The 55,498-nt window shown below is 58.5% G+C and carries 56 protein-coding genes, 1 tRNA gene and 1 riboswitch (1 of these 58 cut by a window edge); of the genes, 29 read left to right on the top strand and 28 right to left on the bottom strand.

The features are described from left to right. From B0W55_RS10155 to B0W55_RS10105, 11 genes are all read right to left on the bottom strand, one after another. On the bottom strand, positions 1-449 hold the 5' portion of the coding sequence (locus B0W55_RS10155) for an alpha/beta fold hydrolase (RefSeq protein WP_077045868.1). 436 nt of this gene lie to the left of the window's left edge; the window shows 449 of its 885 coding nt (coding positions 1-449); it begins with the start codon at positions 447-449; the stop codon falls past the left edge of the window. Positions 450-762: 313 nt separating this feature from the next. After that, a complete protein-coding gene (locus tag B0W55_RS10150; protein WP_077045867.1) occupies positions 763-1,455 on the bottom strand; it encodes a pseudouridine synthase in 693 nt (230 codons plus the stop codon). 34 nt (positions 1,456-1,489) lie between these two features. Then, the gene (locus B0W55_RS10145; protein ID WP_077045866.1) at positions 1,490-1,708 is read right to left on the bottom strand and encodes a cysteine-rich CWC family protein; all 219 of its coding nucleotides are present in this window, start codon (positions 1,706-1,708) and stop codon (positions 1,490-1,492) included. Next, entirely contained in the window at positions 1,695-3,188 is a 1,494-nt protein-coding gene (locus B0W55_RS10140) for a sensor domain-containing diguanylate cyclase (protein ID WP_077045865.1), read from the bottom strand. The genes B0W55_RS10145 and B0W55_RS10140 overlap by 14 nt, the downstream gene beginning before the upstream one ends. Before the next feature lie 202 nt (positions 3,189-3,390). After that, on the bottom strand, positions 3,391-5,163 hold the full coding sequence (gene atzF / locus B0W55_RS10135; RefSeq protein WP_077045864.1) for an allophanate hydrolase: 1,773 nt from the start codon (positions 5,161-5,163) through the stop codon (positions 3,391-3,393). A 24-nt stretch (positions 5,164-5,187) separates the two neighbouring features. Next, the gene (gene uca / locus B0W55_RS10130; protein ID WP_077045863.1) at positions 5,188-8,874 is read right to left on the bottom strand and encodes an urea carboxylase; all 3,687 of its coding nucleotides are present in this window, start codon (positions 8,872-8,874) and stop codon (positions 5,188-5,190) included. A gap of 282 nt (positions 8,875-9,156) precedes the next feature. Continuing rightward, entirely contained in the window at positions 9,157-9,798 is a 642-nt protein-coding gene (locus B0W55_RS10125; RefSeq protein WP_077045862.1) for an urea amidolyase associated protein UAAP2, read from the bottom strand. A gap of 11 nt (positions 9,799-9,809) precedes the next feature. After that, entirely contained in the window at positions 9,810-10,535 is a 726-nt protein-coding gene (locus B0W55_RS10120) for an urea amidolyase associated protein UAAP1 (protein ID WP_077045861.1), read from the bottom strand. A 12-nt stretch (positions 10,536-10,547) separates the two neighbouring features. Then, positions 10,548-11,336, bottom strand: a complete 789-nt coding sequence (locus B0W55_RS10115; protein WP_077045860.1) for an ABC transporter ATP-binding protein — start codon at positions 11,334-11,336, stop codon at positions 10,548-10,550. Beyond that, the gene (locus B0W55_RS10110; protein ID WP_077045859.1) at positions 11,333-12,148 is read right to left on the bottom strand and encodes an ABC transporter permease; all 816 of its coding nucleotides are present in this window, start codon (positions 12,146-12,148) and stop codon (positions 11,333-11,335) included. Before B0W55_RS10110 ends, B0W55_RS10115 begins: the two co-directional genes overlap by 4 nt. 15 nt (positions 12,149-12,163) lie before the next feature. Next, entirely contained in the window at positions 12,164-13,231 is a 1,068-nt protein-coding gene (locus tag B0W55_RS10105; protein ID WP_077045858.1) for a putative urea ABC transporter substrate-binding protein, read from the bottom strand. 63 nt (positions 13,232-13,294) lie between these two features. Beyond that, positions 13,295-13,395, bottom strand: a riboswitch (guanidine-I (ykkC/yxkD leader). A 276-nt stretch (positions 13,396-13,671) separates the two neighbouring features. On the opposite strand from B0W55_RS10105, the gene B0W55_RS10100 reads away from it, so the two are divergent. Both B0W55_RS10100 and B0W55_RS31105 read left to right on the top strand, forming a co-directional pair. After that, positions 13,672-13,917, top strand: a complete 246-nt coding sequence (locus tag B0W55_RS10100) for a hypothetical protein (RefSeq protein ID WP_077045884.1) — start codon at positions 13,672-13,674, stop codon at positions 13,915-13,917. A 167-nt stretch (positions 13,918-14,084) separates the two neighbouring features. Then, entirely contained in the window at positions 14,085-14,528 is a 444-nt protein-coding gene (locus B0W55_RS31105; protein WP_077045857.1) for a hypothetical protein, read from the top strand. 119 nt (positions 14,529-14,647) lie between these two features. On the opposite strand, the gene B0W55_RS10090 is transcribed toward B0W55_RS31105, so the two are convergent. Then, positions 14,648-15,760: an enoyl-CoA hydratase/isomerase family protein gene (locus B0W55_RS10090; protein WP_077045856.1), complete on the bottom strand. Its 1,113-nt coding sequence runs from the start codon at positions 15,758-15,760 to the stop codon at positions 14,648-14,650. Positions 15,761-15,892: 132 nt separating this feature from the next. Between B0W55_RS10090 and ung the strand changes: the two genes are divergently transcribed. Next, on the top strand, positions 15,893-16,585 hold the full coding sequence (gene ung, locus B0W55_RS10085) for a uracil-DNA glycosylase (protein ID WP_077045855.1): 693 nt from the start codon (positions 15,893-15,895) through the stop codon (positions 16,583-16,585). A 93-nt stretch (positions 16,586-16,678) separates the two neighbouring features. On the opposite strand, the gene B0W55_RS10080 is transcribed toward ung, so the two are convergent. Genes B0W55_RS10080 through B0W55_RS10065 form a run of 4 tightly spaced genes read right to left on the bottom strand, consistent with a single transcriptional unit; the run spans position 16,679 to position 20,715 of the window. After that, the gene (locus tag B0W55_RS10080) at positions 16,679-17,713 is read right to left on the bottom strand and encodes an AbrB family transcriptional regulator (RefSeq protein WP_077045854.1); all 1,035 of its coding nucleotides are present in this window, start codon (positions 17,711-17,713) and stop codon (positions 16,679-16,681) included. Next, entirely contained in the window at positions 17,706-19,220 is a 1,515-nt protein-coding gene (locus B0W55_RS10075) for a tripartite tricarboxylate transporter permease (RefSeq protein WP_077045853.1), read from the bottom strand. Before B0W55_RS10075 ends, B0W55_RS10080 begins: the two co-directional genes overlap by 8 nt. Before the next feature lies 1 nt (position 19,221). Then, on the bottom strand, positions 19,222-19,680 hold the full coding sequence (locus B0W55_RS10070) for a tripartite tricarboxylate transporter TctB family protein (protein ID WP_077045852.1): 459 nt from the start codon (positions 19,678-19,680) through the stop codon (positions 19,222-19,224). Positions 19,681-19,737: 57 nt separating this feature from the next. Continuing rightward, positions 19,738-20,715, bottom strand: a complete 978-nt coding sequence (locus B0W55_RS10065; protein ID WP_077045851.1) for a tripartite tricarboxylate transporter substrate binding protein — start codon at positions 20,713-20,715, stop codon at positions 19,738-19,740. 388 nt (positions 20,716-21,103) lie between these two features. Here B0W55_RS10065 and B0W55_RS10060 point away from each other — a divergent pair, with 388 nt between their 5' ends. Together B0W55_RS10060 and B0W55_RS10055 are read left to right on the top strand one after the other, a co-directional pair. Then, positions 21,104-21,775 (top strand): response regulator, encoded by a 672-nt coding sequence (locus B0W55_RS10060; RefSeq protein ID WP_077045850.1) that lies wholly within the window; start codon positions 21,104-21,106, stop codon positions 21,773-21,775. Beyond that, positions 21,768-23,156 (top strand): sensor histidine kinase, encoded by a 1,389-nt coding sequence (locus B0W55_RS10055; protein ID WP_077045849.1) that lies wholly within the window; start codon positions 21,768-21,770, stop codon positions 23,154-23,156. Before B0W55_RS10060 ends, B0W55_RS10055 begins: the two co-directional genes overlap by 8 nt. 141 nt (positions 23,157-23,297) lie before the next feature. On the opposite strand, the gene B0W55_RS10050 is transcribed toward B0W55_RS10055, so the two are convergent. Then, complete coding sequence (locus B0W55_RS10050) at positions 23,298-24,119, bottom strand: HDOD domain-containing protein (protein WP_077045848.1); 822 nt, start codon at positions 24,117-24,119, stop codon at positions 23,298-23,300. Positions 24,120-24,154: 35 nt separating this feature from the next. Continuing rightward, on the bottom strand, positions 24,155-25,096 hold the full coding sequence (locus B0W55_RS10045; RefSeq protein ID WP_077045847.1) for a folate-binding protein YgfZ: 942 nt from the start codon (positions 25,094-25,096) through the stop codon (positions 24,155-24,157). A gap of 149 nt (positions 25,097-25,245) precedes the next feature. Between B0W55_RS10045 and B0W55_RS10040 the strand changes: the two genes are divergently transcribed. Together B0W55_RS10040 and B0W55_RS10035 are read left to right on the top strand one after the other, a co-directional pair. Next, complete coding sequence (locus B0W55_RS10040; RefSeq protein ID WP_007898624.1) at positions 25,246-25,500, top strand: succinate dehydrogenase assembly factor 2; 255 nt, start codon at positions 25,246-25,248, stop codon at positions 25,498-25,500. Then, positions 25,484-25,936, top strand: coding sequence for a protein YgfX (locus tag B0W55_RS10035; RefSeq protein ID WP_077045846.1), 453 nt, complete (start codon positions 25,484-25,486; stop codon positions 25,934-25,936). The genes B0W55_RS10040 and B0W55_RS10035 overlap by 17 nt, the downstream gene beginning before the upstream one ends. Here B0W55_RS10035 and nadB read toward each other — a convergent pair. Beyond that, a complete protein-coding gene (gene nadB / locus B0W55_RS10030) occupies positions 25,905-27,521 on the bottom strand; it encodes an L-aspartate oxidase (RefSeq protein WP_077045845.1) in 1,617 nt (538 codons plus the stop codon). The genes B0W55_RS10035 and nadB overlap by 32 nt on opposite strands. Before the next feature lie 558 nt (positions 27,522-28,079). Between nadB and rpoE the strand changes: the two genes are divergently transcribed. The 4 genes from rpoE to B0W55_RS10010 all read left to right on the top strand — a co-directional run bounded on the left by rpoE (position 28,080) and on the right by B0W55_RS10010 (position 31,852). Continuing rightward, positions 28,080-28,661, top strand: a complete 582-nt coding sequence (gene rpoE, locus B0W55_RS10025) for an RNA polymerase sigma factor RpoE (protein ID WP_003172477.1) — start codon at positions 28,080-28,082, stop codon at positions 28,659-28,661. Positions 28,662-28,692: 31 nt separating this feature from the next. Continuing rightward, complete coding sequence (locus tag B0W55_RS10020; RefSeq protein WP_077045844.1) at positions 28,693-29,280, top strand: sigma-E factor negative regulatory protein; 588 nt, start codon at positions 28,693-28,695, stop codon at positions 29,278-29,280. Positions 29,281-29,288: 8 nt separating this feature from the next. Further along, positions 29,289-30,248: a MucB/RseB C-terminal domain-containing protein gene (locus tag B0W55_RS10015; RefSeq protein ID WP_077045843.1), complete on the top strand. Its 960-nt coding sequence runs from the start codon at positions 29,289-29,291 to the stop codon at positions 30,246-30,248. A gap of 176 nt (positions 30,249-30,424) precedes the next feature. Further along, entirely contained in the window at positions 30,425-31,852 is a 1,428-nt protein-coding gene (locus B0W55_RS10010; RefSeq protein ID WP_077045842.1) for a DegQ family serine endoprotease, read from the top strand. Between the two features lie 75 nt (positions 31,853-31,927). Here the strand turns inward: B0W55_RS10010 and B0W55_RS10005 are convergent, their stop codons facing one another. Further along, positions 31,928-33,361, bottom strand: coding sequence for a M48 family metalloprotease (locus B0W55_RS10005; RefSeq protein WP_077045841.1), 1,434 nt, complete (start codon positions 33,359-33,361; stop codon positions 31,928-31,930). A gap of 98 nt (positions 33,362-33,459) precedes the next feature. On the opposite strand from B0W55_RS10005, the gene B0W55_RS10000 reads away from it, so the two are divergent. Together B0W55_RS10000 and B0W55_RS09995 are read left to right on the top strand one after the other, a co-directional pair. After that, positions 33,460-33,699, top strand: coding sequence for a sulfurtransferase TusA family protein (locus B0W55_RS10000; RefSeq protein WP_077045840.1), 240 nt, complete (start codon positions 33,460-33,462; stop codon positions 33,697-33,699). Positions 33,700-33,731: 32 nt separating this feature from the next. Continuing rightward, entirely contained in the window at positions 33,732-34,802 is a 1,071-nt protein-coding gene (locus B0W55_RS09995; RefSeq protein WP_077045839.1) for an AI-2E family transporter, read from the top strand. A gap of 45 nt (positions 34,803-34,847) precedes the next feature. On the opposite strand, the gene B0W55_RS09990 is transcribed toward B0W55_RS09995, so the two are convergent. Together B0W55_RS09990 and B0W55_RS09985 are read right to left on the bottom strand one after the other, a co-directional pair. Beyond that, positions 34,848-35,321 carry a peroxiredoxin gene (locus tag B0W55_RS09990; RefSeq protein ID WP_077045838.1) on the bottom strand — a complete coding sequence of 158 codons (474 nt, stop codon included), beginning with the start codon at positions 35,319-35,321 and terminating at the stop codon, positions 34,848-34,850. Positions 35,322-35,331: 10 nt separating this feature from the next. Next, a complete protein-coding gene (locus B0W55_RS09985) occupies positions 35,332-35,892 on the bottom strand; it encodes a glycine cleavage system protein R (protein ID WP_077045837.1) in 561 nt (186 codons plus the stop codon). A gap of 328 nt (positions 35,893-36,220) precedes the next feature. Between B0W55_RS09985 and dapA the strand changes: the two genes are divergently transcribed. The 7 genes from dapA to B0W55_RS29865 all read left to right on the top strand — a co-directional run bounded on the left by dapA (position 36,221) and on the right by B0W55_RS29865 (position 41,060). Beyond that, positions 36,221-37,099 (top strand): 4-hydroxy-tetrahydrodipicolinate synthase, encoded by an 879-nt coding sequence (gene dapA / locus B0W55_RS09975; protein WP_077045836.1) that lies wholly within the window; start codon positions 36,221-36,223, stop codon positions 37,097-37,099. Positions 37,100-37,116: 17 nt separating this feature from the next. Continuing rightward, a complete protein-coding gene (bamC, locus tag B0W55_RS09970; protein WP_077045835.1) occupies positions 37,117-38,232 on the top strand; it encodes an outer membrane protein assembly factor BamC in 1,116 nt (371 codons plus the stop codon). Between the two features lie 4 nt (positions 38,233-38,236). Further along, a complete protein-coding gene (locus B0W55_RS09965) occupies positions 38,237-38,995 on the top strand; it encodes an MBL fold metallo-hydrolase (protein ID WP_077045834.1) in 759 nt (252 codons plus the stop codon). A 28-nt stretch (positions 38,996-39,023) separates the two neighbouring features. Further along, positions 39,024-39,737 carry a phosphoribosylaminoimidazolesuccinocarboxamide synthase gene (gene purC / locus B0W55_RS09960; protein WP_077045833.1) on the top strand — a complete coding sequence of 238 codons (714 nt, stop codon included), beginning with the start codon at positions 39,024-39,026 and terminating at the stop codon, positions 39,735-39,737. 84 nt (positions 39,738-39,821) lie between these two features. Then, positions 39,822-39,911 (top strand) — tRNA-Ser (locus B0W55_RS09955). A 398-nt stretch (positions 39,912-40,309) separates the two neighbouring features. Next, positions 40,310-40,618, top strand: coding sequence for a hypothetical protein (locus tag B0W55_RS09950; RefSeq protein WP_077045832.1), 309 nt, complete (start codon positions 40,310-40,312; stop codon positions 40,616-40,618). A gap of 76 nt (positions 40,619-40,694) precedes the next feature. Further along, positions 40,695-41,060, top strand: a complete 366-nt coding sequence (locus B0W55_RS29865) for a Rap1a/Tai family immunity protein (protein WP_139340889.1) — start codon at positions 40,695-40,697, stop codon at positions 41,058-41,060. 163 nt (positions 41,061-41,223) lie between these two features. On the opposite strand, the gene B0W55_RS09940 is transcribed toward B0W55_RS29865, so the two are convergent. Together B0W55_RS09940 and B0W55_RS09935 are read right to left on the bottom strand one after the other, a co-directional pair. After that, positions 41,224-41,931, bottom strand: coding sequence for a recombinase family protein (locus B0W55_RS09940; protein WP_077045830.1), 708 nt, complete (start codon positions 41,929-41,931; stop codon positions 41,224-41,226). Between the two features lie 168 nt (positions 41,932-42,099). Next, positions 42,100-42,315, bottom strand: a complete 216-nt coding sequence (locus tag B0W55_RS09935; RefSeq protein ID WP_077045829.1) for a hypothetical protein — start codon at positions 42,313-42,315, stop codon at positions 42,100-42,102. 160 nt (positions 42,316-42,475) lie between these two features. Here B0W55_RS09935 and B0W55_RS09930 point away from each other — a divergent pair, with 160 nt between their 5' ends. Beyond that, positions 42,476-43,306 carry a hypothetical protein gene (locus tag B0W55_RS09930; RefSeq protein WP_077045828.1) on the top strand — a complete coding sequence of 277 codons (831 nt, stop codon included), beginning with the start codon at positions 42,476-42,478 and terminating at the stop codon, positions 43,304-43,306. Positions 43,307-43,575: 269 nt separating this feature from the next. Here the strand turns inward: B0W55_RS09930 and B0W55_RS09925 are convergent, their stop codons facing one another. The 4 genes from B0W55_RS09925 to B0W55_RS09905 all read right to left on the bottom strand — a co-directional run bounded on the left by B0W55_RS09925 (position 43,576) and on the right by B0W55_RS09905 (position 48,156). After that, positions 43,576-44,049: a hypothetical protein gene (locus B0W55_RS09925; RefSeq protein ID WP_077045827.1), complete on the bottom strand. Its 474-nt coding sequence runs from the start codon at positions 44,047-44,049 to the stop codon at positions 43,576-43,578. 63 nt (positions 44,050-44,112) lie between these two features. Continuing rightward, positions 44,113-44,352 (bottom strand): hypothetical protein, encoded by a 240-nt coding sequence (locus B0W55_RS29860; protein WP_139340888.1) that lies wholly within the window; start codon positions 44,350-44,352, stop codon positions 44,113-44,115. A gap of 139 nt (positions 44,353-44,491) precedes the next feature. Further along, positions 44,492-45,874 (bottom strand): hypothetical protein, encoded by a 1,383-nt coding sequence (locus B0W55_RS29855; RefSeq protein WP_139340887.1) that lies wholly within the window; start codon positions 45,872-45,874, stop codon positions 44,492-44,494. Between the two features lie 770 nt (positions 45,875-46,644). After that, positions 46,645-48,156 (bottom strand): tyrosine-type recombinase/integrase, encoded by a 1,512-nt coding sequence (locus tag B0W55_RS09905; protein ID WP_077045823.1) that lies wholly within the window; start codon positions 48,154-48,156, stop codon positions 46,645-46,647. 438 nt (positions 48,157-48,594) lie between these two features. On the opposite strand from B0W55_RS09905, the gene B0W55_RS09900 reads away from it, so the two are divergent. The 8 genes from B0W55_RS09900 to B0W55_RS09865 all read left to right on the top strand — a co-directional run bounded on the left by B0W55_RS09900 (position 48,595) and on the right by B0W55_RS09865 (position 55,445). Next, positions 48,595-48,786 carry a DUF1508 domain-containing protein gene (locus B0W55_RS09900; protein WP_077045822.1) on the top strand — a complete coding sequence of 64 codons (192 nt, stop codon included), beginning with the start codon at positions 48,595-48,597 and terminating at the stop codon, positions 48,784-48,786. A 174-nt stretch (positions 48,787-48,960) separates the two neighbouring features. Continuing rightward, positions 48,961-49,887 (top strand): LysR substrate-binding domain-containing protein, encoded by a 927-nt coding sequence (locus B0W55_RS09895; protein WP_077045821.1) that lies wholly within the window; start codon positions 48,961-48,963, stop codon positions 49,885-49,887. A gap of 56 nt (positions 49,888-49,943) precedes the next feature. After that, entirely contained in the window at positions 49,944-50,309 is a 366-nt protein-coding gene (locus B0W55_RS09890) for a 5-carboxymethyl-2-hydroxymuconate Delta-isomerase (protein ID WP_077045820.1), read from the top strand. 226 nt (positions 50,310-50,535) lie between these two features. Further along, positions 50,536-52,185 (top strand): phosphoethanolamine transferase, encoded by a 1,650-nt coding sequence (locus B0W55_RS09885; RefSeq protein WP_077045819.1) that lies wholly within the window; start codon positions 50,536-50,538, stop codon positions 52,183-52,185. After that, complete coding sequence (locus B0W55_RS09880; protein WP_077045818.1) at positions 52,182-52,844, top strand: class I SAM-dependent methyltransferase; 663 nt, start codon at positions 52,182-52,184, stop codon at positions 52,842-52,844. Before B0W55_RS09885 ends, B0W55_RS09880 begins: the two co-directional genes overlap by 4 nt. 123 nt (positions 52,845-52,967) lie before the next feature. Further along, positions 52,968-54,101, top strand: a complete 1,134-nt coding sequence (gene rnd / locus B0W55_RS09875; RefSeq protein WP_077045817.1) for a ribonuclease D — start codon at positions 52,968-52,970, stop codon at positions 54,099-54,101. Continuing rightward, on the top strand, positions 54,098-54,391 hold the full coding sequence (locus B0W55_RS09870; protein WP_077045816.1) for a YcgL domain-containing protein: 294 nt from the start codon (positions 54,098-54,100) through the stop codon (positions 54,389-54,391). The genes rnd and B0W55_RS09870 overlap by 4 nt, the downstream gene beginning before the upstream one ends. Positions 54,392-54,512: 121 nt before the next feature. Beyond that, positions 54,513-55,445 carry a D-2-hydroxyacid dehydrogenase gene (locus tag B0W55_RS09865; RefSeq protein WP_077045815.1) on the top strand — a complete coding sequence of 311 codons (933 nt, stop codon included), beginning with the start codon at positions 54,513-54,515 and terminating at the stop codon, positions 55,443-55,445. The last annotated feature ends 53 nt before the right edge of the window (positions 55,446-55,498 follow it).

Raw genomic sequence — 55,498 nt, 5'->3', positions numbered from 1 at the left:
TCGCGACTGCCGAGGTAGTCCACGCCGCGCTCGAGGTAGTCGAGCATGTGCGCGTTGATCTCCGGGGAGAACGAACTGATCACGGCTTTTTCGATGCGCCGTGGCTGTTGGGCCAGGGCGACCAGTGTGGCGGCGCCACCCCAGGAAAACGACAGCACGTGTTCGGCGGCGAAGTGGTCGATCAGCTCCAGGAGGATCTGCCCTTCGACTTCCTTGGTCAGCAATTTTTCGTGCAGGTTGTGGGCCTTGGACCTGCCCGCGTAGGGCTGGTCGTAGCACACCACGTTGAACTGCGGATGCAGGTTTTTCACGGTTTGAGCAAACGACGCAGTCGTGGCCATCGAGCCGTTGACCAAGATGATGGTCTTCTCTGCGGCGTCTGCGCGATAGAACTCCGTGTAAACCCGATACTGACCCTGTATATCCAGCACAGCGATTTCTGGCCTCATGTCATAAGACTCCTGGCAAGCGGGTATGCGCGCAAAAGAGATTGCACGAGCTTTGTGACAGGTAGGCATATGCCTGGAATTTTGGAGGCCCATGTCGATCCAGTGCAGTCCGGTCGACGGGTGTTGTTATTGGCGGGCAGTTTGCCGGGTGAGGCCGGAAACCCATGGGTTCCTACCGGCAAAAAGTTTCTTAGAAGTATGTTGTGACTCGTCGGTCACAATTCGGCCGACGTCCTGATTCAAGCAGGGGTCACATCATTGCGCAAGTGCCGTTGGTAAATTGTTCGACAACTTCTGCTCAGCGGTAGGGGGCTTAGATCGATTCGATCTCATCGACGCTCAGGGGGCGGTATTCGCCCGGTTTCAGCGTGGTATCGAGCACCAGCGGACCCATGCGTTCGCGATGCAGGCGCAGCACTTTGTTGTCGAAGTGGCCAAACATGCGCTTCACCTGATGGTAACGACCCTCGACGATGCTCAGCCGCGCGGATTTCGGGCCCAGCAGTTCCAGCTCGGCGGGTTGAGTAGTGAGGTCCTCGAAGGCGAAGTACAGACCTTCCTTGAACGTGAGCGCGTACTCGGGGCCGATGACATGCTCGGTTTCGACGTAGTAGACCTTCGGCAGCTTGGTCTGCGGTTGGGTCAGGCGCCGCGACCAGCTGCCGTCGTTGGTGATCAGCATCAGGCCGGTGGTGTTGAAGTCCAGGCGGCCGGCGATGTGCAGGTCGTCCTTGTCCGGCTCATGGATCAAATCGAGTACGGTCGGGTGCTGCGGATCGCGGGTGGCGCTGACGCAACCGGCGGGCTTGTGCAGCATGAAGTGGCGCAGCGGTTTGCCGACCTGCAGGACCTCGTCATCGACTTCGACGCGGCTGAACTCACGGACTTCCGAATGGGGGTCGCTGACGACTTTTCCGTCAATCCTGACGCGCTTTTCCACCAGCAACAGGCGCACCTGCTGACGGTTGAAGCGGGGCAAGTTGCTGAGGAAACGGTCGACGCGCATGGCTCAAGGATCGGTGAACAAAGGGCCGCGCATCTTACTTGATCGGCGGGTTGGCTGCTTGCAGCTGCGCCTCGACCTCGGCGCAGCGCGGGCACAGGCAGGCGGCGTTGCGCAGTTCGGGCGGCAGCGCCTGGAGCACGGCCGGATCGATGCTGACACTGAAGCACCAGCAGGCCCGATCGACGGTTCGCGGATCGGCCAGGGTGCAATTGTTCGGCGCCCCACAGGCGGGGCAGAGGTCAGGCGGGTTCATAGCTGGAGTGAGGCATTTCCACGCAGGTACGGTTGCGACCACTTTGTTTGGCCCGGTACATCGCATGATCGGCCCGCGATAGCAGGGCGTGCAAGCTGTCGTCGGGTTGCAGGGTGGTCAGGCCGATGCTGACGGTCAGTTGCAGGTCGCTGCCGTTGTAGGCATAGCGCTGCTGTTCCACATGCCGACGAATCTTCTCGGCAATCATCAGGCCGGTCTCGCCGTCGGTGTCCTTGAGCAGCACGATGAACTCTTCACCGCCCCAGCGACAGACGATGTCGGAGTGACGCAGGCAGCTTTCCAGGTCCCGGGCGAAGCCGATCAGCACCTGATCGCCGGCCAGGTGGCCGTAGTTGTCGTTCAGGGCTTTGAAATGGTCCAGGTCCAGCAGCAGCGCCGTCAGCGGCTTGGGCTCGCGCTGGGCCTCGTGCATGGCTTGCGCGGCCAGCAGGTCGAAGCCGCGGCGGTTGGGCAGTTCGGTCAGGCTGTCGAGGGTGGCCTGGGCGTGGATCTTGCTCTGATAACGCTTGATCACCCGGTTGAGCAGGGCGATCACGGTCAGTGTGACGACAAGGCAGATCAACAGGTTGAGGTACAGGGAACGGCGGATGTCACTGAGGTCGCCGTCTTCGAGTTTGTCGACGAACAGGTACCAGTTCAGCTCCGGGATGAACCGCACGTTGAGGAAATGCCCTTGGCCCTGGCCGGAATATTCGTAGCTGCCGCTGTGGGGCTTGGGCAACTGGCTGACCAGGTTTTTCATGCTGTCGAGTTCGCTCAGCGGCTGGCCGGCCCGGGCGCCTTGCGGGCCGCCCTCGGCGCCGGTGAGTACCAGGCGGCCGAAGGTGTCGACGAAATACACGCTGCGTTGGTAATGCTGTTGGTACTTGTCGATCAGCTTGATCACCGCATCGACCGTCAGCCCCACACCTGCGGCGCCGATGAAGCGGTTGTTGTAGTCGAACACCTTGTAGTTGATGAAGACCGTCAGGTTGTCTTTGTTGGCGAGGTCCGGGTCGACGTTGATCTCGTAGGGATCCTTCATGTCGCGTACGCGAAAGTACCAGGCGTCGCGCGGTTCGGTGGCCTTGACCTGCTTGAGCACGCCTTTGGCGTGGTAGTAGGTCAGGCTGGTGTCGGAGACGAAGAAGGCGGTGTAGGCGCCGTAGTGGGTCATCACCTCGTTGAGGTAGCGGGTCATCTGCTCGGCGTCGCGTTCGCCGTTGACCACCCAGTCGCGCATGAAGGTGTCGCGGGACATCATCGAGGAAATCAGGATCGGCCGGACGAGGTCCTTCTGGATTTCCGAATAGACGGTGTCCGACGTCAGCGGCAGTTCGGTGTTGACGATGTTGTCGCGGATCGACGCTCGCGAGGCGTAGTAACTGAGCAAGGAGGTGGCCAGGAAACCCGCGCCCAGCAAAGCGACCAGCGTGAGGATCAGCGAGCGTTGAGAATACAGCGGCGAGCGAAGCGGCATGACAGTTCCGTTGGCAATGATCCGATGGCCTGCATTCTAGTGGTAACGGCGGAAAATGACTGCTCCCTGTGCGCCGCGAATGGTCGCCCCTGTGCTGACTGTAGGAGCGAGCACGCTCGCGATGCACTCAAGGACACCGCGGGGAATCAGGATGCCCGCGTCATCGTTGACGTCCATCGCGAGCATGCTCGCTCCTACAGGATCAATGCAGGGTTTTGAGGTAGGCGCGCCAGCCGCCGAGGTGGCTGATGTCCAACGCACCCTCCAGGCCGTACGGCTCACAGATGAACCCGCTCTCCCAGCGCCCATCGGACAGTTGCACCTTGCCCAGCCCCAGCGGCGCCGGGATGCCGGTCAGGAACGAGCCCAACTCGCTGCTCGGCAATTCCCAGACTTCCACGGCGATTGCCACGCCGCCCTCCTTGACCCGCACCATCCCCGGACGAAACGGCGGGCCGCCGGCCAAGGCATAGAGTTGATAGTCGGGGGAGCTGAATGTGGTTTCCAGCAGACGGGCGCCGCGTTGCTTGAGTTGCCAGTTCAGCGCCAGGCCGTCCAGGTGCGCACCGCAGACCACCAGCCGGGCACGATCATTGCGCGCGACCGTAGTGGGGGCGGCCACCGCTGAGCGACGCTGCAAGGCATCCGCCACGCTCAACAGATACTGATCGGTAAACGCCCGACCGAACAACGTCACGCCCCACGGCAAGCCGTTGGCCATGAAACCGCTCGGCACGGCGATGGCGGCGTAGTCGAGCAGGTTCATGAAGTTGGTGTAGTACCCCAGCTCCGAATTGCGCAGCACCGGCTCGGCTTCCAGCTCGGCCAGGGTCACGGGGCGACCGATGGTGGGTGTGATCACGCAATCGAGCCCTTCGAGCGCCTGGTCGCACAGCGCTTTCAACGCTTGCAGCCGATACTGGGCTCGGAAGGTTTGCACGCCAGTCACCGCCGGCGCCTTGGCCAGCACGGCGCGAATCACCGGCAGCACGGCTTCGGGGTTCTGCTCCATCAGTTCACCGGCCACGCTGTAGCGTTCGGCGACCCATGGGCCTTCATAGAGCAAGCGCGCGGCTTCGAGAAAGGGCGACAGGTCCAGCTCCACGGCTTCGCCGCCCAGGGCTTGGAGTTGCGCCACGGCATCACTGAACAGCAATGGGCCTTCGGTGCAGCCGAAAAACGCCAGGTCTTGCGAACGGGGCACGCCGAAACGGAAGGGGCGAAGAGCACCGAAGGCCGAGCCGTCATTCCACAGCGGATTGGCGCGGCTGTATTCATCCCGTGGATCGAGGCGTGCGGTCAGCGCCAGCAGCTGACTGGCCTCCCGCGCAGTCGCAGTGAAGGTCGTGACGCAATCCAGTGTGCGACAGGCCGGCACCACGCCCGCCGTGGAGATCAGCCCTTTGCTGGCTTTCATCCCCACCAGATTGTTCAGCGCCGCCGGCACCCGACCGGAACCTGCCGTGTCGGTACCCAGGGAAAAACTCGCCACGCCGAGGGCCACCGCCAGCGAAGATCCCGCGCTGGAACCACCCGATGGATACTCCGGCAACACGCTGTTGGGGCAAGCGCCATAGGGCGAGCGACTGCCATTGAGGCCGGTGGCGAACTGATCGAGGTTGGTCTTGCCCAGCGGAATCGCCCCCAGCGCCAACAACTGCTCGACGATGGTCGCCGACTGCTGCGGCACATAGGCAAATGCCGGGCAAGCCGCCGTGGTGGGAATGCCCGCAAGATCGATGTTGTCCTTGATCGCGAAGGGCACGCCGTACAGCGGCAGGCTGTCGACATCGCGGCCATCGAGGGCGGCCAGGTAGGGCTCCAGTTCTTCGACGCTGAGCAAGTGGATGAACAGGTGATAGTCCGGGTTCAGCGCCGCGGCTTTGTCCCGCAGGCTCAGCAGCAATTGCCGGGGCGTGGTGCTGCCGTCGCGGTAGGCGCTGCGCAGGGCGTCGAGTTGCAGATTGATGTTCATGGGGTTGTCCTTTTCGAAATGGGTTCAGGCGAGTTCCAGCACCACGACGCGCTGTCCGGCGCGCACCGGCGAACCCGGCTGCACGCGGATCTCGCGCACCACGCCGGCCATAGGGGCGAGCAGGGGGATTTCCATCTTCATCGACTCCAGAATCACCAGCACGTCGCCGGCCTCGACCCGGCTTCCGGTTTCCACTTGAACCTGCCAGAGGTTGCCGGCAATGTGGCTGTCGACGCTCAGTTCACCGTTCTCCAACGGGGCGTCTTCGGTCGATTCCGGGGCCGCTTCTTCACTGTCGAAATGCGCCTGGCCGCTGGCAATCCAGCGCTCGCGCTCGGCGTTGAATGCGCCTTGTTGTTGCTGGCGAAACGCAGCGATGGTCTCGGCTTCTTTCGCCAGAAACGCTTGGTAATCCGCCAGATTCAGTTGGCTGTGCTCGATGTTCAGCTCGAAGCGCCCCAACGGGAAATCACGGCGGATGCGCAGCAGTTCATCGGCGCTCACTGGATAAAAACGGATCTGATCGAAGAAGCGCAGCAACCAGGGTTTGCCATCGAACGCGGCGACTTCGCGGTAGCGGTTCCACATCTGCAGGGTGCGGCCAACAAACTGATAACCGCCGGGGCCTTCCATGCCGTACACGCACATGTAGGCGCCGCCGATGCCCACCGAGTTTTCCGCGGTCCAGGTGCGGGCCGGGTTGTATTTGGTGGTGACCAGGCGATGCCGCGGGTCGAGCGGGGTGGCCACCGGGGCGCCGAGGTAGACGTCGCCCAGGCCCATCACCAGGTAGCTGGCGTCGAACACCGTGCGTTGCACTTCGTCGAGGTTGGGCAGGTCGTTGATGCGGCGGATGAACTCCAGGTTGCTCGGGCACCAGGGAGCGTCCTTGCGCACGGTGGTCATGTATTTCTCGATCGCCAACTGGCACGCCGGGTCGTCCCAGGACAGCGGCAGGTGGACGATGCGCGAGGGCACTTGCAGGTCCTTGGCGGCGCACACCGCGTCCCATTCACCGGCGACGATGCCCAGCAGATCGGCCAGCGGCAGTTGCTCGGGCTGGTAGTGCACTTGCAGCGAGCGGATGCCCGGGGTCAGGTCGATGACGCCGTGCAGGTGCTTGGCTTCCAGCGCCTGCATGAGGGCGTGGGCGCGAAAGCGCAGCACGAGGTCCAGTTCAGGCGCGCCGATTTCCAGGAGCAGGTGGGTGTCGCCCGACAGCCTCGCAACCAGCCGCGTATCCCCCTGACCAATATCCAAAACCACAGGCGACACAAGACCCTGTGGGAGGAGATGACCTGTGGCGAGCGAGCTTGCTCGCACTGGGGTGCGCAGCGCCCCCAATCCCTGCAACCCGTTTCCTCCAGACATGCCGCATTGAGAGTGCTGCGCACTCGAACGGGAGCAAGCTCCCTCGCCACAAAGGCTGTGGTGTGCGAGATGGCGAGCGGTCTTGAGGTCGACCGGTTGGAACTGCACCTTGTCGCCAGCCTTGAGTTGGCCCAGTTGCCAAAGATCCGCCTCGATCACCGTCACCGGGCACACGAACCCACCCAGGCTCGGGCCATCCGGCCCCAGGATCACCGGCATGTCCCCGGTGAAATCCACCGCGCCGATCGCATACGGATTGTCATGGATGTTCGACGGATGCAGGCCCGCTTCACCGCCATCGGCACGCACCCATTCCGGCTTCGGTCCGATCAGGCGCACACCGGTGCGGCTGGAGTTGAAATGCACTTCCCACTGGGTCGCGAAGAAGGTGCCGATGTAGCTTTCGGTGAAGTACTCCGGCGCGCCGTGGGGGCCGTAGATCACGCGGATTTGCCGCACGGCTGGCAGCTCGGCGACATCAGGCAGTTGCTCACCGGCGCTGCGATCGGTCAGCGCAGGCACATGCAACACGTCGCCAGCGCGCAAAGCACGGCCACCGTGGCCACCAAACTGGCCCAGGGTGAAGGTGCTTTTGCTGCCCAGATAATCCGGCACCTGAAGACCGCCTCGCAGACACAGATAGCTGCGCGCGCCCGCACCGGCAATGGTGCCCAGGCTCAAGGTGGCGCCGGCCGGAATCAACAGCGCCGTGTTCATGGCGACGGCTTCACCGTTCAACGTCAGCGGGATGACTGCCCCGGTCACCGCCACCACCGCATCGCAATTGAAGCGCAGCAACGGCCCGCTCATGGTGATTTCCAGCGCGGCGGCGCCTTCGTCGTTGCCCAGCAAAAGATTGCCCAGACGCAGGGCGCGACTGTCCATCGGTCCTGATGGCGGCACGCCCACGGCCCAGTAGCCAAGGCGACCTGGATAATCCTGAACGCTGGTCTGGGTGCCGGCGCTGAGCACTTCGAAGGTATTGGCCTGATACACAAGGCCTTCGAGGCACCGGGTCCAGGGCTGGCCGCTGGCGAACGGCGCATCGAGCAGAATCTGCCGCAGGTAATCGCGGTTGGTTTCCACGCCGTACAGCGCGCTGTCGCCCAACGCCTGATGCAGATCGGCGCGGGCCTCTTCACGGGTCGGTGCCCAACTGATGACCTTGGCGATCATCGGATCGAAGTACGGCGGGATCTCGCAACCGGCCTCGACCCAAGTGTCGATGCGCAACTGTTTGCCATCGGCCACCGGGAAATTCACGGCGGTGAGCAGGCCGGGGCTCGGTTGGAAATCCCGACCCGGGTCTTCGGCGTACAGCCGCGCCTGAATGGCATGGCCCTCGGCTTTCAAGCCCTGGCTCAACAGGCTCAACGGCGGCAGATCGCCGGCCGCCAGTTCAATCATCCAGCGCACCAGATCCACGCCCCACACCTGTTCGGTGACGCCGTGCTCGACCTGCAGGCGGGTGTTCACTTCCAGAAAGTAAAAACGCTGGGCATCGCTGTCGAACACGAACTCCACGGTGCCGGCGCTGCGATAGTTCACCGCTTTGGCCAGTTTGATCGCCGCCGCGCACAGCGCTTGCGCCATGCCGTCGGGCAGGTTGGGCGCGGGGGTTTCTTCGAGGACTTTCTGATTGCGGCGCTGCACCGAGCAGTCGCGCACGCCGAGGGCAATCACTTCACCGGCGCCATCACCGAACACTTGCACTTCCAGGTGCCGGGCGCGCTGGATGTACTTCTCGATGAACACCCCGGCGTCGCTGAAATTGTTCTGGCCCAGGCGTTTTACCGCCTCGAAGGACTCGCTCAACTCGGCGGCGCTGCGGCACACGCGCATGCCGATGCCGCCACCGCCGGCGGTGCTCTTGAGCATCACCGGGTAGCCAACCTGTTCGCCGGCGATCAACGCCGCGTCGAGGCTTTCCAGCAGCTCGGTGCCTTCGAGCATCGGCACGCCGTGTTGTTTGGCCAGGGCGCGTGCGGTGTGCTTGAGGCCGAATACCCGCAGTTGCTCCGGCGTCGGGCCGATGAAGGCGATGTCGGCGGCTTCGCAGGCTTCGGCGAACGCGGCGTTTTCCGAGAGGAAACCGTAGCCGGGATGAATCGCCGTGGCGCCGCTGGCTTTGGCGATGGCGAGGATCTTGTCCACGGCCAGATAGGTGCCGGCGGCCGCGCCTTCGCCGAGGCTGTGGGCCTCATCGGCCTGCAGGATGTGCAGGCTGGCGATGTCTGCTTCGGAGTAAACGGCGACGCCCTGGACGCTCAGTTCACGCAAGGTGCGCAGGATGCGGCAGGCGATGGCGCCACGGTTGGCAATCAGGACTTTTTCGAACATGGCATAACCCCTGAAGGGGATGCGGGCCGTCCCGCAGTTTTTCGATGAGCGCCGGGGTCGTCCCCGGCGGCAGAATCAATTCTCTTCAGCACACCACCGACCCCTGTGGGAGCGGGCTTGCTCGCGAAGGTGGTGTGTCAGTCGACATCTGTATTTATTGACACACCGCTTTCGCGAGCAAGCCCGCTCCCACAATGGGGATGCGGTGTTTTTACTTTTTGAGGCACTGCCCGGAACGGGCCTGGCACAGGGCGAACAGCCATTTACGCAACCGCGCCAGTTTCAGTTCCATACCAAGAGCTCCGCAGGGGTCGGGTTGTAGGCGTTGCAGGGGTTGTTCAGTTGCGGGCAGTTGGAAATCAGCACGATCACGTCCATCTCGGCCCGCAGGTCGACGTACTTGCCCGGGGCGGAAATCCCGTCTTCGAACGTCAGGCCACCGTCGGCGGTGACCGGTACGTTCATGAAGAAATTGATGTTCGGCCCGATGTCGCCCTTGCCCAGTCGCCCATCGTGCACGCAGGCGCGCAGGTAGTTGTCGCGGCAGCTGTGCATGTAGCGTTTTTCCAGGGCGTAGCGCACGGTGTTGCTCTCTTGGGCGCAGGCGCCGCCGAGGGTGTCGTGGCGCCCGCAGGTGTCGGCGACGATGGTCAGCATCGGCTTGCCGAGGTTGGAATACAGCACGCTGCCGGTGCTCAGGTACACGCTGTTCTGCCGGCGCAGGGTGCGTTGCACGTCGTAGCGTTCCTTGGGGTTGGCGACGCTGTAGAACAGGGTATCGACGGCCTGGTTGCCTTCCAGGTCGAGGATGCGCAGGGTCTGGCCGGCCTTGACCTCCATCAGCCAGGGTTCGCCGGCGGGGATGGTGGCGCGATAGATGGCGGCTTCTGGCTGCTTTTCAGTGGTGACAATGGCGAGTGACATGGCAGCGATCCTCAGGCGAACAGACGGTCGGTGTTGATGAAGCCGCGCTCGTTTTCCGGGCGCGAAGTGCGGCAATGTTCGGCGACGCTGGCGTCGGCGTTCATCCAGCTGAGCTTCAGGGGCTTGGGGGCGTACTCCGGCGCCGGGTCCATCGGGTGTTGCAGGGCGGTGAGCACCACCAGGGTGTCCATCGGCGCATACAACTCGATGTAGTCGCCGGCCTTTGAGTTGCCTTCGACGAAGTGGAAGCGCCCGGCGTCATCGACGTTCACGCGGCTGAACAGGTTGAGGGTCATCAGCAGATCCGAGAGGCCCAAACCCCACTTGCCCAGTTCCACCAGCAGGTTGTCGGTGCCATTGCGGAAGAAGCCGTTGCGCAGTTCCTGATAACGGCCCGCGCCGTATTTTTCCGCGACTTCCTGGGCGCAGAGCACACCGCCGAGGCTGTCGCTCCAGCCGCAGGTGTCGGCGGTGATCGCCGCCAGCACCCGGCCCATGTCCGAGTACAGGCAATGACCGGCAGTGAGCTTGGCGGTGTGTTGGCATTTGAGGCTGTCGGGCAGGTTCAGGCGCTCGGTTTTCTCGTTGGCGTTGAGCAGCGTCAGGCTGACGTTGGCGCCGCCGCGAATATCGGTCAGGCGCAGCAATTGGCCGCGTTTCAAGACGAAGGAGCGGTGACCGCCACCGGGCAGCATTTCTTCAGCGAAGGGCGGGAACAGTTGGGTCGAATCAGTCATTTCAGTATTCCTCTAAGCGATGCGAAGCGTGCCTGCCAACGGGATCGGCAGGGCGTCGACGGCGGCACGCTGGGTGCGGCGGTCGCTGTTCAAAGGGATGTCGTAGGTGATGCGCGCGCCATAGGCACCGGGGGCGTGCGGGTCGACGCGAACCTTGTCGAACACCAGCAAACGGGTGCCGAGGCTGAACCCTTCGGACAGGTCGTGGGTGACCATGAACACCGTCAGTTGTGTCTCGCGCCACAGCTCCAGCAGCAGCGCGTGCATGTCTTTGCGGATGCCCGGGTCGAGGGCGCCGAAGGGTTCGTCGAGCAGCAGCACGCGGGGTTTCATGATCAGCGCCTGGGCGATGGCCAGGCGTTGCTGCATGCCGCCGGACAACTGCGCCGGGTACTTGTCCAGCGAGTGGCCGAGGCCGACTTTGTGCAGCAGCACCGCGGCGTGTTCGCGGGCGTCTTTTTTGGCGCTGCCGAACAGGCGGCCCAGCAGGGGCGAGCGTGGCAATTCGAGACCCAGGGCCACGTTGTCCAGCACGCTCAGGTGCGGGAACACCGAGTAGCGCTGGAACACCACGCCACGGCTGGCATCCGGTTCGCCGGCCAAAGCCTGGCCATCGAGCAGGATCTGGCCTCGACTGGCCTTTTCCTGACCGAGCAGCAGGCGCAGGAAAGTCGATTTGCCACAACCGGAGGCCCCGACGAGGGTGCAGAACTCACCTTCGTTGATGCTCAGGTTCAGGCCTTCGAGCACCACCTGATCGGCGTACTGTTGCCAGACGTTTTTCACCGTGATGAAGCTCATGCCCGTGCTCCTTCGTACCAGGGGAACGCACGCTGAGTCAGGCGCTTGAGACCCCAGTCCATCAACCAGGCGAGCAAGGTGATCCACACCACGTAGGGCAGGATCACGTCCATCGCCAGGTAGCGGCGCACCAGGAAGATCCGGTAACCGAGGCCGTCGGTGGAGGCGATGGCTTCGGCGGCGATCAGGAACAGCCACGCCGAGCCGAGCATCAGCCGCAGCGAGATCAACAGGCGCGGCAGCAATTGCGGCAGCACCACCCGCAGCATCAGGGTCCAGGTCGAGGCCCCGAGGGTTTGTGCCTTGATCAGCAGCTCCACCGGAATTTCCCGGGCGCGCTGTTCCAGGTCCCGGGCCAGGGCCGGGGTGATGCCGATCACGATCAGCATCACTTTCGACAACTCGCCGAGGCCGAAGACGATGAACAGGATCGGCAGGATCGCCAGCGGTGGCACCATCGACAGCACCGTCAGCAACGGCGACAACGGTGCGCCGAACAACGGCAGGGTGCCGGCCGCCATGCCCAGGCACAGCCCGGCCAGTGCGGCGATGCCCAGGCCGATGGCCAGGCGCCCCAGGCTGGAGGCGGTGTCCTGCCAGAGCAGGTATTGACCGGTGCGGCTGTCGGCGACGAACGCCAGGCGTTTCACCGCGTCGGTCATCTGCACGGCACTGGGCAGCAGCTTGTCGTTGGGGTTGTCCGCCAGCCGCTCGGCCGAGCCCATGAAGTAGGCGAACAGCACCAGGGCGAACGGCAGGATCACCAGCAACAGGCGACTTGGGCTATCGGGGTGACGATTGATCAGGCGCATGGCCAGGTCCTCTTCTTACAGCTTTGCGTCGGCAGCCATTTGCACGTAGCTGGGGTCGAAGCGCAGCTTGAGGTTGCCCTTGTCACCGCTGGTCACGCCGTTGGCGAAGGCCATGCCGACGGCGCTGGTGTCCTTGGCGCCTTCACCCAGCAAGCCGTGCTGGAAGGAGAATTCGGCAACCTTGCGCATGGTGTCCGGCAGTTGCTTGCTGGTGGAGAACGCCAAGGCTTCCTTGGGCGTGGCGAACAATTTGGTGGTGTCCAGTTGCGCCTGGAAACCGGCCAGGTCGGTGCCGGAGGCCTTGGCCATGTGTTCGAGGGCGGCTTGGCTGGCGGCGTTTTTCGCGTTCATCAACTCCACCACTTCGAACCAGGCGCCGGTCAGCGCCTTGCCCAGGGCGGGGTTGTCTTTGAGGGTGGCGCTGTTGACCACCATCATGTCCATGATTTCGCCGGGGATCTGGCTGGAGTTGAAGACTTCGGTCACCCCGGGCTTGGCTTTGATGTCCGAGAGCATCGGGTTCCAGGTGGTGACGGCGTTGACCTGATCGGTGTTGAAGGCGGCCGAGATGTCGGCGTCGGAGGTGTTGACCACTTTCAGGTCTTTCTCGGTGAGGTCCACCGAATCCAGGGCCCGGGCCAGCAGGTAGTGGGAAACCGACAGTTCCACCAGGTTGACGTCCATGCCCTTGAGGTCAGTGACGGTCTTGCCGTCGCCCTTGAGCACGATGCCATCGTTGCCGTTGGAGAAATCACTGACGATCAATGCGGTGCTGTCGACGCCACCGGCCGCCGGAATGGTCAGCGCATCCATGTTGGTCATGGTGCAGCCGTCGAACTGGCCGGCGGTGTACTGGTTGATGGATTCGACGTAATCGTTGAGCTGCACCACATCGATCTTGATGCCGTACTTCTTCGCCCACTTGTCGACGATGCCCTGGCTGCCGGCGTATTCCCAGGGCATCCAGCCGGCATAAATCGTCCAGCAGACGCTGAAGTGGTCTTTTTGCGCGGCCTGGGATGGGGTGCTGAGCATGGCTGCGAACGCAGCGGCGAGCAGGGCGGGGAAACGTAGTCGGGACATGTCGGATTCTCCAGTTGATCGAGGGCGGACAGGAAGGCAACGCGGCACCGCGAACGGTGGCTTGTCTCCCGGGCTTTTGTCCCGCCGTGTAACCTCAACTGGAGGTCGCCAACTCTCGGACCAGTCACTCGCGATTGCGAGCCGGAACCCTAGTCAGCCATTGCAAATTGTGGTGCCGCGAACCTGTGATGACTCCTGCACGGGTTTGCTAAAGCGAGAGCCGTGCCAAGTCGCCGGGAAGGCTCTGGCGCGGGCGGGCGCGCGATGGGTGCCATTGCGGACGAGGAGGGCTTGCCTTGTGATGGTGCGTGAATGCACCGCATTGGACCGCGTCCGCCACTGATCCGAAGGTTGGCTTGGCGGCGCACTTGATGGCTGTTTGCGAGTCCAAACAGGTGTCAGTCGGCCTGTACCGGCTGCGGGTCTTTCAGGAGGCCGCCATGTTTCGTCGACTGCTGTTGGGTGTCGTTCTCGGTTTGGGCTTGTCCGGCTGCTATTACTACGCCGGTGGCTACGATGTGTACTCCTCGCCCTATTACTATCCCGGCTACGCGCCATATTCCTACTACTATGGCCCGCGTTATTACTACGGCGGACCGCGGTTTTACGGTGGCTATCGCTACTACAACTGGGGCGGGCACGGGCCGCGTTATTACGGCGGTGGATATCGTGGCTGGCATCACTAATCAGCCGGTGAATAGATGAAAAACCTTTCATCGGCCAGATGTTTCAACTTGTTACAGGAACGCACCAGATTCCGAATTCGATGTCAGATGTTTCGACAGTCAACGAATGATCGATTGTCGCCTGCCAGCGTCGCTGGTGTGGCTCACTCGCGGTCCAGGAGGCCGCCATGCTCTGTCTAAAACAGCTGCGAAAAATTCTACTGGTTGCTGTGTCGGGTCTGACCCTGGCTGGGTGCGTGCCTTACTACGATGAAGGATCCAGCTATTACAGCTCCGAGGTCTATACCTCGCCAGCCCCGGCGTATTACTCGGGCGGCGGGCCTTATTATTCAAACGGAGGCTACTACACACCCCCTCGCCGGTATTACGCGCCGCCCGCCAGGTATTACCAGCCTACCCCGCGGTATTACAGCCAGCCTCGGGTTTATCAACCGGCACCCAGGTACTACCAGGCGCGGCCTGACTACCGCGCCTATCAAAATCGCGGCTGGGATGGTCGCAACCGAGGTGATTGGGACAACGATCATGGAGGACGCAATAACCATCGCGGCGGTCGAGGTGACCGCGATGGGCGCGGTGATCATGATGGCCGGGGTGGCGATCACCGATAATCCGGTTTAAACGCCTATCTCTCTGTGGGAGCAGGCTTGCTCGCGAAGGCGGCGTGTCAGACAACATTGTTGTGTGATGACACGCCGCCTTCGCGAGCAAGCCCGCTCCCACATTTTGTTCAGTATTCCGATAGATCGGCTAGCGGATGCCGCCCTTCCCAGACTTTATGGAAGTGCGCCTCCACTACCGCATCCGGCACCGTGTTGATATCCGGCCAATGCCAATGCGGTTTCTGATCCTTGTCGATCAACCGCGCCCGCACCCCCTCGCTGAACTCCGGATGACGGCAGCAGTTGAGGCTCAGGGTGTATTCCATCTGAAAAACCTGTGCCAGGGACAGATGCCGGGCGCGGATGATCTGTTCCCACACCAGATGCGCGGTGAGCGGTGAGCCCTCGCTCATAGTCCGCGCAGCGCGGCTGAGCAAGGCATCGCTGCTATCGACCTGGGCGCTGATGGCCTTCCAGGCGCAACGCACATCGCTGACATCCAGCAGTTCATCGATGCGCTGGCGTCGCGGCAGCCACTGGGCTTCGGGCAACTGCGCAGCGGCTTCCTGTTGCAGCGCCTTGAGCAGGCTGTTGAGCTGAATCGGCGTCTGTTCCTGCCAGTTCAACTGCAGCAGGCCTTCGATCAGCGCTTGCTGTTGTTCATCGAGCAGGAAGCGATCGGCCAGGTCCAGATCGATTGCATCACGACCGTTCATATGGGCGCCGGTGAGGCCAAGGAACAGGCCGAGCTTGCCGGGCAGGCGAGACAGGAACCAACTGGCGCCGACGTCCGGGTACAGACCGATGCTGATCTCCGGCATCGCCAACCGACTGCTGGGCGTGACTATCCGAATGTTCGCCCCTTGCAACAGGCCCATGCCGCCGCCCAGCACATAGCCGTGGCCCCAACAGATCAGCGGTTTGGGGTAGGTATGCAGGCTGAAGTCCAGGTGATATTCGGCGTTGAAGAAGTTCGCGGCCAGGGGCGGCACTTCGCCGGGATGAGCGCGGCAAGCTTCGACCAGGCTGCGCACGTCGCCGCCGGCGCAAAAGGCCTTGGCGCCGTTGCCGCGCAATAGAACGCAGACGATTTGCGGGTCCTTGGCCCAGGCGTCGAGCCGGTCGCGCAGGGCGCTGATCATCGGTAGCGACAGGGCGTTGAGCGACTTTTCCGCGTCCAGGCTGGCGATGCCGATGCGGGCGCCGTCGGTGCCGGTGAGTTCTTCGAAGTGCAGATTCATCGTGACCTCGCTCGGGAATTTGAGGGTTAAGTATGATCGCTGTGGGGGAAAGTGCCGCCACTGTGTCAGATCAATTGACAAGCGCGGTGGGCCTTCTTAGGGTTCGCCCCATTGTTTTTGCCGGATGTAACCATGACTGCCGATGACCGTATCAAACTCGAACCGAGCTGGAAGGAGGCCCTGCGTGCCGAATTCGACCAGCCGTATATGGCGCAGTTGCGTAATTTCCTGCAACAGGAGCGGGCGGCCGGCAAGGAAATCTATCCCCCGGGCCCGATGATCTTCAACGCACTCAATTCCACGCCGCTGGACAAGGTCAAGGTGGTCATCCTCGGTCAGGACCCCTATCACGGCCCGGGCCAGGCCCATGGCTTGTGCTTCTCGGTGCAGCCGGGCGTACCGGCGCCACCGTCACTGCTGAACATCTACAAAGAGCTCAAGCGCGACCTGAACATCGACATCCCCAACCATGGTTACTTGCAGAGCTGGGCCGACCAGGGCGTGCTGATGCTCAACACCACCATGACCGTCGAGCGCGCCAATGCCAACGCGCACAAGGACAAGGGCTGGCAGTTCTTTACCGATCGGATCATTGAAGTGGTCAGCCAGCAGCAGCCGCACCTGGTGTTCATGCTGTGGGGCGCGCATGCCCAGAGCAAGCAGAAGCTGATCGATGCGACCAAGCATCTGGTGCTGACCTCGGTGCATCCGTCGCCGCTGTCCGCTTATCGCGGCTTTCTGGGGTGCGGGCACTTCAGCCGGACCAACAAGTTTCTTGAGCAGAATGGCGAGACGCCGATTGAGTGGCGGTTGCCGCCACTGTGAAAAGCATCGCCAGCAGGCTGGCGCCCACATTGGTTTGCGGTGTTTGCAAAACCTATGGGAGCCAGCCTGCTGGCGATGAATTCAACTCGGTCCTTACTCTGGATTTCGGTTCCAGTACTTGAACAACGGCTCCGCCAGGAACAGCACGAACAACAGCCGCATCACCTGCATTGCCGTCACTAGCGGCACCGACAGTTGCAGGGTCTCTGCCGTTAAACTCATCTCCGCAATCCCGCCAGGCATCATGCCCAGGGTCAGCGACCGCAGATCCAGGTGGGTGAGGGCGCTCAAGCCCAGTGCCGCCGCCGTGGCGATCAACATGGTCAACACCGTGCCGATCAAGGTGCGGCCCATGAACGACGGTGCCCGGCGGAAAAACTGCCGGTTGAAGTGACAGCCCAGGCCGCTGCCGATCAGCCACTGGCCGATCTGACTGCCGCCGTTGGGCAAACCGATGTGCAGATCCCAGCCGATGCTCACCGCCGCACTGACCAGCAACGGCCCGAACAGCCAGGGGTTGGGCTGACGCAGGCGCTCCCATATCCAGGCCATCAAAGCGCCTGCGGGAAACAGGACCGCCAGCCAACGCCAATCGATGCTGCCGGCATGGGAGATCGGCGTGCCGTCGCCCAGCAGGTATTTGAACGCTGCCGGCACGCACAGCACCACCACCAGTACCCGCAGGCTCTGGCCGGCAGCCACCCGGCTGAGTACTGCACCATTGCGGGCGCCAAGGTTGACCATCTCCCCGGAACCTCCGGGCATGCTGGAGAAGAATGCCGTGGCGCGATCCTCGCCGGTACGGCGCATCAGCCAGACCCCGACCACCGCCGATAGGCTGGTGACCAGGGCCCCGAAGAAAATCAGACCGAAATGCCCCAGCACCTGCTCCATCACCACTGGGGTGAAGTGCAGGCCGATCCCGATCCCGACCACCCACTGGCCACACTTTCGCCCGCCAGGGATTTCCGCCAATTGCCAGGGTGTCAGGCAGCGCACCAGGATGATCGCCAGCAACGAGCCGACCATCCATGGCAGCGGCCAGCCGATCTGGCTGGCCAGGTAGCCGCCCAGCGCGCCGACCAGCGGCGTGCCCCACCACATTTTGAAAGGTGTTCGATCAGACATCGGCGATGGCGCGCCGGGCAACCGAACGTTTGCGCCAGATACGTATGATCGGCACCAGCAGCATCACCACGGTCAGTACCCAGACACCGAAGGTGATGGGGCTCGACCAGAGGATTTCCAGCGCGCCGTTGGAAATCGACAGTGCGCGACGCAGGTTCTGCTCCATCAGGCCACCGAGGATGAACCCCAGCAGTACCGGCGACAGCGGGAAATCCAGTTTGCGCAGGATGTAACCGAAGATGCCGATGCCCACCATCAGGAACAGGTCGAACGTGGTGGCGTGCACCGCGTAGACACCGATCCCGGTGATGATCGCGATCACCGGCACCAGGGCCCAGTTCGGCACCGAAAGGATGCGGGTGAAAATGCGGATCATCGGAATGTTGAGGATCACCAGCATGATGTTGGCGATGAACAACGAGGCGATCAGCCCCCAGACAATGTCCGGCTGCTGTTGGAACAGCATCGGGCCTGGCGTGATGTTGTACAGCGACAGGGCACCGATCATCACCGCCGTGGTACCCGAACCAGGCACGCCGAGGGTCAGCATCGGCACCAGGGCGCCACAGGCCGAAGCGCCGATGGCGGTTTCCGGTGCCGCCAGGCCGCGCATGTCGCCCTGGCCGAAGGTACCCTTGGCGCCGGCCAGGCGTTTTTCGGTCATGTAGGCCACGGCACTGGCCAGGGTGGCGCCGGCGCCTGGCAGCACGCCCATGATGAAACCGAACACGCCGCAACGGATGTTCACCACGAACACTGCCGACGCTTCCTTGAGGTTGAACATCATGCGCCCGGTGGCCTTCACGGCTTCCTGACCACGATGGGTTTTTTCCAGCAGCAAGAGGATTTCGCTGATCGAAAACAGGCCCAGGACCAGCACCACGAACTGGATGCCGTCGGTCAGGTGAATGTTGTCCCCGGTGAAACGGTACACGCCGCTGTTGGCGTCGATGCCGACGGTGGACAGGAACAGGCCGATCAGCGCGGCGATGAACGTCTTCAAGGGACGGTCACCGGCCATGCCGCCCAGACAGACGATCGCAAACACCATCAATACGAAGTATTCCGCCGGACCGAAGGCAATCGCCCATTTGGCCAGCAGCGGGGCGAACAGCACCATGCCGCAAGTGGCGATGAACGCGCCGATGAACGAGCTCCAGGCCGACAGCGACAGCGCAACACCGGCCAGGCCTTTGCGGGCCATCGGGTAGCCGTCGAGGGTGGTCATCACGGTGGAGGCTTCGCCGGGAATATTCAGCAGGATCGAACTGATCCGGCCGCCGTATTCGCAACCCAGGTACACCGCCGCCAGCAGGATCAGCGCCGATTCCGGTGGCAGGCCCAGGGCGAAGGCGATCGGGATCAGCAATGCCACGCCGTTGATCGGGCCCAGGCCCGGCAACAGGCCGACGACGGTGCCGATGAGGGTGCCGCACAGGGCGGTCACCAGGTTGTACGGGCTCAGCGCGACGCCGAAGCCCTGACCCAAATAGCCAAGCGTATCCATATCAGTTCTCCAGAACGTCGAGCAGGCCCAGGGGCAGCGGCACGTCCATCAACTTGTCGAACAGCAGGTAGAGACCCACCGCCATCAGCGTGGTGACCACGATGCTGGGCAGCCAGCGACCGCCGTACAGACGTGCCATCGGGATGCCGATCAACATGCTGCTGAGGATGAAGCCCAGGGGCTCGAACAGGCCGGCGAAGATCAACAGCAAAACGATGCAGATGCCGATCTTGTTCAGGGTTTCACGGTCCAGCTTCGGGTCGTCTTCGCTGTGCACGATGGGTGTCGGACGAAACACCATGTACAGCAGCGCGCAACCCATCAGGCCGAGCATCAGCAAGGGGAAGGCCCGAGGCCCCACCGGTTCGTAGGAATAATCCGCCTGGTACGGCCAGGCCATCAGCGCCAGGCCGAGGCAGACCAGTAACAGCACCGAAGCAAAAAGACGTTGCAAGAGCATGGCAAACTCCTGGGCCGCGGCCCGCAAAACGGGGCGGCGGCCGCTAGACAGAGACGATCACTGAATCAAGCCGAACTCTTTGGCCAGCACTTTGTAATCCGCGACTTGCTTCTTCACGTAGGTGTCCAGTTCCGGGCCGGTCATGGCGAACGGGAACAGTTCACGCTGATCCCGCAGCTTGGCGAAATCGGGCGAGGCCAGCAGTTTGTCGAAGGAGTCTTTCCACCATGCATAGTCTTCATCGCTGACTTTTGGCCCGAGGTAGAAGCCGCGCACCACCGGCCAGACGATGTCGTAGCCTTGCTCGCGGGCGGTCGGGATGTCTTTCATTTCCGGCTCGTCCAGACGCTTGTCGGAGAACACCGCCAGCAAACGCATGTCGCCACTGAGGATGTGTGGCATGGAGTCGGAGATGTCGGTGCTGCCGACCTGAATGTGGCCACCGAGCAGGGCAGTGGCGATTTCGCCGCCGCCTTCGAGGGCGACGTAGCGCAGGTCGCGAGGGTTGATGCCGGCGGCCTTGGCGATCAGGGCGGTCTGCATCCAGTCCTGGCTGCCGACGGTACCGCCGGAACCGATCACCACTTTGCTCGGATCTTTCTTCAGGGCTTGTACCAGATCGTCCAGGTTCTTGTAGGGCGAATCGCTTTTCACTGCGATGGCGCCGTAACTGGTACCGACGGCGGCCAGCCAGCGCACGTTGGTTTCATCGAACCGGCCAAACTTGCCCTGGGCCAGGTTCAACAGCGAGCCGCTGGACCAGGCCACCAGGGTGCCGGCATCGGCAGGGCGCTGGGCGACCACCGCGTTGTACGCCACCGCGCCGACACCGCCGGGCATGTAGGTCACGCGCATCGGTTTGGTCAGTAACTTTTCATTGACCAGCGCGCTTTGCGCCAGTTTGCACGTCAGGTCGAAACCACCGCCGGGCGAGGCCGGCGCGATGCATTCCGGGCGTTTGGGTTCGGCCATCAATTGACCGGCAAACAGCACGCAACTGGCGGCGAGGGCGAAACGGCGCAGTGATCGATTCATTTTTTTCTCCACAGGAGTTGTTGTTTTTGGGGGAATTTCAGATGCGGCGGTTTCGCTTCGCGCAGCCGATATCGGCGCTGGCGAGCGTAAACGATGAGTAGCGGGAAAGGGGATGGCGCGAGCGAGCATGGCGCTGGGCGGTCAGCATGGCGAAGTACCTCGTTATTGTTCTTATTGGCGAAAACGCATCGAGGCGTTTTTCGGGAGCTACATTTCAAAGCACCTGACGACTACGGTAGAAACCATCAGTGTTCCGACTCTAGCGGTCGAACCTTTCACTAACCTTTCATCGGGCTTTCACGGCTTTTCAGGCTTCACAGCAGCGGATGCCGCTGTAAACTCCGCGCCAAAGAATGGCGTCGACCATCCCTGAATGAGGTAAAGATCCATGCGTGTCCTGCTCGTCGAAGACCATCTGCAGCTCGCCGACAGTGTCGCCCAGGCGCTCAAGAGCACCGGTCTGACCGTGGATGTGCTGCACGACGGCGTGGCGGCCGACCTGGCGCTGGGCAGCGAGGACTACGCCATGGCGATCCTCGATGTCGGCCTGCCGCGCATGGATGGCTTTGAAGTGCTGGCGCGCCTGCGGGCCCGGGGCAAGAACCTGCCGGTGCTGATGCTGACCGCGCGCAGTGACGTCAAGGACCGGGTCCACGGGCTGAACCTCGGCGCCGATGATTACCTGGCCAAGCCTTTCGAGCTCACCGAACTCGAAGCCCGGGTCAAGGCGCTGCTGCGTCGCAGTGTGCTGGGTGGCGAGCGGGTGCAGCGTTGCGGGGTGCTGGCCTATGACCTCGACACCCGGCGCTTTACCCTCGGCGAGGAGCTGCTGACCCTGACCTCCCGCGAACAGGCAGTGCTCGAAGCCCTGATCGCCCGTCCCGGTCGGGTGATGAGCAAGGAGCAACTGGCCTCTCAGGTGTTCGGTCTTGACGAAGAGGCCAGCCCCGACGCGATCGAAATCTACGTGCATCGCCTGCGCAAGAAACTCGACGGGCAACCGGTCGCCATCGTGACCTTTCGCGGTCTGGGCTATTTGCTGGAAAGCCGCGATGCATAAGCCCAGCAGCCTGCGTTGGCGTTTGCTGTGGAACCTGGCGCTGCTGCTGGTGGTGTTGATGCTTGCCAGTGGCTTGAGTGCCTACTGGAACGGTCGCGAAGCCGCCGACACGGCCTATGACCGGACCTTGCTGGCCTCGGCGCGAACCATCGCGGCGGGGGTGTCGCAACGAGATGGCAGCCTCAGCGCCGACGTGCCCTACGTCGCCCTCGATACCTTTGCCTACGACAGCGCCGGGCGGATTTTCTATCTGGTCAACGACATCAATCAGAAGCTGATCTCCGGCTACGAAAACCTGCCACCGCCACCGCCAGGCACGCCACGCACCGATGACTATCCGGCGCTGGCGCGGTTCTACAATGCGACGTATCGCGGGCAAAACGTGCGGGTGGTCAGCCTGCTCAAGCCGGTCAGTGAGCCGAACATGAACGGCATGGCGGAAATCCGTGTGGCGGAAACCGATGAGGCGCGGGTCAGCATGGCCCGCAGCCTGGCGGCGGATACCTTGCTGCGCCTGGGCATGTTGGCGGTGGGCGCGCTGATGATCGTCTGGTTCGCCGTCAGTGCCGCGCTGCGCCCGCTGGAACGCTTGCGCACGGCGGTTGAAGAGCGTCAATCCGACGATCTTCGGCCATTGCCGCTGGTTGAAGTGCAGCGTGAGCTGTGGCCGCTGGTGCGCGCGCTCAATCACTTTACCGAACGGCTTCGCGGGCAGTTCGAGCGTCAGGCCCAGTTCATTGCCGATGCCGCCCATGAACTGCGCACCCCGCTGGCGGCACTCAAGGCGCGGCTGGAGTTGGGCTTGCGCGCAAGCGAGCCACAGGTCTGGCGCGACACCCTGGATACCGCGGCCCAGGGCACCGACCGCCTGACCCATCTGGCCAATCAATTGCTTTCCCTGGCACGGGTCGAGAACGGTGCCCGGGCGATCGCCGAGGGTGGCGCGCAATTGCTGGACCTGAGCCAGCTGGCGCGGGAGTTGGGCATGGCCATGGCGCCGCTGGCCCATAAGCGCGGCGTGGCATTGGCGCTGGAGGCGGATGAGCCGATCTGGCTGCGGGGCGAACCGACCCTGTTGAATGAGCTGTTGAGCAATCTGGTTGACAACGCACTGGCCCACACGCCACCGGGGGGCAATGTGATCCTGCGGGTCTTGGCGCCAGCGGTCCTCGAGGTGGAGGACGACGGGCCGGGCATTCCCCTGGATGAGCGCGACCGGGTGTTCGAGCGGTTTTATCGGCGCAATCAGCAGGTGGCCGGTTCAGGATTGGGCTTGGCGATCGTGGGCGAGATTTGCCGGGCACATCTGGCGCAGATCAGCCTGCACGATGGCGAGCAGGCGGGGTTGAAGGTGCGGGTGAGTTTTATCGCGGGGGAGTGAGGGTTCTGGATACCTGTGGCGAGGGAACTTGCTCCCGTCCGGCTGCGAAGCAGTCGTCATTCAGATCATGCGTTTCATCTGGCCATCGTGGTTCTTGGGCCGCTTCACTGCCCAGTGCGGGCAAGCTCCCTGGCCGCAGGATCAGTAGAACATCGAACGCATTTCTTCCAGATCGGCGCACATCGCTTTGTTGTCCGGATCGATTCCCAGTTTGACAAAGGCCGGCACGCTGAAAGGGTCGATGCGTGAAATCGGGTGGTCGGTGTCTTTGTGGCAGTACAGGCTGGCCACCTGCACCAGGTCGACATAATCGATCTGTGCTGATTGTCGCTTGAAGTCCAGATACAACTGCGGGATTTGCACCAGCATTTCGGGAAATTCCCAGACCCTCAGCAGCTTGTCGCCAAGCAACGGATGAATGCGGTCAATCACGTGATTGAGGCTGACCGGGTCGGACAGCAGTTCATAGTGATCTTCGGCGTAGGTCAGGATCGGCAGCACACCGATCTGATGCACCAGGCCGCCCAGGGCCGCCTGATCAGGCTTGAGTTGGGTGTAGCTGCGGCACAGCGCGTAGCTGACGCCGGCGATTTCCAGGCTTTTGCGCCAGACATCGCGCATTTTCTGTTCAACCACCTCGGAGCTGGCATGGAAAATCTGCTCCATGACCAGGCCAATGGCCAGGTTGCTGCTGTAGTTGATGCCCAGGCGGGTGATGGCCGTGTGCAGGTCGGTCACTTCCTGGGTCGCGCGCAGCAGCGGGCTGTTGACCACCTTGATCAGGCGCGCGGACAACGCCGTATCGCGCCCGATCACCTTGCTCAGGGTACTGATGCTGATGTCCGGATCTTCGGCGACCTTGCGAATCTGCAACGCCACTTCCGGTAATGTCGGCAGAACCAGGTCATCGTTGTCGATGGCCTCAACCAAATCCTGTTGGACCTTTTCCGCCAGCTCAATCATTTAGTTTCTCTAGGTGTCGCAAAAAAGTACCGCGCTTAACGTTGGATCTCGCGGTCGCGGTCCAGTGAGTAAGGCAGCTCGAGCACGTGCAGGGCAGGGCCGTCGGGCGCACCCACATGCAGGTCACCGGCCTCTGCTGCTTCGGCCTGCAATACCGCCAGCAGTTCAATGTTGTTGTCGGCCCGGGCGGCGATCACCACTTCGCCGATCGAACTGGCGTGGCTGGGGGCGAACAGCTGGGTGCCCGGCTCGGGCAGTTCGCCGGCGTCCAGTTGCACGCGATACAGGCGGCGCTTGAGTTTGCCCAGGTACTGCATCCGCGCGACGATTTCCTGGCCGGTGTAGCAGCCTTTCTTGAAGCTCACGCCACCAACGGCTTGCAGATTGAGCATCTGCGGGATGAACAGCTCACGGGTGGCGGGCATCACCTGGCCGATCCCGGCGCGGATCTGGCCCAGCAGCCATTGATTCAGATCACCTTCGGCCAGCAGGGCAGACAGCTTGCCTTTGATGGCGTCGGCTTGATCGGCGGCGACCCACAGTTCGGCGCGATCGGTCGATACGCGAATGGCGATCAAGCCGTCATGGCGCACCACGCAGTCGGTGTCTGCCGGCAGTTCAAGGCCAAGGCTGCTCAGGGCGGCGTCGCCGTGGTCGATGCCGAAGCGGACCCAGGCGGCGCTTTCGTCGGTGAGCTTGGACTTGGAGAACACCGCGTATTTTTTCAGATCCGCCAGTTGAGGTTCCAGCAGCTCGCTGGCCATCGCCAGCAGCACGCCGTCACCTTGCAGCAGGATACGGAAGCTCGATTGCATCCGGCCTTTTTGCGTGCAGCGCGCGCCGAGGCTGGACTGGGTATCGCTCAGGTAGTTGAGGTTGCAGGTCAATTGGCCTTGCAGGAACTTGCCGGCGTCCGCGCCGCGGACTGCCAGGACACCTTCATGAGACAGCGTGCAGAAAAAAGCAGAATCGGCCATGGGTCATCGCAGGGTAAAGAGTCTGGCGGACATGATAAGGGTGTGTCCCTGAAATGGGTAGTTCACAAAGGATCGCCGGTGACCGACCAAAGCCGACTGTTCGACAGGGCACGGGGCTGTATACTTGCGGCCTATTTGAGGAGCGCTCCATGGTCGAAGATGTTGAACTGAACCGCCTCTACTGGCACAGCCGCCGCGGCATGCTTGAGCTTGACGTGTTGCTGGTGCCGTTTGTGAAAGAGGTCTATCCGCACCTCAACGAGGTGGACCGCGCCTGCTACGTCAGGTTGCTCGAATGTGAAGATCAGGACATGTTCGGCTGGTTCATGGAACGCGCCGAGTCGGAAGATCCGGAGCTTCAGCGCATGGTTCGCATGATCCTGGATCGTGTCCAGCCCAAGTAATGCGTTCGAATGCCGCTGGCATGCCTCACGGCAGTTGCTGGCGGTTTATCTGTTGGCCCAGCTGTTCGCGCTGGGTTCGCTGTTTCTACTGTCCATTCCTGCCTGGGCCTGCGCGCTCGGCGTTTTCTGCTGCCTGCTGCATGGCCTTTGGGTGCTGCCGCGGCAGATTTTGCTGACGCACCCGCAGGCGTTTCGCGGCTTGCGCCGCGACGCCGATGGTTGGCAGTTGTGGAGTCCGGCGGGGGGATGGCAAGCGGTGCAGTTGCGCCCGGACAGCCTGGCATTGCCCCTGGTCGTGGTGCTGCGTTTTCGCTTGCGCGGTGAGCGCCGGGTCCGGGCCATTTGCGTGCCCCGGGATGCGCAGGCGGCGGATGTGCATCGACGCCTGCGGGTCCGGCTCAAGTTCAGTCGGCGTAGGTGGGCGGCACCAGAATAGTGTCGAGGGCGACCGGCAGCATGTTCGGGTAGTCGAGGGTGTAATGCAGGCCACGACTTTCCTTGCGCTCCATGGCTGACAGGATCATCAGCTCGGCCACCTGGGCCAGGTTGCGCAGCTCGATCAAATCCCGGCTGACTTTATAATTGCTGTAGAACTCGTCGATCTCGTCGAGCAACAGGCGCACCCGGTGCTGGGCCCGTTGCAGACGCTTGTTGGTGCGCACGATGCCGACGTAGTCCCACATGAAGCGCCGCAGTTCATCCCAGTTGTGCGCGATGATCACGTCCTCATCAGAGTCGGTGACCTGGCTCGCATCCCAGACGGGCAGGGCGGTTGGGGCGTCAACCCGGGGCAACTGCTCCAGGATGTCCGCCGCCGCCGAACGGGCGTATACGAAACATTCCAACAGCGAATTGCTGGCCATGCGATTGGCGCCATGCAGGCCGGTGAAACTGGTTTCGCCGATTGCGTACAGGCCCGGTACATCGGTGCGACCCTGTTGGTCGACCATGACGCCGCCGCAGGTGTAATGCGCCGCGGGAACCACCGGGATCGGCTGCTTGGTGATGTCGATGGAGAATTCCAGGCAGCGCTCGTACACGGTCGGGAAGTGGGTCTTGATGAACGCTTCGGACTTGTGGCTGATGTCCAGATAAACGCAATCGATACCCAGGCGCTTCATCTCATGGTCGATGGCCCGGGCGACGATGTCCCGTGGCGCCAGCTCGGCCCGAGGGTCGAAGCGCTGCATGAAGCGCTCGCCGTTGGGCAGCTTCAGGTGGGCGCCTTCGCCGCGCAGGGCTTCGGTGATCAGGAAACTCTTGGCTTGCGGGTGATACAGGCAGGTGGGGTGGAACTGGTTGAATTCCAGGTTCGCCACCCGGCAACCAGAACGCCACGCCATGGCAATACCGTCGCCACAGGCGCCATCAGGGTTGCTGGTGTAGAGGTATACCTTGGCTGCGCCACCGGAGGCGAGGATCACGAAGCGGGCGCCGTAGGTGTCGACTTCACCCGTGCCGCGATTGAGCACATAAGCGCCCAGGCAGCGATCGCCTTCAAGGCCCAGGCGTTTTTCCGTGATCAGGTCGATCGCTACCCGCTGTTCCAGAAGCTCGATGTTCGGTCGTTGTCGAGCCTGGGTCAGCAGGGTCGTGAAAATGGCTGCGCCAGTGGCGTCGGCGGCATGGATGATGCGTCGATGGCTGTGGCCGCCTTCACGGGTCAGGTGAAATTCGAATCCGCCATCTTCGGTGCCGGATTGTTCATCGCGGGTAAACGGCACGCCCTGGTCGATGAGCCATTGGATGGCTTCCTTGCTGTGCTCGACCGTGAAACGTACGGCATCTTCATGGCACAGGCCGCCGCCAGCATTGAGCGTGTCGTCGACGTGGGATTCGACAGTGTCCGTATCGTCCAGAACGGCAGCGACACCCCCCTGGGCCCAGAAGGTCGAGCCATTGGCAAGGTCGCCTTTGCTCAGTACGGCGATGCGCAAATGACCGGGCAAGGTCAGCGAAAGGCTCAAACCGGCAGCGCCGCTGCCAATTACCAGAACATCGTGTTGAAACTGTTGGCTCATTTCAGGATTCCGCTCAAAGCGACCCGGGTCGGGGGAGGCGCTGGACAACTGGACATGCGAGTCAGGTTTGCACACAGCCCACTAGTATATAGAGGGGGGGAGCGGCACAATAGCCGTGCCTACATGGCATTGTGAAACTACAGTGACGGAAAAAACCTGTCGCTTCGTCGGATGTTTTTTTCGCCTGTTTGGCGTCATGCCGACTGTATCGTGGATTTAACAGTCTTTTTCTCTTCACAGTTGCACAATGTCACTGTCACGCAGCTATAAATATTTGGAACTTTTGCCAAAGGCCCAAGATCAATAGACGGTTGCCTGAATCAAGGGACAGTGTCGGGGTCGCGAAGGATCTGTGGTTGGATTCTTGCCTGCGAAACCGATGACAAGATTATTTCGCGCAGCCGAGGTATCTCGCGCTGCGCTTTTCGTGCGTGCCGGATCAGAGCCCGCAGGAAACTTGCCTGGAGGGGGAGAACTTTTGCGAAAAGCCCGAGTCTATGTTTGCAAGTCCGGTCGTTTAGTAATGCAAGCCTCCTCCGAGCTTATCGAGGAGTGTTCATGCTAACCCAGGAAGAGGATCAGCAACTGGTCGAACGCGTTCAACGCGGCGACAAGCGTGCTTTCGATCTGCTAGTGCTGAAATACCAGCACAAAATTCTCGGGTTGATCGTGCGTTTCGTGCACGACACCCATGAAGCCCAGGATGTGGCGCAAGAAGCCTTTATCAAGGCGTACCGCGCCCTTGGAAATTTTCGCGGAGACAGCGCGTTTTATACGTGGCTTTACCGCATCGCCATCAACACGGCGAAAAACTATCTGGTTTCACGCGGCCGCCGGCCGCCGGATAGCGATGTCAGTTCCGAGGATGCAGAGTTCTACGATGGCGATCACGGCCTCAAGGATCTCGAGTCGCCAGAACGGGCTTTGCTGCGGGATGAGATCGAAGGCACCGTCCATCGAACCATTCAGCAATTACCTGAAGATTTGCGTACGGCTTTAACTTTACGTGAGTTCGATGGTCTGAGTTACGAGGACATTGCGAGCGTCATGCAGTGTCCGGTGGGCACCGTGCGCTCCCGGATTTTCCGCGCCCGGGAGGCCATCGATAAAGCCCTGCAGCCGTTGTTGCAGGAAAACTAATGACAGCGGCGACAGCCAAGAGAGGAACGCCATGAGTCGTGAAGCCCTGCAGGAATCGCTGTCCGCAGTGATGGATAACGAAGCGGACGAATTGGAATTGCGTCGGGTACTCAGTGCCTGCGACGATGTTGAAACACGTGAAACCTGGGCTCGTTATCAGATCGCTCGGGCAGCGATGCACAAGGATCTGCTGCTTCCACGCCTGGATATCGCAGCGGCTGTTTCCGCAGCCCTGGCTGACGAAAGCGTGCCGGCAAAAGCTACCCGTGGTCCATGGCGCAGCCTGGGCCGTCTGGCCGTCGCTGCCTCGGTAACCGTTGCCGTATTGGCAGGTGTTCGTCTATACAACCAGGACGAAATCGCCGGAGTTGAACTGGCGCAGCAGTCCAGCCAACAGAATCTGGCCGCTCCTCAAGTCAAGGGTCCGGCTGTACTGGCAGGCTACAGCGAGAGTTCGGACGCCACCGGCCCTATGGCCAACGGCGTATTGCAAGGTCAGCCAGGCTGGCACGATCAGCGTCTGCCAAGCTACTTGCGTCAGCACGCCCAACAGGCTGCATTGAAAGGTACCGAGAGCGCTCTGCCTTACGCGCGTGCAGCAAGCCTGGAAAACCGTTAAGGAGGATCATGCGCGCCATACCTCTACTTCCGTTCCTGCTTGGTGGCTGGTTTGTTGTGCCAGCCCATGCCGATGAAGCCCAGGACTGGTTGACCCGTCTTGGTCAGGCCGAGCAGCAGCAGAGCTTTTCCGGTACTTTTGTTTACGAACGTAATGGTAGTTTTTCTACCCATAACATCTGGCACCGCGTCCAGGATGGCAAGGTCCGCGAGCGTTTACTTCAGCTCGACGGCTCGGCGCAGGAAGTCGTACGCATTGATGGGCATACTCAATGCGTCAGCGGCACCCTGATTGCGGGGCTCGGGGACTCGCCAAATTCCGCAGCACGTGCACTCGATCCACAAAAACTCAAGAATTGGTATGACATTGCCGTCGTCGGCAAGTCGCGTGTGGCCGGGCGTGCGGCAGTAATAGTGTCGCTGACGCCTCGCGATCAGCACCGTTACGGGTTTGAACTGCATCTGGACAAGGAAACCGGTTTGCCACTCAAATCGTTGCTGCTTGACGATAAAAGTCGCTTGTTGGAGCGCTTCCAGTTCACGCACCTCGATACCGCCGTTGCGCCTTCTGACAGCGACTTGCAGGCTGGTGCAGATTGCAAGACGGTGAATCTGGAGGGTGACAAGGCTTCTGCCGTCAAGGCTGCGCAAGTCTGGCATTCAGACTGGCTCCCTCCTGGTTTCGAGCTGACCAGCAGTACAGCGCGCAAGGATCCAGAGACCAAAACCCAGGTCAACAGCCTGATGTACGATGACGGCCTGGCACGCTTTTCGGTCTTTCTCGAGCCATTGAATGGCGCGACAGTCACCGATACTCGCACTCAGCTTGGTCCAACCATCGCGGTTTCCCGCCGCTTGACCACTCCCCAAGGCGAAATGATGGTAACCGTGGTAGGTGAAATCCCGGTCGGCACTGCTGAGCGGATTGCCTTGTCCATGCGCACTGATGCTGCTGTCTCCAAGCAGTGAGCCGAGATTGAAATGTTTCGCGAACATTTCAACTTGCAATTTCAAGTGAATTTTTTTTAAGTCAGAGCCCCTCGGCTCTGGCCTTGTTTGTTGTTCCCGGAACAAAAATACCGGCGTATCTTTCCGGTGTTACTTGATCCATATCGCTTAACCATGCTCGTCGTAACGGGAGCCGTATGTCGATACCACGCTTGAAGTCTTACCTCTCCATTTTTGCCACCGTGTTGGTGCTCGGTCAGGCCATCCCTGCGCAAGCAGTCGAATTGCCCGACTTTACGCAATTGGTCGAGCAAGCCTCGCCCGCGGTCGTGAACATCAGTACCACGCAGAAACTGCCGGATCGCAAGGTGAACCAGCAGATGCCGGATCTCGAAGGCTTGCCGCCGATGCTGCGCGAGTTCTTCGAACGCGGTATGCCGCCACAACCGCGTTCGCCTCGCGGTGATCGTCAGCGTGAAGCCCAGTCCCTGGGTTCCGGCTTCATCATCTCCTCTGACGGTTACATCCTCACCAATAACCACGTGATTGCCGACGCTGATGAGATTCTGGTGCGTCTGGCTGATCGCAGCGAAATGAAAGCCAAGCTGGTGGGGACCGATACCCGCTCCGATGTGGCGCTGTTGAAAATCGAAGGCAAGGACTTGCCCGTACTTACGTTGGGTAAATCCCAGGACTTGAAGGCCGGCCAGTGGGTCGTGGCTATCGGTTCGCCGTTCGGCTTTGACCACACGGTAACCCAAGGCATCGTCAGTGCCGTGGGCCGTAGCCTGCCGAACGAAAACTATGTGCCGTTCATTCAGACCGACGTGCCGATCAACCCGGGTAACTCCGGTGGGCCGCTGTTCAACCTCAAAGGCGAAGTGGTCGGCATCAACTCGCAGATCTACACCCGCTCCGGTGGCTTCATGGGCGTGTCGTTCGCCATTCCGATCGATGTGGCCATGGACGTTTCCAATCAGCTGAAAACCGGTGGCAAGGTCAGCCGCGGCTGGTTGGGGGTCGTGATCCAGGAAGTGAACAAGGATCTCGCCGAGTCGTTCGGTCTGGATAAACCGGCCGGTGCGCTGGTTGCCCAGATCCAGGATGATGGTCCGGCCGCCAAGGGTGGTCTGCAGGTTGGCGACGTGATCCTGAGCATGAATGGCCAACCGATCGTGATGTCCGCCGATTTGCCACACCTGGTTGGCGCACTGAAGGCGGGGTCCAAGGCCAATCTGGAAGTGATTCGTGATGGTAAGCGCAAGAACGTCGAGTTGACGGTCGGCGATATTCCTGATGAAGACAAGGAGCTGAGTGCTTTGCCGAAATCGGGCGCCGAAAGCAGCAGCAATCGCCTGGGGGTTTCGGTCGTCGAGATCAGTGCCGAGCAGAAGAAAACCTACGACCTCAAAGGTGGTGTGGTGATCAAGGAAGTTCAGGACGGTCCTGCCGCCATGATTGGCCTGCAACCGGGTGATGTCATTACCCACCTGAACAACCAGGCCATCGAATCGACCAAGCAGTTCACCGACATCGCCAAGGCGCTGCCGAAGAATCGCTCGGTGTCGATGCGGGTTCTGCGTCAAGGACGCGCCAGCTTCATTACCTTCAAACTGGCTGAATAATCCGCTTGTTGGTTGAATGAAAAACCGCCTCGAAAGAGGCGGTTTTTTTGTGCTCGAAATAAGGTTGCTGAACGGTCAGCCCATCATGTCCTTGATCATGCGCTCCTGATCCATCAACTCTCGCTGACGGGCATCGATTCGCGACGACAGCGGGAAATTGCTCCCGGCCTTGCGCTTGGCGAAATCCAGTTGCTGGATGGCCTGGCGATAGTCACCCACCAGTGCGAAATACTCGGCGCGCGCCTGATGCAGGCCGATGATGTTGCCCGACAGGCCGCGCGTCTCTGCCACCTGGTACCAAACGTCCGGATCATCTGGACGCGACTTGAGTAAGCCTTCCAGGGCCTTTTCGGCATCGGCTGCGCGGTTCTGTTTAAGCAACAGGTCGACGCGCACCTGGTTCAGCGGGTAGTTGCCAGGGTACTGAGTGAGCATTCGGTCGACGCGCGACTGTGCATCCGCCAAGCGGTTGTTGGTGGTGTCCAGATCGATTTGTGCGAGGTTGTAAATGATCTCGTTCGGCGATTTGGCCAGCAACAGCTTCAGGTTTTCCCGCGCTTCGTTCAGTTGGCCACCCTTGATTTGAGCGATGGCCAAGCCGTAGCGAGCAATATCGTTTTTCGGGTTCTCGTCCAGCAAGGCGCGAAAGCGCTTGGCGCCCAGCCCCGGTGTTTCCTCATAGATCAACTGCACTCGCGCCCGAATCAATTGATAGCGCAGGCTATCCTCGATGCCGCCCTGCGGTGCCTGTTCGGCGCGGTTGCGGGTGTCGGCGATACGGGACTCGGTCACCGGGTGAGTCAGCAGGAATTCCGGTGGCTTGGCATCGTAACGATACTGCCGGCCCAGGCGCTCGAACATGGTCGGCATGGAACGAGGGTCGTAGCCGGCTTTTTCCAGATTGAGGATACCGATGCGGTCGGCTTCCTGTTCGTTCTGGCGGGAGAAGCGTCGTTGTTCCTGAATGGCCGCCGCCTGTGTACCGGCAATGGCGGCGATCCCGGCGTCACCGGCACCGGCTGCGGCGATCACGATCCCGGCCAGCAGCGCGGCCATCATCGGCACCTGCATGCGCTGTTGCGCTTCGACGCCACGGGCAAAGTGGCGCTGCGACAAGTGAGCCAGTTCGTGAGCCAGAACCGAGGCATATTCGCCTTCGGTCTGGGCGTTGAGGAACAAGCCGCCGTTGACCCCGACAATCCCGCCCGGCGCCGCAAAGGCATTGAGCTGAGGGCTGTTGATCAGGATGAATTCCAGGCGCCGGTCATTGACCTGACTGGTCTCTACCAGGCGATAAACACTGGATTCGACATAGTCCTTGAGTTGAGGATCGTTGAGCTGCGATACCTGGCTACGCAACAACGCCAGCCACGCGCGACCCAACTGGTATTCCTGCTGTGGCGAGACGATGGCAGAACTGGCGTCGCCGAGTGACGGCAGGTCGTCGGCAAAGCCCGGTGAGGCGAGCAGGCAAGCGAGCGTCAGCAGGGTAGGGCGCAAAAAGGTCATGCACAAAGCCTTAGTCGACAAAGACCTTACTGTAGCCGGACACCAGCCTTGCGACCAGATATTCTAGGCGACTCAACCATCTGAACCGGAGTGACGCAATGACCGACGCTGTAGCCCATGACGTTGAACTGGACGCCAGTGGCTTGAATTGCCCGTTGCCGCTGCTCAAGGCCAAGATGGAACTCAACCGGATGCTCAGTGGCGCCGTACTCAAGGTGATCGCTACGGATGCTGGCTCGCAGCGCGATTTTCGCACCTTCGCCCGTTTGGCCGGTCATACGCTGCTTCGTGAAGAAGACGAGTCGGGCGTTTACCGCTATTGGTTGAAAAAAGCCTGAAAACCCGCGGCATTTTTTCTTAAGGATTATTGATGTTTAAAGTGTTACGCGACTGGATTCAGCGCTACTTCTCCGATGAGGAAGCCGTGGTACTGGCTGTCCTGCTGTTCCTGGCGTTCACCGCCGTGCTGACGCTGGGCGGGATGCTGGCGCCGGTGTTGGCCGGGATGGTCCTGGCTTATCTGATGCAGGGGCTGGTGCTGACGCTGGAGCGCCTGCGTGTTCCGGGCGGGGCGGCGGTGGGGCTGGTCTTCGCGCTGTTCATGGGGCTGTCGCTGGTGTTTTTCGTGGTTGTGGTGCCGCTGCTCTGGCATCAGGTGATCACCTTGTTCAACGAATTGCCCGGCATGCTGGTCAAGTGGCAATCGCTGCTACTGCTGCTGCCGGAGCGCTACCCGCATCTGGTGTCCGACGAGCAGGTGCTGCAGGCCATCGAAGTGGCGCGGGGCGAAATCGGCAAGTTCGGGCAGTGGGCGCTGACGTTCTCACTCTCGAGCCTGCCGCTGTTGGTCAACATCATGATCTATTTGGTATTGGTGCCGATTCTGGTGTTTTTCTTCCTCAAGGACCGGGCAATGATCGGGGAGTGGGTGCGCGGCTACCTGCCCCGCGAGCGAGCGCTGATCACCCGCGTTGCCCATGAGATGAACCGGCAGATCGCCAATTACATTCGTGGCAAGGTCATCGAAATCTTCATTTGCGGCGGCGTGACCTACATCGCGTTCGTCATCCTGGAGCTCAATTACGCGGCACTGCTGGCGTTACTGGTCGGGGTATCGGTGGTGGTGCCCTACGTCGGGGCCGTGGTGGTGACGGTGCCGGTGTTACTGATTGCGTTGTTCCAGTGGGGTTGGAGCGATCAGTTCATCTATCTGATGGCAGTCTACGGAATCATCCAGACGTTGGACGGTAACGTGCTGGTGCCGCTGCTGTTCTCGGAGGCCGTCAACCTGCATCCGGTAGCGATCATCTGCGCGGTATTGTTGTTCGGCGGGCTGTGGGGATTCTGGGGGGTCTTCTTTGCGATTCCCCTGGCCACTCTGTTCAAGGCCGTGCTGGATGCCTGGCCGCGCAAGGAGCCGGTGGTGGCACCGTTGCTCTAGGTATCAAAGGATCGCAGCCCGCTGAAGGTTGCGATCCTTTTGAGATCAGGCTTTATTCAAGGTCTGAGCTGCAGCCAACACGGCATCCACATGCCCCGGTACCTTCACGCCGCGCCACTCCTGGCGCAACACGCCGTTCTTGTCGATCAGGAACGTGCTGCGATCGACGCCCATGTATTCCTTGCCATACAGCTTTTTCAGCTTGATCACGTCGAACAGCTGGCACAGCGCTTCTTCCTTGTCGCTGATCAGCTCGAAGGTGAACGCCTGCTTGGCCTTGAAGTTCTCGTGGGACTTGAGGCTGTCACGTGATACGCCAAAGACTTCGGTGTTGGCGGCCTTGAAGGCATCAAGCTGATCGCGAAACCCCTGGCCTTGAGTGGTGCAGCCGGGGGTGCTGTCCTTCGGATAGAAGTAGATCACTACCTGCTTGCCCTTGAGCGCCGCCAGGCTGACGGTTTGCCCGCTGGTGGCGGGGGCTTCGAAATCGGCAACCGGTTGGTCGATGGCAACGGCCATGAAAGCTTCCTTACATTGGGTTTTGTGGGCGCCACGGTTCGATCAGGGCATCCAGGTTCAGCGCATCGGCGAAATCCAGGAACTGATCGCGCAACCAGCTGATCTGTACGCCGGCCGGCAAGGTTACGGTAAAGGTGGCATTGAGCATGGTGCCGCCGGTTTGCGGGGCCTGATAGGTGTCGCAGGTCAGGTTTTCCAGCTCGACGTTATGGTCCATGAAGAACTGGCACAGCTCGTTGATGATGTCCGAGCGGTAGGCCGAGCTGACATAGGCCACATACGGCAGGGCCTGCGGACGGTTTTCCAGGGCTGCGCTGCGGACCACGTTGACGGTGAAGGCGTGCCGTTTGGCCAGTATTGGCAGGCTGCCCTCCAGGCGTGCCAGTGCGTCCCAGCTACCGGAGACTTCAAGGACCAGCGCACTGCACTCGCCATGGCGGGTCAGGCGAGAGGTGACCACGGCGCAGCGGTTTTCATGGCTGGCGCGGCACAGGACGTTAGTCAGCTCCATGGGGTTGGCGCCGAGCGCACTGATGACAAGGAATTGTTCGCGAACTGTGGGGGTGGACATGCAGCATTCCTAAAGCGATGAGCGGTCGGTACTTCTGTCGGCTTGTTTTGCCGGGGGTGAGCCTGCGGATGCGAATTCAGAAAGCCCTTGCGCAGGTTGCACCGTGCTCCAGTATGGCAGGAACAGCGCAGTGGCAACGCTGAAATGGGGCTTGTGATGCCGAAAATGAAGGCTCGAACCCGACGTGCGAGCTTGTCGGTACCGATCAAAGTCTGAAGGGTAGCGAAAAGCGGCGCCAAGGGGAATGGCGGCAGCGCAGTACTTCGCTTGTACAAGCATCTTGGCGCCAGTACCATTACGGCTCTCTTTTTCCGGCAGGAGCGGTTGCATGATTGCGGGCAGTATGGTGGCACTGGTCACACCCATGGATGCACAAGGTAATCTCGATTGGGATAGCCTGAGCAAACTGGTGGACTTTCACCTGCAAAACGGCACCCACGCCATCGTGGCGGTCGGCACCACAGGTGAATCGGCCACCCTTGATGTGAACGAACACATCGAAGTCATCCGTCGCGTCGTGAAGCAGGTCAATGGCCGCATCCCGGTGATCGCCGGTACCGGCGCCAATTCGACCCGCGAAGCCATCGAGCTGACCACCAACGCGAAAAACGCGGGTGCCGATGCCTGCCTGCTGGTCACGCCGTATTACAACAAGCCGACCCAGGAAGGCCTGTACCAGCACTTCAAGGCCATCGCCGAAGCCGTCGACATCCCGCAGATCCTCTATAACGTGCCGGGCCGCACCGCATGCGACATGCAGGCCGAGACCGTTATCCGTCTGTCGACCGTCAAGAACATCATCGGCATCAAGGAAGCCACCGGCGACCTCAAGCGCGCCAAGGCGATCATCGACGGTGTCAGCAGCAACTTCCTGGTGATCTCCGGTGACGATGCCACTGCAGTCGAGCTGATCCTTTTGGGCGGCAAAGGCAATATTTCGGTCACCGCCAACGTCGCTCCGCGCGACATGGCCGATCTGTGCATCGCTGCCCTCAATGGCGACGCCGCAAAGGCGCGTGCCATTCATGAAAAGCTGATGCCGCTCAATAAAACCCTGTTTATCGAATCCAACCCTATCCCCGTGAAATGGGCGCTGCATGAAATGGGCTTGATGCCGGACGGTATCCGTCTGCCGCTCACCTGGCTCAGCGCTGAGTGTCACGAACCGCTGCGTCAGGCCATGCGTCTGTCCGGCGTCCTGGCTTAATTGAGGAAGTACAACGCATGAAGCGAATGGCCGGACTTTCCGCACTTGCCTTGATTATCTCCAGCACCAGTGGCTGTGGATGGATCTGGGGCCCGGAAGGTTATTTCCGTGACCGTGGTAGCGATTACCTGGAAGCGCAACAGACTGCACCGATGCAATTGCCACCGGATATCAAGACCGCCAAGCGTCTGGACCCGCTGCTGCCAATCCCGCGTAACGTGGCCGATGACACCGTCAAGGGCGAATACGTCGTTCCTCGTCCGCTGCCATTGTCTTCCGTTGCCGACGCCAGTGCCTACTCGCTGCAAAAAAGCGGCGATTCGCGCTGGATCCTGGCGCAGAACCCGCCGGCGGAAGCCTGGCCGGTAGCCGTGCAGTTCTTTCAGGACAACGGTTTCCGCCTGGACGAACAACGCCCGCAAACCGGTGAATTCACCACGACCTGGCAACATGCCGACGAGTTGTCCGCAGCGATGGCCAAGCGCCTGAGTGCGGCCGGTGTCGCCTCTGACAGCGAAATCCGCGCCCGGGTACGTATCGAGCCGGGTGTGCAGCGCAATACCAGTGAGGTCTATGTGGTCACCGCCGAGCGTCCTGCCGGCAGTACCGCCGATGTGGCCTTCACCAACCGTTCGGTCAACACCGGCCTGGACGCTGCGCTGGTCGACGACATGCTTGCGAGCATGAGCCGGATCTCGGAGAAGGGCGGTTCGGTTTCCATGCTGGCCTCCCGCGATTTCGACACCCCGAACCGTGTCAGCCTGAGCGAAGACGGCAGCGGCAACCCCGTGCTGAACGTCGGTTCCGATCTGGACCGCGCCTGGTCGAGCGTCGGCCGCGCACTGGAACAGGGTGAGTGGCGCGTCGAGGACATCAACCGCAGCCTGGGCCTGTACTACATCAACCTGGCTGAAAAAGCCGAGAAGAAAGACGACAAGCCCGGTTTCTTCAGCGGCCTGTTCGGCAGTGCGCCGAACAAGGAAGAAGTTGAAGCCCGCGCCGAGCGTTATCAGGTTCGCCTGAGCAAGGTGGGCGACAACGTGCAGGTCACCGTCGAGAAAAACATCAACACCGTGGCGCCGGCTGACGTGGCGCGCAAAGTGTTGAGCGTGATTCAGGACAATCTGGGCTGATCACATGCGTTTTGCCGTTCTCGGCAGCGGTAGCCAAGGGAACGGCACGCTGATAGCCAGTGCTGATACCTATGTGCTGGTCGATTGTGGTTTCTCCCTGCGGGAAACCGAAAAACGCCTGTTGCGCCTGGGGGTGAGCCCGGCGCAACTGAGTGCGATACTCGTGACCCACGAACATGCCGACCACGTGCATGGCGTGGGTTTGCTGTCTCGGCGCTACAATCTGCCTGTCTACCTCAGTCGCGGGACCTTGCGCGGGATGCGCAAGCCCATCGAGCCCGCGGGCTTGCTGGCGGACGGTGAACAGTTGCAGATCGGTAACTTGAACATTGGGGTCATTGCCGTGGCCCATGATGCGCAAGAGCCGACGCAATATGTATTCAGTGACGGTGAGCGGCGCTTCGGCCTGTTGACCGACCTGGGTTCCTACTGCAACAGGGTGCTGGATGGTTATCGGGATCTCGATGCACTGATGATCGAGGCCAACCATTGCCGTGACATGCTGGCTCGCGGTCACTATCCCTACTTTCTCAAGCAGCGGGTGGGCGGCGAACTGGGACATTTGAATAACCATCAGGCGGCATTCCTGGTGGCTGAGTTGGGCTGGCAAGGCCTGCAACACCTGGTCCTGGCCCATCTGAGCAGCAAGAACAACCTGCCGCAGCTGGCCCGGCAATGTTTTGTCGACACCCTAGGGTGCGACCCGGACTGGCTGCAACTGGCCGATCAAGATTCAGGGCTCGACTGGCGACACATCGCCTAGCCCATCTACTTAGCAAGCGGAGCCCATCATGGAAAAACGTGAAGAACTCTACCGCGGCAAAGCCAAGTCGGTTTACAAGACCGATGACGCTGACCGCTTGATCCTGCTGTTTCGCAACGACACCTCGGCGTTCGACGGCAAGCGCATCGAGCAACTGGACCGCAAAGGCATGGTGAACAACAAGTTCAACGCCTTCATCATGCAGAAACTCGAAGCCGCCGGCGTACCGACTCAGTTCGACAAGCTGCTGGGCGACAACGAGTGCCTGGTCAAGAAGCTGGACATGATCCCGGTCGAGTGCGTCGTGCGTAACTACGCCGCCGGTAGCCTGGTCAAGCGCCTGGGCGTCGAAGAGGGCATGAAGCTCAACCCTTACACCTTTGAGCTGTTCCTGAAAGACGACGCCAAGGGTGACCCGTTCATCAACGAATCCCACGTTGTGGCGTTTGGTTGGGGCACCGTCGAGCAATTGGCTCGCATGAAAGAACTGTCGCTCAAGGTCAACGAAATCCTCAGCAAACTGTTCGATGACGCTGGCCTGCTGCTGGTGGACTTCAAGCTGGAATTCGGCGTGTTCAGCGACGGCTCCATCGTGCTGGGCGACGAGTTCAGCCCGGACGGCTGCCGCCTGTGGGACAAGGACACCAAGAAGAAAATGGACAAGGACCGCTTCCGTCAGGGCCTCGGTGATGTCATCGAAGCCTACGAAGAAGTTGCCAACCGTCTGGGCGTACCGCTTTAACCGACGCAAGCATCTGATAGCACAGAAATATTTCGCGAAAGGGGGTTCGCTTCCGGCGAAAGTGTTGTTATGATGCGCGCCGTTGGAGAGATGCCAGAGTGGCCGAATGGGACGGATTCGAAATCCGTTGTACCTTCACCGGTACCTAGGGTTCGAATCCCTATCTCTCCGCCATATATATAAAAGCCCCGTAATTCAATGAGTTACGGGGCTTTTTGTTTTTCGATTCTACTACTCATTTCTACCACTCAAATCCTCCTCACTACAGCTACACGGCTCAACCACGTCTCCGGTTGATGGTGTACGTCTGCTCAACATTCATCAAATCCCCTAGCTCAGTCGAACTCCCGATCAATACAGCAATTGTTATGGCGCTTTTACTGCGTCTGTAGCATCGGATTAGACGCGTTATCCTACTGCTAGCCCTATCCCTACGGGTGAAGGCGTGGCGCGCCTTACAGTGTCAGAGATAATGGGACAGCAAGGCTGCCAGCACCATCAGTCGTCGACCGATTGAACATTGTTAGTCGCATCTATACTGTACGCACATACAGTATTTGGCGCGTAGTGCTATGGACGAAGATTTGATTGATGACAGCGGGTTTGAACTGGGTATGCCGACTCGTACGGAGATGCTCAAGCATCAATGCACCTTACTGTGTGCGGAATTGGAGACGACACGTCAGGACTTGCGAAAAGCCCACCAGAACATCGCCAAGCTGATCATCATGCACAGGGATTCCTCTAATGAGTTGTCAGCACTGAAGGTTGAGCATGAGCGCTTACGGTGGACCTTGAGTGAGATGTACAGCCGGGAGAGGGAACACGGAAAGGCGAGCTTGGGGTATGCCTACGGGGATCACGTCAAGGGCAAGGCATAGCTCCAGGGCGAAGGTGTGACGTAGCGGTCAGCTATAACACGCACTAACATCTTCAAATCACTCAGGGGACGAAAGCATGAAAGCATGGACTGGGGCGGTCACACTGGCGGGAATGCTGGCATGTTCTTCAGTTATGGCAGACGGCAACGAACTGCTCGAAAATTGCCAAGCATCAATTCGCTCAATGGACCATACCTCAAATAATGATCCATACGGCAATGGGCAATGCTTCGGTGTAACAGAAGGCGTTCTGAACACCATGGTGGCCCTGAATCCTAAGCTCCCCAAAGAGTCGCGAATTTGCCTTCCAGACGATGGAATCAAGGGGGGGCAGGCAGTTCGTGTTGTATACAAATACTTGCAAGACAATCCCTCCCTCCTGCATTTAGAGGGCACTACTTTAATATCATTTGCATTCAGACGGGCTTACCCTTGTGAGTGACTAAGACGTTTTCCACGTAGCCCATCCCCTGCTGATACGGAAAGGTATTTGGCTCTTTTACTATGTCTGTTGGATCGATTAGACGTTCAAAGGAAGGGGTAAGGCAGACCCACAGGGTGAAGGGTCGCGCATCTAATTGAGCAGAGGAAGTCACTACTTCACGTCATGGAAAGGTGAGACCAAGGCGTTCAACTGTGCGCTTCACTGTCATTGGTGCAAACTCACTACCACGTGCAGTGGTGATGCCTTTGGCATTCAAGTAATTAGCCATGCCTAACAACGTAGTCACACCTTCAAACATGCCTGACTGGATAGCCTGACGGAGTGCTTCAGCATTGGTGTCTGCAACTGCTTGTGCTGCTGCCGTAGCTGCTGTTGTACCTTTGGCGTGTGCTACTGCGCGACCAGCATCACGCCGTGCGACCTTGGCTTGTGCTTCCTTGTCACCAGCGTTTGCTTTTGACTTGAGACTGGCGAGTGCGGCGGTGGTTCGTTGGGCAATGAACTCACGCTCTTGCTGTGCCAGTGCGGCATATATGTGCAATTGGAATGAATCAGCAGTAGGCATGGTCGCCACTTTGAATGGCACACGCTTCATTAGTCCGGCAATGTCTTCAACGTCGCGTGACAAACGATCCAGCTTAGCGACCACCAACGTTGCACCATGCTTTGCACAAGCGTCCAATGCTGCTTTGCATTGGTCACGGTCTGTTGGTGCAATGGAGCCGCTGGCGGTGTCGGTGAATTCACCAATGATGTTCCAACCATTCGATTCAGCAGCTACACGCACATATTCTGTTTGTGCTTCCAAACCCAAACCCGACTTACCTTGACCATTTGTGGAAACGCGGTAGTAAGCGACGATTTTCATTTGGTTAGTCCTGCCGACTGGTTAGTGTGCAGCCATCTTAACATACCGCTGTCGGTCGTCAATGGTATGTTAATTCATAAAGAAATAGTTGTGATCCACTTGTATTTGCTATTGGATTGTGCTTTGTACCAGCCGTGAGTTTCCTTCGAAAGTAAAGCGGGATGGCTATCACTGCCTAAGTTTGAGAATTCCGGCAGTGATGGCGGATGCATTCGTGTCGAGGGTTTGAAGTGCTGTGATGACGTTTGCGTGAGCCGTGGGAGAGCCGTTAACCCTCACCCACGATGCCAGTTCTTCAATTGCTGCTCCTAATGCATGCTGATTATGAAGTAGCAGCGTCAGCGTATCAGCGATGACGATGTTGGCGTGATTGTCGTCCGGCATTGGCTTCACATCCTTGGGTGATACATTGATGAAATGTCGGCTAGAGTGGGCATCAATCAATTCCTACCAATGAATGATAGACGCCTGAGCCGGACTGGCATGCAAAGTCAACGATACCCAACATGGTTTCTCCCACACCGTCGATTTCAAGGAATCAGAAATGATCGAACAAATCATTGAATTTATTAAGTCGGTTCCGGATGTGATTTGGTCGGGGATCGTTGCATCAGGCATCACTCTCTTCGGTGTGATGCTTTCAAATAGAGACAACACCCGTCGACTGAAAATGCAGATTGATCATGATTCGAAAGAGAAAGCGAAGGATAAAATGAGCAACCTCAGGCGAGATGTATACCTGAAGGTGATCGAAGATATTGAAGCTACGAACCTACACCTTGGTACATTATCTAATCGCGACCTTGTTAACTCCAATATGAATGTGGAAATTCTTGCGATTACCGCTTCGATAGCAAAGTTGAAGTTGGTGGCAGAGCCTGAGACGGCAAGATTGGCTGGAGAATTAAGTGCGGCATTTGGGGCGCTGTTTTTAAAGCTCATGCCTAGGCTTTTGCCCTTACTTAATGCTACGTCAGATATCGAGATAAACGATTCTGCTTATATCGCTAATTCCGCTGAAGCTTCCAGAATATTACGAGATCTGCACAAATTCAATGAGGAGGGACGACAGGACGCGATGATATTCCAGGCCCTTCAAAATAACTATGATTTCTTCTTCGCTCAGGCGCAGCAATACTCAGATGCTCGTGCACTGGCTTACGTCAACCGCGATGTAAGGATGCGTGAATTCAACGCAATGCTTGTACCTGAGATGAAGAAACTTTCTAAGCTGCAATTGAAAGTAATGATTGCTATACGCAAGGATCTAGGTATTGCTAGCGATGCCGTGGACCTTCAGCGACAACTAGAACGACACTGGGCTGTAATGGAGGCTGGATTGGGTGATGCCATGAAGGAGTTGAAAAGCGAGTAATATTTGCAGCGTTTCTAGCGCTATTGAATCCATCTTCAAGGGCTTTGGAGGGTAAACAAGCATCGCCTAACCAATGTCTTCACGCAGGCCTTATATAATCAGTGTTTGCGACGTATTGAGATGTTAAGTTTCTCGTATTGCTTCCTGTAATAGCCCTGATTCTGAATGATTATTGGCCTGTTATTATATCGTAATTAAGACCGCTAACAAAAAAGCCCTTGACCGCTGGTAGGCGTTCAAGGGCTGATGGTGTTGCTGACATTAATGAATCACTCTGGAATGATTAACTCAGCGAATGTGCCGTTGACTTCGGCTTCAATCTCGGCCATTCGTTTAGCTTTCGCATTGTCCAATCGTTTCTGTTCTTTGATCATGTCAGCTTCCAGCAACTGGGCAGTGAGCAGGTTGCGATACCGCTGACGTTCTTCTTCTAACTGTTTGATATATTCTTGCTTAATTCTCTCATCACTTTCTTGAAGGTCAATATCACGAAGTTCTTGAGGTTTCGACATCCAGCATGAATAGTTAAACGGCTCGTGGGTGATTGGTAATGTCTCAGCAAGTTCATAGCCACGCTTGGATTTCTCAATCACATTAGCAAGAAAGAGAAAGCCAATGCCGCCGGTTATTTTCTCCATGTATAGGCCGTTTACATCATAAGCATAGCGATAGTCGTGTTGACGCTGTTCCAAAACGCCTTGTTCAAACTTTGGAGCGGTTCCTGAAATCTTAATAGTAGTCATGTATTTTTCCTCATTGGTAGAAATTGCCTATGGTGTTATCGCCTGTTTGGTTACGTCTGCAAATCAGTTCAATAGCTTTCGCTGTCTTAGCGTGGTCAAAGCCATGGTTAAAATTCTCACGCGATACTGCTCAAGCATCTGATCTTCTGATAGGTGCATGCTGCTTGGTTTGGTGCTTTGTTTGACATTGATTGTTGTGGTTGCGATCTTTTCAATTAATGATTCTACTGGCTGTACAGTTGGCTGTGCCTTGCGGCGTGCAACTGCTTGTTTAAAACCCCTGCTGAATTTTTCTAGACTCATAAGTTTTATCCTCTTATTTAAATGTTGTTTCCTGTCAGTTGACAGTATGGAGTTTGCTCGCGTAAAAAGCTTTGGAAGCATGATTCTATAAGGCTTAGAGCTATATGCAGTTATCATGTATAGATACTACCTCCCGTTGTCAGAAGGGGCAGAATGTTGGCTCTTGGTATGTGACTAAATTTGGGTTGGGAGTGTAATCATGCTCAACTTCATAATGAGTTGTCGAGTAATCAAGTAAATCTGTGCACTGGTTTGGTTGAAAGCAGGCAAACATTGATTCTTCGTATGCAGCAACTTCTGCTTTTGCAATCTCATCAGCTAACATCAAATTGTCAGGTAGTCCAAGGGTGATGATTGCGTTCTTGATAACCGGCACTTGTTTTACAAATCGGGAATACTCATCTGCGTAGTGCCTTTGGATTGCGCTATTAGCGTCAGACTCGCTGTAGTCAGGAGAGAGCGACGTTACCATCAAATACTTGCTCAGGGTGTTGCGAATCATCCTGCGGTCTAGAGGCTGTCCCTGAAGGGTGTGGAACGTCCGAAAGCCAATGAAGTCTCGCAGCATTGATGCATCCATACCTTCACGGAGTTGCAAAGGGTTCCATGTGACTCCATAAGGGTTCTCAAGAATACTCGACAGTCCCTGTTGATCGGGCTGGCGACTAAGCCATGCAACTGCCACCTGAAGCACAGGGACCATGAATGCAATGTCAGATTGATGTTCTCCTGCTGGGAGTTGTTCCGACAGCCGCTCACATTCTTCCAGCAAGACAATGAATGATCGTTTGGTTGCATAATCAATAATGTACGCTTCTTTCTCTGCCGCTTTGGCCTTGATAGCACGAAGGTCAGACATCGACATTTGTTCAAGCTTGCTCAGTGGCAGTGTATTGTTAGGATCGTTTTGAAATATCCACTTAGCTACGCAGAATCGCTGACTCTTGGTAACAGGGTTTTCTTTGGCATAGTCAATCAACACTTGGCCCAGGAATTCAGTAACTTTGTCCAATACAACACGATCACTGGTTGTGCTGGTTACTTTCCACCTAGCTTTCAGCTTGCTTTTGGGGATGCACAATCCTCGATCGAGGTAACTTTTGTTGCCGTGAGTTTGGTTGTGAAATGCACTGCCGATGAAGAGATTCTGGTGATGTAATAGTCCTACTGTCTCTTTGCCGACTGCTGGGGAAATATGACAAAGATGATAATTCGTTTTATTTGTCTCTTTGTCGTATCCGTGGGTCTTAAAACGTGACCTATATACTGTTAGTAGTGCCGGAATATCTACACCGTGCAGTATCTCTACTGTACCGGCCCTTTTGCATTCTCTAGCGATCCATAGCCATTCATCAGACTGTGAGAGTTTTAACACACGTTTCTGTGCAATAGTCTGGCGTTTATTTTGCTGGTTTTTTTGTCGTGCCTTCGGTCGGCATGGTTGACAGTGCTTAGCCTTGATTTGGCTAGTGATGAATTCGTTATTGCATATAGCGCAGGTTCTGATTCTCTTGATTGTCATTATGGTCCCCATGGGCGGGTAAATTATAGTTTGTTTTTAAACTTTCCAAGAAGGCGCTGGTCATCAAATTGACTACGTGAGCAGCGGACGTTTCATTTAAGAGGCTCATTATTTTGTTTAGCTTTGCCTCTGTGCGGGAGTTCAGGCTGATTTTCACAATACGGCTCCAGAGTTATTCAGTGATCGACTGATCATCAATTGATTTACCAGAATGCCGAGACCATCAGCTTCTAATTTCAGTTTCCTGAACTCAAGCTTGGATATCGTTAGCTTGATTGATACAGCGTTAGCCTTTGAAAAACTACACAATCTCGTCCGACATGAATTACTGCACGTTTTTGCATCACTGCGGCGCCGAGTGACTATCGGTTTACTGCAAAAAACACAGAGTTTGATTTTTAACATTGGAATACCTCCAAAGATATTGGTGAATAATCGTTATAAATAACATTTAAATGGATTGCGTCAGAAAAACAAAAGGCCAACCTGCTATGAAGGGTGGCCTTTAAGGTGTGAGGGTGAGAAAGAACTGATTGCTAACGAAGAATAAGAGGGGCTCCGCTAGCAAGTATCACTGAAATGACATAAAACCGTGATTTTGATCTTCATTGTTCCAGAAGCGGCTTACAAAAATGACTCTAGTTGTTTGAAGATTGTTCTTTCTCTAGTAAATCAATAGTATCAATTTAATTGTTAAAAGTCAATAGGTGTCAATATATAAATCACGGTTTATCAATTTTATTTTAATTGTCTGTTTTTGGTAAATTGCTCTACTTAAAGTTGAAGGTTAGTTGCCTAATGGCTTCTTTTTTCTGTTCAAAAGAACATCCTGCGCTATAGACGTTAAAAGTGAATGAAGGATTCTCATGGCCCATGATGTATGGAATAACTTCAATGCCAACGCCTGCTCGATGAAGCTCTGTGGTAGCTGTCTTTCGAATACTATGGAAAACGTGAAGATTGGAGAAATTAGCCCTGGTTTTCAGTTGTCCAAACTGCTTGCCCAGCCAATCGAGTCGATTGCCATACTTGTTGTTACCACCTTTGAATAAGTAACCATCATTGGCTGATGCTTGTGAGCGCAGATGTTTGTACAATGGAACTAGGGAAGGGTGAAGAGGAACCTCCCGCACACCTGCATCAGTTTTCGACTCATTTATCTTGAAACCTATCGGTTCGTTAATGCTGTTGACAATTGTATCATCTGACTTGATGCGTCCTATCTCCTCTAGCCTTGCGCCAGTGAATGCACCAAAGACTATCAGGTTGGCCAGATCATTTTTGCCACCTTCTTTTGCTTTCTTGTGAAGGTCTTCAACCTCTTTTACAGTGAACGGAGTGTACGATTCACCAGCTTTTTTTCCAACCTTCGGTAGATCGTGACCATCAAAAGGGCATTGTTGTCCGCTGAATTGATCATGGAACTGACTGTTGTATTTCATTGCCCACTTCCAGAAATCTCGCCCCGACCATAAATAGTTTGTTAGGGTCTGACGAGCGCCTGACTGTCTGTTCAAGAACTTGTGTATGGTATCGAAGGTGAGAGGTGCGCCTTCAGTTGTCAGGAACTTGGATATCTTTTCGACGCGAGCTTTATGGCTATCACGGGTTTTAGCTGATGCTATTTGAGAGACGAGATGCTTTGACCATGCTTCGATCATAAATGGGCTGATTGGCGAGCGCGGTTTGTACAATGCCGGGTTAACTACAATCGCTTGAGCTTCCTGATGCTCGTTGTCAGACAGGTCATACTCTTCTGCGATGGAGGCCGCTTCAATGTCTCCAATGATCATAAGAAATTCATTTTGAAGGTTTATTCCTTCCCCAGCGTTGATACCATTCTCAAGTACATCAAGGTATTTTCTTGCGAGTCTGGTCAACCGGTCAGCGATTTCGTTCTGCCCTTCATCCCGTAGCTCTCTCACTATTTCGGGGAGCTTTTCAAACCATGAGATATCAGCCGGGGCTGCGTCTGGATTCAGCGGGGTAAAAATCTTGGTCACAGCATTTGTTCGTCGCTGTTGCAAATCTTTTCCAATCTCATGCTGAGCGAGTCGCCACTCATCTCCTTTATTACCTTTGGCAGCCCGCGCCGCTGCAATGTCAGCCTCCCATTTGGCGAGCCAACATAAACGCAGTTTCATTGCTTCAGAGCGAAGGCCTGTTTTCAGTGATTTGGTGAACGTAGTGCGATTCCCGAGCGCTCTGCGCACATCCTTCGGTATCTGCTTTACGACGTACCATGTCGATTCGTTTTTCTTCTGAATGAGGTTATCAGGCATGGGTGCACCAAGACGTGAATATTAGTGTGAATTCTACTACTTTTTTCTACTACTCATGGTGTTAGTAATCAATAAATACTGGGTTTGTTGGGGCTTATGGTGGTAATCGGAGACTCCCTATCTCTCCGCCATACAAATGAAAGCCCCGTAGCTGAACAAGCTACGGGGCTTTTTTGTGGCTGAGTTTTAATGTCGAGTAATGTGTGTAGGATCGATCAGCGAACTCGCGTAAGAAAAGTAAGCATGTTTACGGAAAAAAATGGCTCCTCCCGGTAGCTCAAATTACCGCTTCCCGGATCCATTGGTTCATCGACAACATTCGGTTTTTTCCTCGCAATATCCCCTGACACTCAATCACACCACCACAAAAAGTGCTCCTCTACGCTGATGACGGCAGGCCATTGACCTGTCGTAACCCGTCATCGCAAGGAGCGAGCAATGTACTTTGAGATCTACAGGCAAACCCGTGGCACCCTTCTGACCGGTCAAGGTCAGTGGCGGTGGAGGTTGCGGGCGAGGAATCATGAAACGATCGCCAGCGGGGAGGCTTATGTGAACAAGTCTGATTGCCTGCATGCGATCAGTCTGATCAGGGGGACTGACGATCAGACCCCGGTCAAGGAGATCTAGGCTGTCGGTGGGGAAGCTGCTCGGCATGAGCAGCTTCGTTTCAATCGGGTCGTCAACCCTGTGACGACCTTTGCATTCAGATCAAGGTATCGTCGATACATTCGTATACGCGCATAGACGCCGATTGCGTCACCTCCCTACACTGTCGGCAGTGAATGGGCGCGGGGGCAATGGATGAATCGCAACGAACTACGCAAGGCCGACATCAACCTGATGGTGGTGTTTGAAGCGCTGATGCTTGAGCGCAACGTCACCAAAGTGGCAAATAAACTGTTTCTCGGTCAGCCCACCATCAGTTCGGCGCTCAATCGCTTGCGTACCATGTTCAACGATCCGTTGTTCATCCGCGTCGGCCATCGCATGGAGCCCACGGCGCGAGCCGAGGAAATCTTTCGGCACCTGTCGCCTGCGCTGGACTCTCTGTCGGTGGCGCTAAGCCTGACCCACGATTTCGACCCAGGCAGCAGCACCATGACGTTTCGCATCGGCATGTCCGACGATGTCGAATACGGCCTTTTGCCGCCGTTATTGCACGCCCTGCGCCAGGAGGCGCCGAAGGTGGTGTTCGTGGTGCAGAACGTGGATCACTGGCGGATTTCCGATCTGCTGGCATCCGGCGATATCACGGTAGGCATTACTCAGAGTCGCGGTCTGCCGGCCAATGCCAAGCGCAAACTGTTGCGCCATATACAACCCTCATTGCTGCGCGCCGACGCCTCGGATGCACCGTTGACGCTCGATGAATATTGCTCGCGTCCCCATGTGCTGGTGTCCCATATCGCCAACGTCAGCGGTTACGCTGATGAGTGGCTGGCGCAGATCGGCCGATCGCGACAAGTGGTGCTATCGGTGCCGCAGTACAGTTCGTTGCCGGCGTTGTTGGCCGGTACCGATCTGATTGCCAGCCTGCCGGACTACACCGCCGAGGCCATGGCCGCCGGCGGTCAGTTGTTCATGGAGCCTTTCCCGTTCAAGACCCCGACCCTCGAGCTGTGCATGGTATGGCTCAGCCACATCGACAGCGATCCTGCCGAGCGCTGGCTGCGTTCCCGCATAGAGGCGTTCATGGGCGAGCGCAATCTGTTGTCGCTGCCCCAGTAGCCAGGTCTGGGCTATGTTATATGTACAATTTTCCCACCGAACAACAGGAGTCACCCATGCCTCACCTGCACCTGGAATACACCGCCAACTTGCCTGACCTGAACGCCGATGTTGCGTTGATCCGGCTCAATAATACGTTGGTGGGGTCCGGTCAGTTCGGCGCCGAGTTCGATATCAAGAGCCGTGCCGTGAAAGTTGAGACGTTCAAGGTCGGCACGGCTTTGGCCGAGCGAGCGTTTGTGCATGTCAAGCTGGCGCTGTTGAGCGGGCGTTCGCCACAGATCAAGCAGCAGCTCTCCGAAAGCCTGCTGACGGTGGTCAAGGATCTGTGCGAGTGGCCGGCGGGAGTTGAAGTGCAATTGTGCGTGGAAATTCTCGACATCGATCGTGAGTCTTACTCCAAGACCGCCATCGGTGTCTGAGGCTGGTTGAAGCGTTCGCACAGTCTTTCATGGCATTCGCAGAACTGAATCAAGGCTGAACGGTTCTCAAATAGTTCGAGAGATTAACTGGAAAATTCGAGGCCAACTAATCGTTGGCTTCTTTTTCACAAAAAATTGATGGTCGACTGCCTAAAGTTGATGCCGTCTCGGTCAATGAAATTTTCACATTCACCGAAGGCACTTCTTTTCAGGAACAGCCGATCACATGTTGAAGATTAAAGCCGTGCGCCCGGAATGGGTGACACTGATTGCCAGCGCCTTTTTATTGACTGCCTTCAACCTTGTCTTGTGGCAGCACCTTTTTGAAATCACTGCTGCCGACGGAAAGGGCGTCGTGATGCGTGTGGCGTTCGGGGCAATGATTCTCGCTGCCTTCAACATCGTGTTGACGTTGCTTGCATTTCGACCGGTCATGAAACCGGTGCTGACGCTGCTGTTCATGATCAGCGCGGGCGTGGCGTACTTCATGAGCCAGTACGGTGTGTTGATCGATGCTGGCATGCTGCGTAATTTCGCAGAAACGAATGCCACGGAAGTTCGCGACTTACTGTCTTTAAAGTTGCTCGCTTATATTCTGCTGCTGGGTGTTTTGCCATCGTGGTTGTTATGGAAGACACCGATCAATTTCCGTCGCTGGCACCGCGAACTGCTAAGTAAAGTGTTGGTGAGCATGGCCTCGGTTGCGGTCATTGGGGGCGTTGCCCTTATCAACTACCAGGGACTTTCATCGTTGTTTCGCAATCATCATGAATTGCGCTTGATGGTAGTGCCCAGTAACTACATTGGTGCCTCGTTTGGTTATCTTCGCGAGCAGGTTGCGTCTGCACACCAACCCTTTGTCACTATCGGTGAAGATGCTAAACGCAACCCGGCAATTCAAACCCGAGCCCGCAAATCCCTGACCGTACTGGTGGTGGGGGAGAGTGCCCGTGCGGAGAACTTCGGCATCCTGGGTTATGGCCGCGACACCACACCTGAACTCGATAAGGAAGCCGGCCTGATCGCGTTCACCGATGTGCATTCCTGCGGTACGGAAACCGCCGTATCGGTGCCCTGCATGTTTTCCAACATGGGGCGCAAGGATTACGACGCCAGCAAGGCGAAGAATGAAGAAGGTTTGCTGGACGTGCTCAAGCGAGCCGGCCTCGATGTCATCTGGCGGGACAACCAGTCCGGCTGCAAAGGCACTTGCGATCGTGTGACGCTTGATGATGTCAGCAATCTCAAGGACCCGGCACTGTGCGCCAACAGTGAATGCCGCGATGAAATCCTGTTGCAGGGCCTGCAGCACTTCATTGATAACCTGAGTAAAGACACGGTGCTGGTCCTGCATCAGATGGGCAGCCACGGTCCCGAATACTTCAAGCGTTACCCTAAAGAGTACGAACGCTTTACACCGGTTTGTGAAAGTAATGCGCTGAACAACTGCAGTCGCGAAAGTATTGTCAACGGCTACGACAACACCTTGGTGTATACCGACCATGTACTGTCGTCGCTCATCGATATCCTGCGCACCAATCAGAACAAAGTGGACACCGCGATGCTGTACCTGTCGGACCACGGTGAGTCGCTGGGCGAATACAACCTGTTCCTGCACGGCACGCCTTACATGCTGGCGCCGGAACAGCAGAAGCATGTGGCGATGTTGGCCTGGTTCTCCGACAGCTATCAAAAATCGTTTTCAGTGGACACCCACTGCCTGCAACTGAGCCGCGAAAAACCACTCAGCCAGGACAACCTGTTCCATTCGATGCTGGGGCTGCTGGAGGTCAACAGCAAGGTATACAAACAGGATCTGGACATGTTTGCCGGTTGCCGTGGCTCGGTGATCGACGGGGTGCTGGCCAAAGAATGAATGCCCAGTCCCCCTCCGCCATTGAACTTGAGTTCGCCCGGCACTACGACCAGGAACACGCCCGCGTCTGTCTGCAGCCGCGGGCGCAGAGCCTGAGCGGGCGTCTGGCGTTCTGGCGTGAGCAGCAACTGGTGCGTCGTGCGCTCAAGGTCGCCGGCGAGCCAGGGCTGATCCTCGATGTGGCGTGCGGTGTCGGGCGTTTCTGGCCCGTGTGGGCCGAACATGCCAATCGCGTGATCCTCGCGACGGATCCCTCTCAGGCCATTCTCGATCACGCCCGAACTCACCATCCCCAAGGCGTATTGCAACGGGTCAGAACATTTCAAAGCTCGGCGTTCACCATTGGCCTGTCGGAAAATGCGGTGGACAGCATTTTTTGCATGCAACTGTTTCAGCACTTGGTCGAACCCGAACATCGCCTGGCAATGCTTGGCGAGTTTCACCGGGTCAGTCGCGATACGGTGATCCTGGCAGTGCGCATCCGCGGGCGTTTCAAGGCGCGGCGTGCAGATGTGCAAGGGGCAACAGCCCTTGCGTTGGCAAGCAGGTTCGAAGTGGAGGCCGAATTCAGGCAGGCCGGTTTCCGCGTGCTCAGCCACCATGACCTGCTGCCCGGCTTTGGATCGATGCGGATTTACGTGCTTTGTAAGACCGGCTAGTCGTTGTTTGTAGGACTATTCTTTCTATCAAGCAGGTATTTTCGCTAAAGCTCTTGTTCAGTGGATGCGCGGAAATCGCCGGGGGCGATATATACTGCGCGCCATTCTTCAAGGGAGAGCCGTGTGGCCATCGAAATTCACTGGATTCGCGACAACGATAGCCTCGGTCGGTTTTGCGCCGAATGGCAGCATCTGCCCTACGTTGCCCTCGACACCGAATTCATGCGGGTCGACACCTTCTATCCGATCGCCGGCCTGTTGCAGGTAGGCGATGGCGCGCGCGCTTACCTGATTGATCCGCTGACCATCGACAACTGGCAACCCCTGGCTGCGTTGCTGGAAAACCCGGCGGTCGTCAAAGTGCTGCATGCGTGCAGCGAAGACCTTGAAGTGCTGCTGCGACTGACCGGCAGCCTGCCGGCGCCGCTGTTTGATACGCAATTGGCCGCCGCCTACCTGAACCTGGGCTTCTCCATGGGCTATTCGCGCCTGGTGCAGGAAGTGCTCGGCATTGACCTGCCCAAGGGCGAAACCCGTTCCGACTGGCTGCAACGTCCGCTGTCCGACACCCAGATCAGCTACGCCGCCGAAGATGCCGTGCATCTGGCGGAAGTTTTCGTACAGCTGCGTCCGAAGCTTTGCGATGACAAATATGCCTGGGTGCTGGAGGACGGCGCCGAGCTGGTGGCCAACCTGCGCCGCGAGACTGATCCCTACGAGGTCTATCGCGACGCCAAACTCGCCTGGAAGCTTTCCCGCGCCCAACTGGTCGTGTTGCGTGAACTCTGCGCCTGGCGTGAGATACAAGCCCGCGCCCGTGACCTGCCGCGCAACCGCATCGTTCGCGAGCATTCGCTGTGGCCACTGGCGCGAACGCAACCGGACAACCTCGGCGCCCTGGCGAAAATCGAAGACATGCACCCCCGTACCGTGCGTCAGGACGGCGAGTTTCTGCTTGATCTGATCAAGCGCTCTGGCAGTGTGTCGCCAGATCAATGGCCGCCCGCCGTGCCGGAGCCTTTGCCGGTGGACGCCGCCGCGCTGCTCAAACAACTCAAAGCCATCGGCCAGGCCGAGGCCGAGCGCCTGAACATCGCGCCGGAACTGATGCTGCGCAAGAAAACACTGGAAGCGCTGCTTAAAAGCGGCTTCCCCAATGGTCCTTACCAATTGCCTGATTCGCTGCGTGGCTGGCGCCGCGAATTGATGGGCCAGGCGCTGCTCGACAGCCTGGCTACCGCCGGAGAACAGCCTTGAAACGTATTTGCTCCATCTACCGCAGTTCGAAGAAAAACGAGATGTACCTCTATGTGCTCAAAAGCGACGCCCTCGAGCGCGTACCCGAGCCCCTGATGGCCGCTTTCGGCAAGGCTATCCACGCTTTCGACCTGGTTCTGACCCCAGAGCGAAAACTGTCCCGCGAGGACATCACCGTCGTGCTGGACAACCTCGAAAAGCAGGGTTACCACCTGCAAATGCCGCCAGCCGAAGAGGAATACATCGAACATCTGCCGGAAGAGTTGCTGCGACGCAACGACCCGATGTAATCGCCCGACAGGCTCTGTTCAGAGTCCTGGTGAAACACTGGAATGATTTTGGCGATGGCCGCGACGACGCAGCAACAGGGCGTCGGCGGTCGTCTGCAGCGCTTTTTTGAAAGGTTGAAGCATGCGCGTTCTGATTGCCGAACACGACCACCCTGTTTACACCCAACTGTTGCGTGAAGCCGCGCCGGACCTGGAGATAATGACCAGTGGCGACTCCGCCGAGCTGTCTCGCCAGGCTGCCGAATGCCCGGTCTGGCTGGGCCAGCCTGACCTGCTGGCGACCCTGCTGCGTCAGGGCCATCAACCGCAATGGCTGCAATCGACCTGGGCCGGCATCACGCCACTGCTCGCCGATGGCCTGCCACGCCACTACCGACTGACCCGTGCCGTGGGGATTTTCGGCCAGGTGATGGCCGAATACGTGCTGACCTACATGCTCGGCCATGAGCGCGAAGTGCTGGCACGGCTGGTCAGCCAGGTCGAGCGCAAGTGGGACAGTCGCCATGGCCAGAGCCTGGCGGGGCGCAAGGTGTTGATCGTCGGCACGGGTGATATCGGGCAGACCGTCGCGCGGTTCCTGGTGCCTTTTGGCGTTGAGTTGTACGGCATCGCCAGTGAGGCCCGTGAGCAGGCGCCGTTTGTCGAGGTCGGTTCACTGGCCGACTTGCCACGCCTGGTCGGGCAGGTGGATTACGTAGTGAATCTGCTGCCAAATACACCGAATACTCACGATATCTACGATGCCGCGCTGTTCAAGCAGTTCAAGCCGACCGGGCTGTTCATCAACGTCGGACGCGGTGTAGCGGTGGTTGATGCGGACCTGGTGGAAGCCTTGAAAGAAGGGCATCTGGCAGGCGCAGTGATCGATGTCTGCCGCCAGGAGCCGCTGCCCCAGCGTCATCCGTTCTGGACGGCTTGGGGCCTGCTGCTGACCGGGCACAGTTCGGCACCGACTTCGCCATCGCTGATGGTGAACCTGTTCGTCGAAAACCTGCGGGCCTATCAGGCGGGCGAGGCGTTGCGCGGGGACGTGGATTTCAATCGCGGGTATTGAGGCTACGCGGTTCAAAAGTGTGGGAGCGGGCTTGCTCGCGAAGGCGTCGTATC

The sequence above is a fragment of the Pseudomonas sp. KK4 genome (assembly GCF_001984065.1).
GTDB lineage: Bacteria > Pseudomonadota > Gammaproteobacteria > Pseudomonadales > Pseudomonadaceae > Aquipseudomonas.
This window is presented reverse-complemented; position numbering and strand designations above follow the sequence as displayed.

What these genes read in the sequence shown, in the direction of transcription:
- B0W55_RS10100 (WP_077045884.1), top strand. Translation starts at nt 13,672, where the DNA reads ATGTTTCGTCGACTGCTGTTGGGTGTCGTTCTCGGTTTGGGCTTGTCC.
- B0W55_RS10145 (WP_077045866.1), bottom strand. Translation starts at nt 1,708, where the DNA reads ATGAACCCGCCTGACCTCTGCCCCGCCTGTGGGGCGCCGAACAATTGC.
- B0W55_RS10050 (WP_077045848.1), bottom strand. Translation starts at nt 24,119, where the DNA reads ATGATTGAGCTGGCGGAAAAGGTCCAACAGGATTTGGTTGAGGCCATC.
- B0W55_RS10080 (WP_077045854.1), bottom strand. Translation starts at nt 17,713, where the DNA reads ATGTCTGATCGAACACCTTTCAAAATGTGGTGGGGCACGCCGCTGGTC.
- B0W55_RS09985 (WP_077045837.1), bottom strand. Translation starts at nt 35,892, where the DNA reads ATGTCCACCCCCACAGTTCGCGAACAATTCCTTGTCATCAGTGCGCTC.
- B0W55_RS09935 (WP_077045829.1), bottom strand. Translation starts at nt 42,315, where the DNA reads ATGCCGGACGACAATCACGCCAACATCGTCATCGCTGATACGCTGACG.
- B0W55_RS09900 (WP_077045822.1), top strand. Translation starts at nt 48,595, where the DNA reads ATGTACTTTGAGATCTACAGGCAAACCCGTGGCACCCTTCTGACCGGT.
- B0W55_RS09930 (WP_077045828.1), top strand. Translation starts at nt 42,476, where the DNA reads ATGATCGAACAAATCATTGAATTTATTAAGTCGGTTCCGGATGTGATT.
- B0W55_RS10010 (WP_077045842.1), top strand. Translation starts at nt 30,425, where the DNA reads ATGTCGATACCACGCTTGAAGTCTTACCTCTCCATTTTTGCCACCGTG.
- B0W55_RS10000 (WP_077045840.1), top strand. Translation starts at nt 33,460, where the DNA reads ATGACCGACGCTGTAGCCCATGACGTTGAACTGGACGCCAGTGGCTTG.
- B0W55_RS10040 (WP_007898624.1), top strand. Translation starts at nt 25,246, where the DNA reads ATGGTCGAAGATGTTGAACTGAACCGCCTCTACTGGCACAGCCGCCGC.
- B0W55_RS10090 (WP_077045856.1), bottom strand. Translation starts at nt 15,760, where the DNA reads ATGAATCTGCACTTCGAAGAACTCACCGGCACCGACGGCGCCCGCATC.
- B0W55_RS10015 (WP_077045843.1), top strand. Translation starts at nt 29,289, where the DNA reads ATGCGCGCCATACCTCTACTTCCGTTCCTGCTTGGTGGCTGGTTTGTT.
- B0W55_RS09950 (WP_077045832.1), top strand. Translation starts at nt 40,310, where the DNA reads ATGGACGAAGATTTGATTGATGACAGCGGGTTTGAACTGGGTATGCCG.
- uca (WP_077045863.1), bottom strand. Translation starts at nt 8,874, where the DNA reads ATGTTCGAAAAAGTCCTGATTGCCAACCGTGGCGCCATCGCCTGCCGC.
- B0W55_RS09905 (WP_077045823.1), bottom strand. Translation starts at nt 48,156, where the DNA reads ATGCCTGATAACCTCATTCAGAAGAAAAACGAATCGACATGGTACGTC.
- B0W55_RS10075 (WP_077045853.1), bottom strand. Translation starts at nt 19,220, where the DNA reads ATGGATACGCTTGGCTATTTGGGTCAGGGCTTCGGCGTCGCGCTGAGC.
- B0W55_RS10120 (WP_077045861.1), bottom strand. Translation starts at nt 10,535, where the DNA reads ATGACTGATTCGACCCAACTGTTCCCGCCCTTCGCTGAAGAAATGCTG.
- nadB (WP_077045845.1), bottom strand. Translation starts at nt 27,521, where the DNA reads ATGAGCCAACAGTTTCAACACGATGTTCTGGTAATTGGCAGCGGCGCT.
- B0W55_RS10065 (WP_077045851.1), bottom strand. Translation starts at nt 20,715, where the DNA reads ATGAATCGATCACTGCGCCGTTTCGCCCTCGCCGCCAGTTGCGTGCTG.
- bamC (WP_077045835.1), top strand. Translation starts at nt 37,117, where the DNA reads ATGAAGCGAATGGCCGGACTTTCCGCACTTGCCTTGATTATCTCCAGC.
- purC (WP_077045833.1), top strand. Translation starts at nt 39,024, where the DNA reads ATGGAAAAACGTGAAGAACTCTACCGCGGCAAAGCCAAGTCGGTTTAC.
- B0W55_RS10020 (WP_077045844.1), top strand. Translation starts at nt 28,693, where the DNA reads ATGAGTCGTGAAGCCCTGCAGGAATCGCTGTCCGCAGTGATGGATAAC.
- dapA (WP_077045836.1), top strand. Translation starts at nt 36,221, where the DNA reads ATGATTGCGGGCAGTATGGTGGCACTGGTCACACCCATGGATGCACAA.
- atzF (WP_077045864.1), bottom strand. Translation starts at nt 5,163, where the DNA reads ATGAACATCAATCTGCAACTCGACGCCCTGCGCAGCGCCTACCGCGAC.
- B0W55_RS09890 (WP_077045820.1), top strand. Translation starts at nt 49,944, where the DNA reads ATGCCTCACCTGCACCTGGAATACACCGCCAACTTGCCTGACCTGAAC.
- B0W55_RS09865 (WP_077045815.1), top strand. Translation starts at nt 54,513, where the DNA reads ATGCGCGTTCTGATTGCCGAACACGACCACCCTGTTTACACCCAACTG.
- B0W55_RS09880 (WP_077045818.1), top strand. Translation starts at nt 52,182, where the DNA reads ATGAATGCCCAGTCCCCCTCCGCCATTGAACTTGAGTTCGCCCGGCAC.
- B0W55_RS29865 (WP_139340889.1), top strand. Translation starts at nt 40,695, where the DNA reads ATGAAAGCATGGACTGGGGCGGTCACACTGGCGGGAATGCTGGCATGT.
- B0W55_RS10060 (WP_077045850.1), top strand. Translation starts at nt 21,104, where the DNA reads ATGCGTGTCCTGCTCGTCGAAGACCATCTGCAGCTCGCCGACAGTGTC.
- B0W55_RS09925 (WP_077045827.1), bottom strand. Translation starts at nt 44,049, where the DNA reads ATGACTACTATTAAGATTTCAGGAACCGCTCCAAAGTTTGAACAAGGC.
- B0W55_RS09990 (WP_077045838.1), bottom strand. Translation starts at nt 35,321, where the DNA reads ATGGCCGTTGCCATCGACCAACCGGTTGCCGATTTCGAAGCCCCCGCC.
- B0W55_RS31105 (WP_077045857.1), top strand. Translation starts at nt 14,085, where the DNA reads ATGCTCTGTCTAAAACAGCTGCGAAAAATTCTACTGGTTGCTGTGTCG.
- B0W55_RS10150 (WP_077045867.1), bottom strand. Translation starts at nt 1,455, where the DNA reads ATGCGCGTCGACCGTTTCCTCAGCAACTTGCCCCGCTTCAACCGTCAG.
- B0W55_RS10045 (WP_077045847.1), bottom strand. Translation starts at nt 25,096, where the DNA reads ATGGCCGATTCTGCTTTTTTCTGCACGCTGTCTCATGAAGGTGTCCTG.
- B0W55_RS10055 (WP_077045849.1), top strand. Translation starts at nt 21,768, where the DNA reads ATGCATAAGCCCAGCAGCCTGCGTTGGCGTTTGCTGTGGAACCTGGCG.
- B0W55_RS09940 (WP_077045830.1), bottom strand. Translation starts at nt 41,931, where the DNA reads ATGAAAATCGTCGCTTACTACCGCGTTTCCACAAATGGTCAAGGTAAG.
- B0W55_RS09885 (WP_077045819.1), top strand. Translation starts at nt 50,536, where the DNA reads ATGTTGAAGATTAAAGCCGTGCGCCCGGAATGGGTGACACTGATTGCC.
- B0W55_RS29860 (WP_139340888.1), bottom strand. Translation starts at nt 44,352, where the DNA reads ATGAGTCTAGAAAAATTCAGCAGGGGTTTTAAACAAGCAGTTGCACGC.
- B0W55_RS10070 (WP_077045852.1), bottom strand. Translation starts at nt 19,680, where the DNA reads ATGCTCTTGCAACGTCTTTTTGCTTCGGTGCTGTTACTGGTCTGCCTC.
- rpoE (WP_003172477.1), top strand. Translation starts at nt 28,080, where the DNA reads ATGCTAACCCAGGAAGAGGATCAGCAACTGGTCGAACGCGTTCAACGC.
- B0W55_RS10105 (WP_077045858.1), bottom strand. Translation starts at nt 13,231, where the DNA reads ATGTCCCGACTACGTTTCCCCGCCCTGCTCGCCGCTGCGTTCGCAGCC.
- B0W55_RS10125 (WP_077045862.1), bottom strand. Translation starts at nt 9,798, where the DNA reads ATGTCACTCGCCATTGTCACCACTGAAAAGCAGCCAGAAGCCGCCATC.
- B0W55_RS10110 (WP_077045859.1), bottom strand. Translation starts at nt 12,148, where the DNA reads ATGCGCCTGATCAATCGTCACCCCGATAGCCCAAGTCGCCTGTTGCTG.
- B0W55_RS10140 (WP_077045865.1), bottom strand. Translation starts at nt 3,188, where the DNA reads ATGCCGCTTCGCTCGCCGCTGTATTCTCAACGCTCGCTGATCCTCACG.
- ung (WP_077045855.1), top strand. Translation starts at nt 15,893, where the DNA reads ATGACTGCCGATGACCGTATCAAACTCGAACCGAGCTGGAAGGAGGCC.
- B0W55_RS29855 (WP_139340887.1), bottom strand. Translation starts at nt 45,874, where the DNA reads ATGACAATCAAGAGAATCAGAACCTGCGCTATATGCAATAACGAATTC.
- B0W55_RS09895 (WP_077045821.1), top strand. Translation starts at nt 48,961, where the DNA reads ATGAATCGCAACGAACTACGCAAGGCCGACATCAACCTGATGGTGGTG.
- B0W55_RS09965 (WP_077045834.1), top strand. Translation starts at nt 38,237, where the DNA reads ATGCGTTTTGCCGTTCTCGGCAGCGGTAGCCAAGGGAACGGCACGCTG.
- B0W55_RS09995 (WP_077045839.1), top strand. Translation starts at nt 33,732, where the DNA reads ATGTTTAAAGTGTTACGCGACTGGATTCAGCGCTACTTCTCCGATGAG.
- B0W55_RS10115 (WP_077045860.1), bottom strand. Translation starts at nt 11,336, where the DNA reads ATGAGCTTCATCACGGTGAAAAACGTCTGGCAACAGTACGCCGATCAG.
- B0W55_RS10005 (WP_077045841.1), bottom strand. Translation starts at nt 33,361, where the DNA reads ATGACCTTTTTGCGCCCTACCCTGCTGACGCTCGCTTGCCTGCTCGCC.